61 protein-coding genes (2 of these 61 cut by a window edge) are annotated in these 55,235 nt (G+C 63.5%); 26 read left to right on the top strand and 35 right to left on the bottom strand.

Translation table 11 applies throughout. The features are described 5' to 3' along the window. On the top strand, positions 1–627 hold the 3' portion of the coding sequence (gene purM, locus MMAR10_RS06485) for a phosphoribosylformylglycinamidine cyclo-ligase (protein WP_011643186.1). 414 nt of this gene lie to the left of the window's left edge; only the last 627 of its 1,041 coding nucleotides appear in the window; its start codon lies beyond the left edge, outside the window; it ends in the stop codon at positions 625–627. Between the two features lie 16 nt (positions 628–643). Further along, positions 644–1,294, top strand: coding sequence for a phosphoribosylglycinamide formyltransferase (purN, locus tag MMAR10_RS06480; RefSeq protein WP_011643185.1), 651 nt, complete (start codon positions 644–646; stop codon positions 1,292–1,294). A gap of 18 nt (positions 1,295–1,312) precedes the next feature. Here purN and MMAR10_RS06475 read toward each other — a convergent pair whose 3' ends face one another. Next, positions 1,313–1,903, bottom strand: a complete 591-nt coding sequence (locus tag MMAR10_RS06475) for a TetR/AcrR family transcriptional regulator (RefSeq protein WP_011643184.1) — start codon at positions 1,901–1,903, stop codon at positions 1,313–1,315. 132 nt (positions 1,904–2,035) lie between these two features. Here MMAR10_RS06475 and MMAR10_RS06470 point away from each other — a divergent pair, with 132 nt between their 5' ends. From MMAR10_RS06470 to arfB, 3 genes are all read left to right on the top strand, one after another. Then, on the top strand, positions 2,036–2,893 hold the full coding sequence (locus tag MMAR10_RS06470; RefSeq protein ID WP_011643183.1) for an NAD(P)H-binding protein: 858 nt from the start codon (positions 2,036–2,038) through the stop codon (positions 2,891–2,893). Then, positions 2,890–3,366 carry a DUF1772 domain-containing protein gene (locus MMAR10_RS06465; protein WP_011643182.1) on the top strand — a complete coding sequence of 159 codons (477 nt, stop codon included), beginning with the start codon at positions 2,890–2,892 and terminating at the stop codon, positions 3,364–3,366. Before MMAR10_RS06470 ends, MMAR10_RS06465 begins: the two co-directional genes overlap by 4 nt. A gap of 68 nt (positions 3,367–3,434) precedes the next feature. Next, positions 3,435–3,854: an alternative ribosome rescue aminoacyl-tRNA hydrolase ArfB gene (gene arfB, locus MMAR10_RS06460; protein ID WP_011643181.1), complete on the top strand. Its 420-nt coding sequence runs from the start codon at positions 3,435–3,437 to the stop codon at positions 3,852–3,854. A gap of 1 nt (position 3,855) precedes the next feature. Here arfB and MMAR10_RS06455 read toward each other — a convergent pair whose 3' ends face one another. Next, on the bottom strand, positions 3,856–5,094 hold the full coding sequence (locus tag MMAR10_RS06455) for a winged helix-turn-helix domain-containing protein (protein ID WP_011643180.1): 1,239 nt from the start codon (positions 5,092–5,094) through the stop codon (positions 3,856–3,858). Positions 5,095–5,232: 138 nt separating this feature from the next. On the opposite strand from MMAR10_RS06455, the gene MMAR10_RS06450 reads away from it, so the two are divergent. Next, the gene (locus tag MMAR10_RS06450; RefSeq protein ID WP_011643179.1) at positions 5,233–6,708 is read left to right on the top strand and encodes a S41 family peptidase; all 1,476 of its coding nucleotides are present in this window, start codon (positions 5,233–5,235) and stop codon (positions 6,706–6,708) included. Between the two features lie 188 nt (positions 6,709–6,896). Here MMAR10_RS06450 and MMAR10_RS16120 read toward each other — a convergent pair whose 3' ends face one another. From MMAR10_RS16120 to ndk, 6 genes are all read right to left on the bottom strand, one after another. After that, positions 6,897–8,378, bottom strand: coding sequence for a pentapeptide repeat-containing protein (locus tag MMAR10_RS16120; RefSeq protein WP_011643178.1), 1,482 nt, complete (start codon positions 8,376–8,378; stop codon positions 6,897–6,899). 112 nt (positions 8,379–8,490) lie between these two features. Beyond that, entirely contained in the window at positions 8,491–8,934 is a 444-nt protein-coding gene (locus MMAR10_RS17145) for a hypothetical protein (RefSeq protein ID WP_233353884.1), read from the bottom strand. Next, a complete protein-coding gene (locus tag MMAR10_RS16885; RefSeq protein WP_011643177.1) occupies positions 8,879–9,736 on the bottom strand; it encodes a hypothetical protein in 858 nt (285 codons plus the stop codon). Before MMAR10_RS16885 ends, MMAR10_RS17145 begins: the two co-directional genes overlap by 56 nt. Before the next feature lie 124 nt (positions 9,737–9,860). After that, complete coding sequence (locus tag MMAR10_RS06430; protein WP_011643176.1) at positions 9,861–10,877, bottom strand: adenosine deaminase; 1,017 nt, start codon at positions 10,875–10,877, stop codon at positions 9,861–9,863. A 73-nt stretch (positions 10,878–10,950) separates the two neighbouring features. Continuing rightward, the gene (locus tag MMAR10_RS06425; RefSeq protein ID WP_011643175.1) at positions 10,951–11,577 is read right to left on the bottom strand and encodes a LysE family translocator; all 627 of its coding nucleotides are present in this window, start codon (positions 11,575–11,577) and stop codon (positions 10,951–10,953) included. A 128-nt stretch (positions 11,578–11,705) separates the two neighbouring features. Further along, complete coding sequence (ndk, locus tag MMAR10_RS06420; RefSeq protein WP_011643174.1) at positions 11,706–12,128, bottom strand: nucleoside-diphosphate kinase; 423 nt, start codon at positions 12,126–12,128, stop codon at positions 11,706–11,708. A 214-nt stretch (positions 12,129–12,342) separates the two neighbouring features. On the opposite strand from ndk, the gene MMAR10_RS16670 reads away from it, so the two are divergent. The 3 genes from MMAR10_RS16670 to MMAR10_RS06405 all read left to right on the top strand — a co-directional run bounded on the left by MMAR10_RS16670 (position 12,343) and on the right by MMAR10_RS06405 (position 16,608). Further along, the gene (locus MMAR10_RS16670) at positions 12,343–13,923 is read left to right on the top strand and encodes a sterol desaturase family protein (RefSeq protein ID WP_011643173.1); all 1,581 of its coding nucleotides are present in this window, start codon (positions 12,343–12,345) and stop codon (positions 13,921–13,923) included. Between the two features lie 230 nt (positions 13,924–14,153). Then, positions 14,154–16,034 (top strand): ABC-F family ATP-binding cassette domain-containing protein, encoded by a 1,881-nt coding sequence (locus MMAR10_RS06410; RefSeq protein WP_011643172.1) that lies wholly within the window; start codon positions 14,154–14,156, stop codon positions 16,032–16,034. A gap of 259 nt (positions 16,035–16,293) precedes the next feature. Continuing rightward, positions 16,294–16,608 (top strand): hypothetical protein, encoded by a 315-nt coding sequence (locus MMAR10_RS06405; protein ID WP_011643171.1) that lies wholly within the window; start codon positions 16,294–16,296, stop codon positions 16,606–16,608. A 27-nt stretch (positions 16,609–16,635) separates the two neighbouring features. On the opposite strand, the gene MMAR10_RS16115 is transcribed toward MMAR10_RS06405, so the two are convergent. From MMAR10_RS16115 to MMAR10_RS06385, 4 genes are all read right to left on the bottom strand, one after another. After that, entirely contained in the window at positions 16,636–16,992 is a 357-nt protein-coding gene (locus MMAR10_RS16115) for an I78 family peptidase inhibitor (RefSeq protein WP_011643170.1), read from the bottom strand. Between the two features lie 13 nt (positions 16,993–17,005). Then, positions 17,006–17,341, bottom strand: a complete 336-nt coding sequence (locus tag MMAR10_RS06395; protein WP_011643169.1) for an I78 family peptidase inhibitor — start codon at positions 17,339–17,341, stop codon at positions 17,006–17,008. After that, on the bottom strand, positions 17,338–17,790 hold the full coding sequence (locus MMAR10_RS06390) for a DNA polymerase III subunit chi (protein ID WP_011643168.1): 453 nt from the start codon (positions 17,788–17,790) through the stop codon (positions 17,338–17,340). Before MMAR10_RS06390 ends, MMAR10_RS06395 begins: the two co-directional genes overlap by 4 nt. A 62-nt stretch (positions 17,791–17,852) precedes the next feature. Then, positions 17,853–19,337 (bottom strand): leucyl aminopeptidase, encoded by a 1,485-nt coding sequence (locus MMAR10_RS06385; RefSeq protein WP_011643167.1) that lies wholly within the window; start codon positions 19,335–19,337, stop codon positions 17,853–17,855. Positions 19,338–19,479: 142 nt separating this feature from the next. On the opposite strand from MMAR10_RS06385, the gene MMAR10_RS06380 reads away from it, so the two are divergent. From MMAR10_RS06380 to rsmA, 6 genes are all read left to right on the top strand, one after another. Further along, positions 19,480–20,601 carry an LptF/LptG family permease gene (locus MMAR10_RS06380; protein ID WP_011643166.1) on the top strand — a complete coding sequence of 374 codons (1,122 nt, stop codon included), beginning with the start codon at positions 19,480–19,482 and terminating at the stop codon, positions 20,599–20,601. Next, positions 20,598–21,695 carry an LptF/LptG family permease gene (locus MMAR10_RS06375; RefSeq protein ID WP_011643165.1) on the top strand — a complete coding sequence of 366 codons (1,098 nt, stop codon included), beginning with the start codon at positions 20,598–20,600 and terminating at the stop codon, positions 21,693–21,695. The genes MMAR10_RS06380 and MMAR10_RS06375 overlap by 4 nt, the downstream gene beginning before the upstream one ends. Positions 21,696–21,778: 83 nt before the next feature. Next, positions 21,779–23,953, top strand: coding sequence for an LPS-assembly protein LptD (locus tag MMAR10_RS06370; RefSeq protein ID WP_011643164.1), 2,175 nt, complete (start codon positions 21,779–21,781; stop codon positions 23,951–23,953). Between the two features lie 75 nt (positions 23,954–24,028). Continuing rightward, positions 24,029–25,309, top strand: a complete 1,281-nt coding sequence (locus tag MMAR10_RS06365) for a peptidylprolyl isomerase (RefSeq protein WP_233353876.1) — start codon at positions 24,029–24,031, stop codon at positions 25,307–25,309. After that, entirely contained in the window at positions 25,309–26,331 is a 1,023-nt protein-coding gene (gene pdxA, locus MMAR10_RS06360) for a 4-hydroxythreonine-4-phosphate dehydrogenase PdxA (protein ID WP_011643162.1), read from the top strand. The genes MMAR10_RS06365 and pdxA overlap by 1 nt, the downstream gene beginning before the upstream one ends. Further along, a complete protein-coding gene (gene rsmA / locus MMAR10_RS06355; RefSeq protein ID WP_011643161.1) occupies positions 26,328–27,197 on the top strand; it encodes a 16S rRNA (adenine(1518)-N(6)/adenine(1519)-N(6))-dimethyltransferase RsmA in 870 nt (289 codons plus the stop codon). The genes pdxA and rsmA overlap by 4 nt, the downstream gene beginning before the upstream one ends. Positions 27,198–27,200: 3 nt before the next feature. Here rsmA and gmk read toward each other — a convergent pair whose 3' ends face one another. The 8 genes from gmk to fabD form a co-directional block, all read right to left on the bottom strand. Continuing rightward, entirely contained in the window at positions 27,201–27,857 is a 657-nt protein-coding gene (gene gmk, locus MMAR10_RS06350; protein WP_011643160.1) for a guanylate kinase, read from the bottom strand. Further along, positions 27,847–28,728 (bottom strand): YicC/YloC family endoribonuclease, encoded by an 882-nt coding sequence (locus MMAR10_RS06345; RefSeq protein WP_011643159.1) that lies wholly within the window; start codon positions 28,726–28,728, stop codon positions 27,847–27,849. Before MMAR10_RS06345 ends, gmk begins: the two co-directional genes overlap by 11 nt. A gap of 1 nt (position 28,729) precedes the next feature. Beyond that, positions 28,730–29,776, bottom strand: coding sequence for an endolytic transglycosylase MltG (gene mltG, locus MMAR10_RS06340; RefSeq protein WP_011643158.1), 1,047 nt, complete (start codon positions 29,774–29,776; stop codon positions 28,730–28,732). A gap of 21 nt (positions 29,777–29,797) precedes the next feature. Beyond that, a complete protein-coding gene (gene fabF, locus MMAR10_RS06335) occupies positions 29,798–31,081 on the bottom strand; it encodes a beta-ketoacyl-ACP synthase II (protein WP_011643157.1) in 1,284 nt (427 codons plus the stop codon). A 9-nt stretch (positions 31,082–31,090) separates the two neighbouring features. Next, positions 31,091–31,327, bottom strand: coding sequence for an acyl carrier protein (locus MMAR10_RS06330; protein WP_011643156.1), 237 nt, complete (start codon positions 31,325–31,327; stop codon positions 31,091–31,093). Between the two features lie 157 nt (positions 31,328–31,484). Further along, positions 31,485–32,222, bottom strand: coding sequence for a 3-oxoacyl-[acyl-carrier-protein] reductase (gene fabG, locus MMAR10_RS06325; protein WP_011643155.1), 738 nt, complete (start codon positions 32,220–32,222; stop codon positions 31,485–31,487). A gap of 14 nt (positions 32,223–32,236) precedes the next feature. Continuing rightward, complete coding sequence (locus tag MMAR10_RS06320; RefSeq protein ID WP_011643154.1) at positions 32,237–32,563, bottom strand: hypothetical protein; 327 nt, start codon at positions 32,561–32,563, stop codon at positions 32,237–32,239. Positions 32,564–32,572: 9 nt separating this feature from the next. Continuing rightward, on the bottom strand, positions 32,573–33,520 hold the full coding sequence (fabD, locus tag MMAR10_RS06315) for an ACP S-malonyltransferase (RefSeq protein WP_011643153.1): 948 nt from the start codon (positions 33,518–33,520) through the stop codon (positions 32,573–32,575). Positions 33,521–33,760: 240 nt separating this feature from the next. Here fabD and rpsF point away from each other — a divergent pair, with 240 nt between their 5' ends. From rpsF to MMAR10_RS06270, 9 genes are all read left to right on the top strand, one after another. Next, a complete protein-coding gene (rpsF, locus tag MMAR10_RS06310) occupies positions 33,761–34,114 on the top strand; it encodes a 30S ribosomal protein S6 (protein ID WP_011643152.1) in 354 nt (117 codons plus the stop codon). An 11-nt stretch (positions 34,115–34,125) separates the two neighbouring features. Continuing rightward, complete coding sequence (rpsR, locus tag MMAR10_RS06305) at positions 34,126–34,380, top strand: 30S ribosomal protein S18 (protein ID WP_011643151.1); 255 nt, start codon at positions 34,126–34,128, stop codon at positions 34,378–34,380. Positions 34,381–34,392: 12 nt separating this feature from the next. Next, positions 34,393–35,022: a 50S ribosomal protein L9 gene (gene rplI / locus MMAR10_RS06300; RefSeq protein ID WP_011643150.1), complete on the top strand. Its 630-nt coding sequence runs from the start codon at positions 34,393–34,395 to the stop codon at positions 35,020–35,022. A 183-nt stretch (positions 35,023–35,205) separates the two neighbouring features. Continuing rightward, entirely contained in the window at positions 35,206–36,690 is a 1,485-nt protein-coding gene (locus MMAR10_RS06295; protein WP_011643149.1) for a replicative DNA helicase, read from the top strand. Continuing rightward, positions 36,683–37,783: an alanine racemase gene (gene alr / locus MMAR10_RS06290; protein ID WP_011643148.1), complete on the top strand. Its 1,101-nt coding sequence runs from the start codon at positions 36,683–36,685 to the stop codon at positions 37,781–37,783. The genes MMAR10_RS06295 and alr overlap by 8 nt, the downstream gene beginning before the upstream one ends. A gap of 87 nt (positions 37,784–37,870) precedes the next feature. Then, positions 37,871–39,247, top strand: a complete 1,377-nt coding sequence (radA, locus tag MMAR10_RS06285; RefSeq protein ID WP_011643147.1) for a DNA repair protein RadA — start codon at positions 37,871–37,873, stop codon at positions 39,245–39,247. Between the two features lie 17 nt (positions 39,248–39,264). Beyond that, positions 39,265–39,909, top strand: coding sequence for a CvpA family protein (locus tag MMAR10_RS06280; RefSeq protein WP_011643146.1), 645 nt, complete (start codon positions 39,265–39,267; stop codon positions 39,907–39,909). Beyond that, entirely contained in the window at positions 39,906–41,387 is a 1,482-nt protein-coding gene (purF, locus tag MMAR10_RS06275; RefSeq protein WP_011643145.1) for an amidophosphoribosyltransferase, read from the top strand. The genes MMAR10_RS06280 and purF overlap by 4 nt, the downstream gene beginning before the upstream one ends. After that, positions 41,384–42,100 carry an SDR family NAD(P)-dependent oxidoreductase gene (locus MMAR10_RS06270; protein ID WP_011643144.1) on the top strand — a complete coding sequence of 239 codons (717 nt, stop codon included), beginning with the start codon at positions 41,384–41,386 and terminating at the stop codon, positions 42,098–42,100. Before purF ends, MMAR10_RS06270 begins: the two co-directional genes overlap by 4 nt. Positions 42,101–42,106: 6 nt before the next feature. Here the strand turns inward: MMAR10_RS06270 and der are convergent, their stop codons facing one another. The 12 genes from der to MMAR10_RS06210 all read right to left on the bottom strand — a co-directional run bounded on the left by der (position 42,107) and on the right by MMAR10_RS06210 (position 51,658). Then, the gene (gene der, locus MMAR10_RS06265; RefSeq protein WP_011643143.1) at positions 42,107–43,579 is read right to left on the bottom strand and encodes a ribosome biogenesis GTPase Der; all 1,473 of its coding nucleotides are present in this window, start codon (positions 43,577–43,579) and stop codon (positions 42,107–42,109) included. A 10-nt stretch (positions 43,580–43,589) separates the two neighbouring features. After that, positions 43,590–44,966, bottom strand: coding sequence for a PQQ-binding-like beta-propeller repeat protein (locus tag MMAR10_RS06260; RefSeq protein ID WP_011643142.1), 1,377 nt, complete (start codon positions 44,964–44,966; stop codon positions 43,590–43,592). Further along, a complete protein-coding gene (locus tag MMAR10_RS06255) occupies positions 44,959–45,744 on the bottom strand; it encodes a tetratricopeptide repeat protein (RefSeq protein WP_011643141.1) in 786 nt (261 codons plus the stop codon). Before MMAR10_RS06255 ends, MMAR10_RS06260 begins: the two co-directional genes overlap by 8 nt. Before the next feature lie 73 nt (positions 45,745–45,817). Beyond that, a complete protein-coding gene (gene panB, locus MMAR10_RS06250) occupies positions 45,818–46,657 on the bottom strand; it encodes a 3-methyl-2-oxobutanoate hydroxymethyltransferase (protein WP_011643140.1) in 840 nt (279 codons plus the stop codon). A 64-nt stretch (positions 46,658–46,721) separates the two neighbouring features. After that, the gene (locus MMAR10_RS06245) at positions 46,722–47,063 is read right to left on the bottom strand and encodes a hypothetical protein (RefSeq protein WP_011643139.1); all 342 of its coding nucleotides are present in this window, start codon (positions 47,061–47,063) and stop codon (positions 46,722–46,724) included. Continuing rightward, the gene (locus tag MMAR10_RS06240; protein ID WP_011643138.1) at positions 47,060–47,602 is read right to left on the bottom strand and encodes an RNA polymerase sigma factor; all 543 of its coding nucleotides are present in this window, start codon (positions 47,600–47,602) and stop codon (positions 47,060–47,062) included. Before MMAR10_RS06240 ends, MMAR10_RS06245 begins: the two co-directional genes overlap by 4 nt. 13 nt (positions 47,603–47,615) lie before the next feature. Beyond that, positions 47,616–48,041, bottom strand: a complete 426-nt coding sequence (locus MMAR10_RS06235; protein WP_233353875.1) for a DUF6249 domain-containing protein — start codon at positions 48,039–48,041, stop codon at positions 47,616–47,618. Between the two features lie 34 nt (positions 48,042–48,075). After that, positions 48,076–48,633 carry an NnrU family protein gene (locus tag MMAR10_RS06230; protein WP_011643136.1) on the bottom strand — a complete coding sequence of 186 codons (558 nt, stop codon included), beginning with the start codon at positions 48,631–48,633 and terminating at the stop codon, positions 48,076–48,078. 86 nt (positions 48,634–48,719) lie between these two features. Beyond that, a complete protein-coding gene (locus MMAR10_RS06225) occupies positions 48,720–49,037 on the bottom strand; it encodes a hypothetical protein (protein ID WP_011643135.1) in 318 nt (105 codons plus the stop codon). Next, on the bottom strand, positions 49,024–49,563 hold the full coding sequence (locus tag MMAR10_RS06220; RefSeq protein ID WP_011643134.1) for an RNA polymerase sigma factor: 540 nt from the start codon (positions 49,561–49,563) through the stop codon (positions 49,024–49,026). The genes MMAR10_RS06225 and MMAR10_RS06220 overlap by 14 nt, the downstream gene beginning before the upstream one ends. 8 nt (positions 49,564–49,571) lie before the next feature. Next, a complete protein-coding gene (locus tag MMAR10_RS06215) occupies positions 49,572–49,991 on the bottom strand; it encodes a hypothetical protein (protein WP_011643133.1) in 420 nt (139 codons plus the stop codon). A 194-nt stretch (positions 49,992–50,185) separates the two neighbouring features. Beyond that, the gene (locus MMAR10_RS06210) at positions 50,186–51,658 is read right to left on the bottom strand and encodes an alpha/beta hydrolase (protein WP_011643132.1); all 1,473 of its coding nucleotides are present in this window, start codon (positions 51,656–51,658) and stop codon (positions 50,186–50,188) included. A 114-nt stretch (positions 51,659–51,772) separates the two neighbouring features. Between MMAR10_RS06210 and MMAR10_RS16110 the strand changes: the two genes are divergently transcribed. Then, on the top strand, positions 51,773–53,359 hold the full coding sequence (locus MMAR10_RS16110) for a LytTR family DNA-binding domain-containing protein (protein ID WP_049755675.1): 1,587 nt from the start codon (positions 51,773–51,775) through the stop codon (positions 53,357–53,359). Here the strand turns inward: MMAR10_RS16110 and MMAR10_RS17040 are convergent. The 3 genes from MMAR10_RS17040 to MMAR10_RS06190 form a co-directional block, all read right to left on the bottom strand. Further along, positions 53,353–53,562: a SlyX family protein gene (locus MMAR10_RS17040; RefSeq protein WP_011643130.1), complete on the bottom strand. Its 210-nt coding sequence runs from the start codon at positions 53,560–53,562 to the stop codon at positions 53,353–53,355. The two genes, MMAR10_RS16110 and MMAR10_RS17040, sit on opposite strands and share 7 nt — an antisense overlap. Positions 53,563–53,650: 88 nt before the next feature. Continuing rightward, the gene (locus tag MMAR10_RS06195) at positions 53,651–54,292 is read right to left on the bottom strand and encodes a pyridoxamine 5'-phosphate oxidase family protein (protein ID WP_011643129.1); all 642 of its coding nucleotides are present in this window, start codon (positions 54,290–54,292) and stop codon (positions 53,651–53,653) included. Positions 54,293–54,360: 68 nt separating this feature from the next. Continuing rightward, positions 54,361–54,906, bottom strand: a complete 546-nt coding sequence (locus MMAR10_RS06190; protein WP_011643128.1) for a carboxymuconolactone decarboxylase family protein — start codon at positions 54,904–54,906, stop codon at positions 54,361–54,363. Between the two features lie 126 nt (positions 54,907–55,032). Between MMAR10_RS06190 and MMAR10_RS06185 the strand changes: the two genes are divergently transcribed. Next, a protein-coding gene (locus MMAR10_RS06185; protein WP_011643127.1) for a LysR family transcriptional regulator crosses the window boundary here: on the top strand, positions 55,033–55,235 show its 5' portion. 703 nt of this gene lie beyond the right edge of the window; the window shows 203 of its 906 coding nt (coding positions 1–203); the start codon lies at positions 55,033–55,035; its stop codon lies beyond the right edge, outside the window.

Genomic DNA, 55,235 nt, shown 5'->3' with positions numbered 1-55,235 from the left:
GACAGCGGTTGTGCCCTGATCGGCGGCGAGACGGCGGAGATGCCGGGCATGTATGAGGGCGATGATTTCGATCTGGCCGGTTTTGTCGTCGGCGCCGCCGAGCGCGGTCGCCTGCTGCCGGACCATGACCGGATGGCCGCCGGCGACGTGCTGGTCGGTCTGGCATCCTCGGGCGTCCATTCGAACGGTTTCTCGCTGGTCCGCAAGGTGGTCGAGCTGTCCGGTCTGGCCTGGTCGGACGAGGCGCCTTTCTCACCCGGTCAGACGCTGGGCGAAGCCTTCCTGGCGCCGACGCGGCTCTATGTGAAATCCTGCCTGCCGCTGATCAAGTCCGGCCTGATCACCGGCCTGGCCCATATTACCGGCGGTGGCCTGGTCGAGAACCCGCCGCGCATGCTGCCGGACCATCTCATCGCCCATATCGATTACAATGCCTGGACCCTGCCGCCGGTCTTCCAGTGGCTGGCCGAGGCCGGCGGAATATCCGCCCATGAAATGCACCGCACCTTCAATTGCGGCATCGGGATGTTGCTGGCTGTTTCGCCGGACAAGGTTGATGCGACAATGGAAGCGCTTGCGCTGACTGGCGAGACCGCCATGATCATTGGCGAACTCAAACCGGCCTGACGTGAGGGGCATACCGATGGCGAAAACCAAGATCGCCGTGCTCATCTCCGGGCGCGGATCCAACATGCAGGCCCTTGTCGAGGCGGCGAAGGACGAGGATTTTCCGGCCGAGATCGTGCTGGTCGCGTCCAACAATCCGGACGCCGCCGGGCTCGAAATCGCCCGCGCTGCCGGCATCGAGACCGAAGTCGTCGATCATCGCGAATATGATGATCGCGAGGCCTTCGAAGAGGCCCTCGACTCAACCATCAAGCTCTATGGCGCCCGCATTGTCTGCCTGGCCGGCTTCATGCGTATCCTGACACCCTGGTTCACGGAGCGATGGCGCGACCTGCTGATCAATATCCACCCCTCCCTGCTGCCGGCCTTCAAGGGTCTGCACACGCATGAGCGGGCGCTGGAAGCGGGCGTTCGCATTCATGGCTGCACGGTCCACTATGTCCGCCCGGAGATGGATGACGGGCCGATCATCGGCCAGGCCGCTGTGCCTGTCCTGCATGGTGATACCGCCGAGACCCTGGGTGAGCGCGTGTTGCATGCCGAGCATGCGCTCTACGCCCAGTGCGTCGCCCTCGCCTGCTCCGGCAAGGCGCGTGTGGCCGGCGAACGGGTGCGGCTGCAGGTGCGTGAGTTCGGCGCCGAACTGCTGATGAACCCGCACGACTGACGGGCGGTCGCAAACGGCTCAACCGGTCCGCATCAAGGCCTGTCGGGCGAGCCGCTTCATCGCTTCGACATAGCGCGCCTGCGTCCAGTGGCAGTCCTCCACCAGGCTTTCCCAATTGCGGACCGATAACAGGGTCCACAAGAGATCAGTCGCCGCGGCCTCATCCAGGCCGTCGCGCAGAATTCCGTCTGTTTTCAAGGCAGTGACCGCGGCCATGCAGCCTTCGCGAAGGGCTGACATCCGGTCATCCCAGGCCAGTTTCGCAGCCTCATCGGCGGGCGCCATGTCCAGCAAGGCACGACAGACCGGATGCACGACCGGGATGTAATTGCCCCAGGCGTCAATGAAGGCGTCCAGCCTTTCCGGGCCTGACATCGCGGCCCGACTGGCAGCCAGGCGGGCATCGATATCACTCTCGGCATCAACGAATCGGGTCACCGCGATCAACAGCTCGGCGCGGGTACTGAAATGCAGATACACGGCCTGGCGGCTGACGCCGGAAGCCCTGGCGATATCGCTCATGCGGGTCTTCGCGCCCTGTCCCTTCTCGAGCAGGGTCCAGCAAGCCCGCAAGATCCGCTCGCGCGTCGACATTCCATCATCCGGCATGGCCCCGGCCTTTCCACTTGCCGCCGCAACGACGCGGTCCGGCGCAGGATTGATTGCACTTGACACGACGTCAAGTCAGTGGCGCTTGACGCCATGTAAAGTTTACACCGCGTCAAGTCAAAGGAAACCGCCATGACCGCCATCGACCAACCTGCCGACATCCTCGTCCTCGGCGCCACCGGCAAGACCGGCCGCCTCATCGTCAATGCGCTGCAATCGCGCAATATCCCTGTCCGTCCCGGTTCCCGCGATGCCGAACGCCCGTTCAGCTGGCAGGACCGTGATGGCTGGGACCATGCCCTGCAGGGTGTGCGCTCGGTCTATATCGCCTATGCGCCGGATCTCGCCGTGCCCGGCGCCCCGGACGACATCGCCGCCTTCACCGACCGCGCCCGCAAAGCCGGCGTGGAGCAACTCGTCCTGCTGTCCGGGCGCGGTGAACCCGAGGCGCAAGCCAGCGAGACCATCATCCGCCAGAGCGGGCTGCGCTGGACGGTGATCCGCTCGAGCTGGTTCTTCCAGAATTTCGACCAGGGTGCCTTCCAGCCCATGGTCGCGGCCGGAGAACTCGCCCTGCCGGTCGGACAGACCGCCGAACCCTTCATCGATATCCGCGACATTGCCGATATCGCGGTCGCGGCGCTGACCGGCACCGAGCATGACGGCCAGCTCTATGAAGTGACCGGTCGGAAATTGCTGAGCTTTGCCGATATAGCGGCCCTGATCACCGAGCGGACCGGCCGTCCGGTCCGCCATGTCGACATTCCGCACCAGGCCTTTATCGACGGCGCCCGCGCCGCCGGCCTGCCACAGGATCATATCTGGTTGCTCGACTATCTGTTCTCGACCGTGCTGGACGGTCGCAATGCCCGGGTCATGGACGGTGTCGAACGGGCCCTGGGCCGGCCTCCGCGCAGCTTTGCCGACTACGCCGCCTCGGTTCCGGCCGATGCCTGGGCCGCCACACCCGCTGCCGGGCTGGCGTCATGATCGCCCTGACCCTACTCGCCCAATTACTGGGTCTCGGTGCCGGCCTCATCGCCGGCATCTTCCTCGCCTTCTCCGACTTCGTCATGCCCGGTCTCGATAAGGCCGGGCCGGGCGGCGGCGCCGATGCCATGCGCGGCCTCAACCGGACGGTCTACAAGTCAATTTTCCTGGTGCTGTTGAAAGCCCTGGTGCCGCTCGCCCTGGCCCTGGCCGTGGCCGCCTTCCTGTTCGGGCGGCCGGGCATGGCGATCTGGCTGGGACTGGGCATGGCCAGCCATGTCGGGCCGGTCCTGCTGGTCACCGGGCTGCGCAATATACCGATGAACAACCGCCTGCAGTCACTGGCCAGTGACCCGGACGGCACATCCGCCTACTGGCCGCAATATGTCGAGCGGTGGAGCGGCTGGAACCATGTTCGCACAGCCGGGGCCGTCCTCACCTGTGCCTGCTTCCTGCTCGCCGCCCTCGCATGACCGGGCAAGCTCACTTGCGATCAGACCCGCAAGCACGGCAATAAGGAGGCGTGCTTGCGGAGTCTGTCATGCTGATTGCCCAGACCATCCTGATCGACGAGGCCGAGATCGAGGAGCGTTTCATCCGCGCCTCCGGTCCCGGTGGCCAGCATGTCAACAAGACCGAGAGCGCCGTCCAGCTGCGCTTCGACCTCGCCGCGAACACCACCCTGCCCGACGCCGCCAAGCGCCGTCTGGTGCGGCTGGCCGGCTCACGCATGACCAAGGATGGCAGCCTGGTCCTGAAAGCCGATAGCCACCGCGAACGCGAGCGCAATCGTAGCGATGCCCGTGACCGCCTGCGCAAGCTGATCGAACAGGCGCTGATCGCCCCGAAACCACGCAAGAAAGCCCGACCATCCCTGGCGTCGATCAAACGGGTGAAAGCGGCCAAGGCCCAGAAGTCACAGGTAAAATCGAGACGGCGCAAGCCGGGCTCGGAGGACTAGCTCAAGGTCCGTCACACAGGGTTGCATCCCCGATCCGGGCAATTCCTTCAGCGCACAATGCCTCAGCAGAAGGCGCATCGCCATTCGCCCGCAGCAGCTCGGCCAGCTCAGAAAGCGCCTCGCGATTGTAGGGATCCCAGTACAGCACTCGCCGGTACCAGAATTCGGCCGTCACCGGATCTGATCGCGCGGCATGGTCGCGGGCAATCATCAAACCCATGGGACTGTACCACGGGCGCACCAGCACAGTCTGGTCGTCATAAACCCGACCCATCGCGTCATAGGCGCGTTCCAGATAGGTCAGTGCAAGATCATCCTCACCGCGAATGGAGTGGATGTCGGACAGGTTGATCCACGCCTCCCAGGCGTCCGGATCTATCGTCAGGGCCTGATTATAAGCCTCGACCGCGGCGTCCAGTGCCCCTTGTGCCGACAGCGACAGGCCAAGGGCCCGGTAGCCAAGCGGATAGTCCGCATCCGCGGCAATGGCCCGTCGAGCCAGAGATTCCGCCCGATCGAGCCGACGCGCCGCGTCTTCCTGATCGCCGATCCGGTTTGCGACGGCATTGCCTATGCGCGACGTACCGAGCTCGGCCGGCCATTCATCCACCGTACCGCGTATGACGCGCTGGGTTATTGTATTGGCCAACCCGGCCAAGGCCCGGGCATTGTCGGACTCCAACTCGAGGGCGGCCTCGTAGAGCCGCATCGCCGCCTCGTTCGCGTCATATTCGAACTGGTAGTAAAAACCCTCGGCGCGATCGACGAGTTGCAGGGCGCGATCCTCAGGGGCGGAATTGGCAGCGACCTGGTCACGGGCCAGCCAATAGGCCGGAAACGCGGCCAGCAACAGCAAGGCACCGCAGACACCCCAGATCCAGTTCGGTACCAGGCGCGCAATCATCGCCGGGCTGACCGGTATCGCGCTCACCGGCTCGAGCAGTCGGTAGCCCCGCTTCGGAACAGTTCCGACATAACGCGGCGAGCGCGACGGGTCTCCAAGGGCACGGCGCAACTTCCAGACACAACGCCCCATGGCATCTTCATTCACCGTGACACCGGGCCATATCCGGGCGGAGATGGTTGCGCGCGAAACGACCTCTCCTTTGGCTTCAGCCAGCAGGCACAACAAATCCATCACCTTGGGTTCCAGCTCCCGGACCCCTTCCGGACCGGTCACCTCACAGGAAGACGGCTCGACGCGCCATGCGCCAAGGAGAAATGGCTTGCTGTAATCCATTGAATTACGGATTCCTTTTTCCGGTCAGAAAAAAGTCAGATAGACGGGAAACTCTCGTCATGGTGATCGACCGGCGAAGACTTCACCGTTTTCAACGACGGGCCTTGCCCCGCCCCAAGGAAGCCATGAGAGACCCAGATGTTCAAGCAATTCACCCTCTGCCTCGCCGTTTTGATCGCCGGGCAAGGCGACGCACAATCGCCGACCGACGCCGAGGCGGAGGCGCCTCGGCTGTTCTCGCCACAAGCCATTCGCACGGATTTTGACCAGCTTTATGCCGGATTGCGCGAAGCCCACGCCGATCTGTACGCGGCGACCCCGCAGTCGGTCATGGATCAGCGCCATGCCGAGATGCGAGCGGGATTCGATACACCGATGTCAGTTCCGGAGATCGCGCGGGAATTCCAGGTATTCACAGCGCTCGCTCGCCACGCTCATGCCCGCATACAAACCGGCGGTGAGGCCTACCAGGCCTTTCGCGCGGCGGGCGGGCGGGTCCTGCCTCTAACCCTTTCAATTCGCTCCGGGCGGGTCTTTGTGGAAACGAATGCATCCACCGCCGACGCCTTGCAGCCGGGCGACGAAATCCTGAGCCTGAATGACCTGCCCAATACCGTATGGATGCCCCGCCTGCTGCGACATGTTTCCGCTGAAACCCCTCGCTTCGGTCAGACCATCCTGGAGTTCCAGCTACGCCCCCTCATCTGGCAGGAGTGGCCGGATCTCACCGAGGTGGTGCTCGATGTCCGGCATGTCGACGGTCAGCGGTCGCGAATCGAGGTGGAGTTTCGCAACAGCGAGGATATGGCAGCAGCCCTGGAGGGGCGGCAGGAACCCTTCCGTCTCGATTCCCGGGACGCGAGGATGCTGGGCGGGCAAACCGCTTATCTGCGCCCCTTCGCATTCTTCAACATCGAGCCCGGTGGCGATGTGTGGGATCCGACCGATTTCATCCGGTTTGTCGATGACAGCTTCCTGGCTTTCCGTGCAGCCGGAGCACGACACCTGATCATCGACTTGCGCGACAATCCCGGTGGCGACAATTCATTCTCCGACCCGATGCTGGCCTGGGTGGCCGATCAACCATTCCGGTTTTCCTCACGCTTCACGGTCCGGGTCAGCCCGCAAAGCACGGCTGCCAATCAGGCGCGGTTCGACGCCATGGACGTGCCCAGCGGCATGACAGCGACCTATGCCGAGCTTTACGATGCAACGCCGGCTGGCGACCTGATCGAGATCGACCTGCCATACGCCCAACCGCGACCGGCTGACGACCGGTTCGAGGGCGATGTCTATGTGCTGGTCAATCGCTACAGCTTCTCCAATGCGGTTTCCGTCGCGGCCCTCGTGCAGGATTATGGTTTCGGCGAGATCGTTGGCGAAGTGACGGCCGACATGGCGACCACCTATGGCGCGATGGAAACCTTCACGCTCGCCGAGACCGGCATCGCGGTTGGCTATCCCAAAGCCCATATCGTGCGGCCGAACGGAAACCTTGTTTCACACCCGGTCACACCCGACATTCGCCTCGACTTTCCGGTCGTGCGCGGGCGCGATGATGTCGTCCTCGACCAGCTGATCGCCCTCATCCAGGAGCGGTCAGGCACAGAGTGACCGGGCTCGGGATGGCCAGCACATCAACAAGACCGAGAGTACCGTCCAGCTGCGATTCGACCTCGCCGCGAAGCCTCGCAAGAAAGCGCGGCCATCCCTGGCGTCGATCAAACGCGTGAAAGCCGCGAAAGCGCAGAAGTCACAAACCAGGTCGATACGCCGGAAGTCGGGATCTGAGGACCAGACGGCTATTTCGGCGACGAAACCGCAGCCCCACAGCTGGAGCTGCGGTCACTCCCGTCTGCCATCCTGGTGCGGCAGAAGGTCATGGTGCCGGAGACCGGGATGCTGGCCGCGTTCTGCGCGCCAAAAAGATTGGCATCCGTCAGGTCCGCCGAGTCGAGCCGGGCGCCGCTTAGCTGGGCGCCGACCAGTTGAGCCGAGTTCAACCGGGCATTGGCCAGGATCGCACGCGTCAGATCGGTCCCGAACAGGATGGCCCCTGTCAGGTTGGCGCGAGTCAGGTTGGCGCCTGTCAGATCAGCGCCGATCAAGTTGGCTCCACTCAAGTCGGCACCGGTCAGATCGGCGCCAGCAAGGTCAATCCCGGAAAGGTCGGCGTAGGACAGATTGGCACCGGCAAGGATGGCCCGTTGCATGTTGCTCTCAACAATCCGGGCATTCGACAACTCGACAGAGGTGAAATTGGCGCCGGTCAGGACCATCCCGTAAATCTGCACACCGGTCAGGTTGATGGTGCGAAAGTCATTTCCCGGAAAAATCGCCTGGCTCAAGGAGGCATGGCTCAGGTCCAGTCCGGTCAGGCGGGCATCCCGGAGCAATGTCGTGCGATCGATTTCGGCCGCCTCGACATTGGCTCGGGACAGGTCGGCGCCCTGAAAGTCGAGCCCCGTGAGGTCTTGGCCAGAAAGATTGGCGCCACGAAGAATGGTGCCGGTGAATATCACATTGCGCGGCAATGGACGGCCGGAGAAACTCACATTCGACAGATTGGCACGCGCAAAATTGGTGCGGGTAAGCTCGGCGTCGACGAGGTTGGCCCCAGACAGGTTCGCGCCCGACAGATTGGCATCGGTCAGCAGGGCGCGGGAGATATCGGCGCCAATCAGCGACGCGTTGGCGGCCTGGGCAAAGCGAAGATCACAGCCGACACAGGCCCGGTTTTGCAGGAGACGCTGCTGGGCGTTGCGATCAACGAGATGGCGCGTCTCGGCACGCACTCCAAGCTCCACACAATCGCGATTGAGGACCACTGTTGCGCTCAGGCGAGTATTGCAAAGGCGGGCCTGATTGATCTCATAGCCCAGTTCCCGGGCCCCTGTCAGATCCGCGCCGGTGAGATTGGCACCGGTCAGGGAGGTGTTGCGCAGCAAAGCACCTCGAAAGTTTGCGCCGACAAATCTTCCCGTGGAGAGGTCAGCCTCGGTCAGATCGGTATTCGAGAGATCCGCGCGGTCCAGATTGGCATCCGGAAACCGGGATCGGCTGAGATTTGCGCCGGACATGTTCGCGCCGGACATGGTAACCCGCTCGAAGCTTACATCTGCCAGCGCGGCGCCGCTCAAATCGACCCCCACCAGATCTCGCGGCATGACCCGGACAAGAATATGTTCGGGGATCACCCGCTCCTGATTGGCCTGCGCCTCGACCGCAGCGGTCGAGGTCAGCAACGAAAGTCCCATGATCGAAATCGAAATCAATGCCCGCATGTTCCGCCCCTAAAACTGGTTTGCGGCCACTATACAGGATACGGGCAGCTCGTATGCCTTTAATTCCAAATGGGTATTGCGAACACCGGCAGGCAGCTGCCCATCTTGTCCGCTAGCTGACGCCCTCCACCACCGCCTCAATCTCCGCCAGATGACGCTCGATCTCTTCTTCCGGCAGGAAAGCGCCGCGGAAGGAGTTCTTCGCCAATTCGATAATCTCGTCGGCGGTCAGGTCGATGGCGGCGGCGGTGCGGATGTAGTTGTCATTCACACAACCGCCGAAATAAGCCGGGTCGTCGGAATTGACCGTGGCCCGCAGGCCCAGCTCGCCGGCAGCGGTGACCGCCTGCGCCAGTTGATCGAACAGGCGCTGATCGCGCCCAAGCCCCGCAAAAAAGCGCGGCCTTCCCTCGCGTCGATCAAGCGGGCGAAAGCAGACAAGGTCCCGAAAGCGCAGGCAAAATCGAGACGGCGCAAGCCGGGCTCGGAGGACGATTGAGTCAATCAGTTGGCGCCAAGAGCGGTCGGGAGACGTCGCTCTCACCGAGGAAAACATAGCGGTGGTAGGCATCAGCCTCGATCCCGAGCACCCCGGCCTCGATCGCTTCATCCAACGACATGACACGGTGTTCGCCCAAATCGACATAGCCGGCTGAGGCATGAGGGCCGCATTCGGTCACGCCATCGGCGCGACGACAGGACCAGGCTTCACCACCGAGAACACCCAGCCGAAGACTGTAAACTTCATCCGGGTTGGCAAGTGAGCCAATCGTTTCCAAATGCAAGTCCCCATACACAAATGGCGTCCTGCGAGCATGGACATTGCCGACGAGGATCAAGATGTTGTCCGCATCGCCGATAAAACGCCGCGCCCGGCGCAGCATGGCCTGATCCCGAATGTGCGGAGTATCGTCCAGGTCCGCATCGGCGACCGGGTCGAAATCTACTGCGACGAGGTCAATTGAGGCGCCCGCCGCGCGATGGCGGCGCACCGCGTCTATCAGAGACAGCATTGCAATGCTGGAACGGCCATCCCGACTGCTCTCCCAGAACCACGACCCGGCGGTCAGTGCGGCAATGGCGGTTTCGCTGCCGTCGGACGACAGATAGGCCTCCAGCCGGTCTTGTTCGGTCGCGCTCATCTCCAGGCCGAGGATGGTATGATCGCCACGCGCGACACCCTGGCATATCAGGCTTGCCGTAAACGCCGGGGCCTGCTGCGTGCCATGAAGCTCGCCCAACAGGACGAGCCGGCCGTCAGCCTCGTCCAGCAAGGTATCAGCCCCCGATATCAGCCCGCACTCGGCGACTGACGGCTCCTGCAGAGCCACCAGCATCGCAATCATAGTCGCCAGCATAATCATACACCCCCAGATTGATATGGGTAAAAATGCGCGAAAGAATTGGGCCAGACTATGACGGACTGATCCCGCCACATTTGGACAAGCTCAGATCGAAACCTTCAGGGGCAGATCAAAACAATCAGGCCACGCCCTCCACCACCGCATCAATCTCCGCCAGATGGCGCTCGATCTCCGCCTCCGGCAGGAAAGCGCCGCGGAAAGAATTCTTCGCCAGTTCGATGATCTCGTCGGCGCTCAGGTCGATGGCGGCGGCGGTGCGGATGTAGTTGTCATTCACATAGCCGCCGAAATAAGCCGGGTCGTCGGAATTGACCGTGGCCCGCAGGCCCAGCGCCAGCATGCGTTTCAGGGGGTGGTCTTCCAGCCGCTTGATGCCGCACAGGCGCAGATTGGAGAGCGGACAGACCGTCAGCGTCATCTGTTCGCGGCCAAGGCGGGCGACCAGAGTGCCGTCTTCCAGGGCGCGATTGCCGTGATCGAGACGGTCGACCTTCAGCAGGTCCAGCGCTTCATGAATGTATTCCGGCGGCCCCTCCTCACCGGCATGGGCGACCCGCAGCAGGCCCAGCTCGCCGGCAGCGGCGAAGACGCGCTGGAATTTCGACGGCGGGTGACCGAGCTCGGAACTGTCCAGACCGACACCGTCGATGCGCTCCAGGTGCGGCTTGGCCATTTCCAGCGTCTCAAAAGCCGCCTCCTCGGACAGGTGACGCAGGAAACACAGGATAAGCTTCGAGGTGATGCCGAGCTCCGACTTGGCCCTGTCCAGCGCCCGGGTGATCCCGTCCACCACCGTCGCGAAGGCGATGCCGCGATCGGTATGGCCCTGCGGGTCGAAGAAGATCTCGACATGGCGGACATTCTCGGCGTCGACACGCTGGAGATAGGCCCAGGTCAGATCGAAGAAATCCGCCTCGGTGATCAGCACATTCATGCCGACATAATAGACGTCGAGAAAATCCTGCAGGTTGGAAAAATCGTAGGCGGCGCGGATTTCCTCGACCGAGTTGAAGGGGATTTCGATCCCGTTGCGCCGGGCCAGCTCGAACATCAATTCCGGCTCGAGCGAGCCTTCGATGTGAAGGTGAAGTTCAGCCTTGGGCAGGGCTTGCACGAGACGGGCGATATCGGACATGGCAGCTCTCCGGCGCTTGGGGGAGCGCCATGGTCTGCTGCGTTACCGCTCCACGCAAGGGGCGGCCTGCGGCTCAGGCCGACAGGATCAACCAGATCGTGAACATCAGGATGCCGGCAATGGCATAGTTCAGCCAGCGCGCCGAGGCGCCTTCGGCCAGCAGGCGCTTGAGACCGCCACCGACGAAGATCCAGAGCAAACCGCAGGGCGCGCCGAACAGGATGAAGGCGGTCACGAAAATACCGACCCGTTCGATCGGCGTGTCGGCCAGCGCGACATAGGCGCCTGCCGTCGAGACCGCCATCAGGATGGCCTTGGGATTGATCGCCTGGAACAGCGCAGCCTCCCAGGACCGGAAGGGGCGCGAGCGGTCTTCCCTGGCGGTCGCCGCGCGGCTGCCGGCCTTGCCGATAGCCCAACCGGCATGGGCGAATTTCCACGCCATCCAGACCAGCCAAAGCGAACCGCCAATCCGGACCACATCCAGCATGACCGGGAAACGCCCGATCAACTCACCCAGTCCGAACACCGAAGCGATCAAGAGCAGGTTGAAGCCGAAATTCACGCCCAGCCAATGCGGCAGCGTTGCCCGCACCCCGAACAGGGCGCTCGACGACATCATCATGATATTATTGGGGCCGGGCGTGACGGACATGATCACGACGAAGGTCACCAGGCTGGCAATCAGGGGCATGTCCATCGCGCAACTCCTCACACCACTCTGCGAGCGCAGTTAGGCAGCGCCGCACGCCCGCGCAACGCGTTATGCACAAAAAAGAAAGGCCCGGCAGGATACCGGGCCTTTTTTGTCTGAATTTGCAGCTGGGATCAGCCGACGATTTCGTCATCCGAGAAGAAGAAGGGAATTTCTTCCGCTGCAGTTTCCGGGGCGTCGGAACCATGCACCGAGTTGGCTTCGATCGACTCGGCGAAGTCCTTGCGGATCGTGCCGGCATCAGCCTGCTCAGGGTTCGTCGCGCCCATCACGGTGCGATACTTGGCGATGGCGTCTTCGCCCTCCAGGACCTGGACCACGACCGGGCCGGAGATCATGAAGGTGACGAGGTCGTTGAAGAAGGGACGCTCCTTGTGGACGCCGTAAAAACCTTCAGCCTGCTCGCGCGACAGACGGATGCGCTTTTGCGCGATGATGCGCAGGCCGGCAGCCTCGATCTTGGCGTTGATGGCGCCGGTCAGATTACGGGCAGTGGCGTCGGGCTTGATGATGGAGAAGGTGCGTTGGATCGCCATGGGAGAAGTCCTCGAGACTGAAACTGTGATTGTCCGGGATCACCCCGGCCTGTGGATTCGCGCGGCTTATAGCGGGCGCAGGCCATCAGGGGAAGTCATTGCGTCTTTCGGGCCTGCCTCCGGGCCGTAAGCCGCTTGTTTTTGGCCAATTCGGAAGAAATGCCCCTTACCACCACACGGAATACGTGTACCGTCGGCGGAACCGGGGGATTCAATGCCAACACCAATTCAAGTACTGCTGGATCCGGTATCGCTCGCGATATTGGGCCTGTTCGCCACCATGATCGTGATCGAAGCGATCTTCCCGGCGCGCAAGCTGCCGGCCGTCAAGGGGTGGCGATTTCGGGCGCTGGTCATGTTCACCGCCTATTTCTTCCTCTCCGCCTACCTGCCCATGATCTGGGACCCGCTGCTGGCCCCCTATCAGCTGTTCGACCTCAGCGGGCTGGGCCTTCTGGGCGGCAGCGCGGTCGGCATTCTTGTCTTTGAATTCGGGGTCTATGTCTGGCACCGCGCCATGCACGGCAATCGTTTCCTGTGGCTGGGCTTTCACCAGCTTCACCACAGTGCCGAGCGGGTCGACACATTCGGCGCCTTCTATTTCAGTCCGCTCGATTCCATCGGCTTTGCCTTTGTCGGCAGTCTGGGCCTCACCCTTCTGGTCGGGATCGAGCAACAGGCCATCACGGTCACCCTGCTGGCGACGACCTTCCTCGCCCTGTTCCAGCACACCAATATCCGCACGCCACGCTGGCTCGGCTTTTTCCTGCAACGCCCCGAAAGCCACAGCCACCATCATGAGCGCGGCGTCCACGACAAGAACTTCTCGGACCTGCCCCTGTTCGACATCATCTTCGGGACCTTCAAGAACCCGAAGGAATTCGCGGCCGAGAACGGGTATTGGGACGGTGCGTCGTCACGGATCGGTTCGATGCTCCTGTTCCGCGATGTCAGCGAACCACCCGCCAGCGGCGCGGGTCAGGCCAGATCCGGTGAGACAGCGGTGACCGCGCGCTTCGAGGGCGATATCCCGGCCGCCTATGACCGCTATCTCGGCCCGGTCCTGTTCGATCACCACGCGGGCGACCTCGCAGGTCGGGTCCCGGTCTCGGCCGGCAGTCATTTGCTGGAACTGGCAGCTGGAACCGGCATCCTCACCGAGAAGCTCCTCGCCCGCCTGCCCGACGGTGCAAGGCTGGAAGCGACGGACCTGAATGGCGACATGCTGACCATCGCCCGCCAGCGTACCGGCGATCCGGATGCTGTGACCTTCAACACCGCCGATGCCAGCGCGCTTGATTACCCCGACGCGGAATTTGACGCGATCACCTGCCAGTTCGGCGTGATGTTCTTCCCGGACAAGGTCGCCGCCTATCGCGAGGCCCGTCGGGTTCTCAAACCGGGCGGTCGTTATGTGTTCAATGTCTGGGGCAGTTGGGCGACCAACCCGTTTGCCGAAATCGCGGATGGCGTCGTTGCGCCATTGATCGGCAAGGACGAGCCCAGCTTCTATGCCGTCCCCTACAGCTATCACGATGCCGGGACGATTGAGGCCGATCTGCGGGCCGCCGGATTTACAGATATCCGGATCGACATCCTGTCCCGGGTCCACAGCAAGGCCGATCTCGAGGCGTTCGCGCACGGCCTCATTCTGGGCAATCCCGTCGCCGGGCAGATCCGCCGCAATGACGGAGATGTCGAGGCGGCGATCGCGGCGCTGACCCGACGCTTCGAAGAGGAATTCGGCCCGGACGGCGATATCCCGATGGAAATCCTGGTCATCGAGGCCGGCTGACAGGGGGCGGGCACAGAACTTGTCTGGCTTGACGCCGGAGCGGTCTCGATTGGAAGAACATAAGGGCTGACATCGCGACCCGTCGCGGAGTGATCCATAAATCGCTTGTCAGCCAGCAGGCCGTGTCCGCTTCTTCAGCTCAAGGGTGAAACCGCAAAGCGGCCGCCCTCCATCGGGCTCAGCGCGAATCTGTTGCGCCAGCCGAAATCCCGCGCTAACCGCCATGCACCATGTTGCACATCAACGATCTCACCTATCGCATTGAAGGGCGGATGCTCTTTGATCAGGCGACGCTCTTCCTGCCGGCCAAGACCAAGATGGGTCTGGTCGGTCGCAACGGGACGGGCAAATCGACCCTGTTCCGCCTGATCCGCGGCGAGATCGCCTCCGAAGGCGGCGATACCAGTGTTCAAAAAGGCGCTCGCGTCGGCTCGGTCGCCCAGGAAGCGCCGGGCGGGGATGACAGCCTGATCGATGTGGTGATGGCCGCCGACACCGAGCGCGCCGCCCTGCTGGCCGAGGCGGAAACGGCAACCGAGCCCAATCGCATCGCCGAGATCCAGACCCGGCTGGCCGATATCGACAGCCACACCGCCGAGGCACGCGCCGGGTCGATCCTGGCCGGTCTCGGCTTTACCGGCGAGGAACAGCGTCGGCCCTGCCGCGAGTTCTCGGGCGGCTGGCGGATGCGCGTGGCCCTGGCGGCGACGCTGTTCGCGCGCCCCGACCTTCTCCTGCTGGACGAGCCGACCAACTATCTCGATCTGGAAGGGGTGATGTGGCTGCAGACCTATCTCAAATCCTTCCCCGGCGCCGCCCTGGTGATCTCGCACGACCGTGACCTGCTGAACGGAGCGATGCAGAAGATCGCCCATCTCAAACAGGGCAAGCTGACCGTCTGGGATGGTGGTTATGATGATTTCGAAAAGGCGCTGGCAGAGCGGCAACGCCTGCAGATGAAGATGGTCGAGAAGCAGGAGGTCGAACGCCGCCACCTGCAATCCTTCGTCGACCGCTTCAAGGCCAAGGCGTCGAAGGCCAAACAGGCCCAGTCGCGGGTCAAGCGGCTGGAGAAGATGCAGATCGTGGCGACCCAGGTCGAGGACCCGGTGGCGCCCTTCAACTTCCCCAGCCCGCAGCGCCGAATGGCGCCGCCGATCGTCCGCATGGTCAATCTCCAGGCCGGCTATGCGCCGGGCAAGCCAGTGCTGCGCGACGTCAATCTCAATATCGATACCGAGGACCGGATCGGCATTCTCGGCCGCAATGGTGCCGGCAAATCGACCATGGCGAAACTCCTGTGCGACCGGCTGGCGCCGCTCGACGGGCATCTGCGCAAGCACAAGAAGATGCAGATCGCCTATTTCGCCCAGCACCAGATCGACAGCCTGTCACCGGACATGTCGGCCTATCAGCACATTATCGAGCTGATGCCCGACGCCACCGAGGCCCAGCGCCGGGCCCGTCTGGCGACTTTCGGCCTGCCCGGTGACCGCCAGGAAACCCCGGCCGATACGCTGTCGGGCGGCGAGAAGGCCCGCCTCCTGTTCAACCTGATCACCTTTGAGGGCCCACACCTCCTCATCCTCGACGAACCGACCAACCATCTCGACATGGACAGCCGCGCCGCCCTGATCCAGGCGATCAATGAGTATGAGGGCGCCGTCGTCCTGATCTCGCACGACCGGCATCTGATCGAGAGCTGCGTCGACCGGCTCTGGGTGGTCGGCGATGGCACGGTCAAACCCTATGACGAGGATATCGAGACCTATCGCCAGTCCCTGCTCGGCCGCGCGCCCAAGGACGGCCCGAAGAAGAAGGCCGCCGCCACCGACGAAAAGTCCGTCGCCCGCCGCTCCGCCGCCGATCAGCGCAAGGCGCTCAAACCCCTGCGCGACGAGATCGCCCGCTGGGACAAGGAAGCCGACCGCCTGCGCGGCATTATCGACGTCATCGACAAAGCCCTCGCCGCCCCCGGCCTCTATCAAAAAGACCCCAAGACCGCGACCGACCTCCAGATCAAGCGCGCCAAAGCCGTGGAGCTATTGGACACGGCCGAGATGAGCTGGCTGGAAGCAGAAGAAAAGCTGGAAGCGGCGGAGGCGGGGTAGCAGGGCTTAATACCTTGGATTTAAAAGTCTTCCGCCGCCACTTGTCCCATTAAGAAACCATTCGTATTTGCGCTCATACAATATGAGCACACTGGAATGAGGTGGATGGATCAATGGGATCCGATGGCGCGCTGCCGGGCGTCGCTCACCAAAGGTTTGATGGCCCGGTGGTACATGACCTGGTCGATATGACCCCTGCCGGGCCCGTCGGGTCCGGTAGTCGTGTTGTTTCGCGCGGGCTGAATGGCGGGAACGGGTCATGAAGGTCGAAGGATCGCTGCCGCCCCGCCCCGCCGGTTTTCGCAAACAGGCCAGCCCGATGAAGCCGGGCCCTGCCGCCTCGCGGCCGGACCACAGCTTTCACAGCCCCGACGAAATCCGGGTGGATGTCGTCATGCCCACCGACGCGGATTCGCATGATGATGCGTCTCTGGACGCAGAAGACGACGCCAACCTGTTGAGCCGCGAAGATGCGCTGTCGACGGCCCAGGTGGTGGGTAGCTGGCTGGCCCGTGATGCGCTGTCCCTGACCAACCATCATGTCGCCCGGCTGCAGCACCTGTTCGCCGGTTGATGGCTGACCATCGTCGGCGCGAGGCGCTCAGCCGCAGGCCATGCTTTCCACGACATCGCTTTCATTGACGCGGATGGTCAGCCGGTCGGGCCGGAAATCCATGGTCACGACCGAATTGGGACCGACGACGCGATAGGTGTCGGGCATGGCGCCATGGGGAACATTGAGCCGCGGCTGGCCGACATAGTGTTGCAGGTCTTCCATGCCGCATGTGCCGGTGATCGGTGCGCGGACCTCACTGTCCTGAACGTCTTCGGCGGCGCCCAGCGGCGGCAGTTCGGCGACGGTCTGCGGCGGCGCGACCTGACCGCGCCCGGTCAGACCGCAGCCGGTCAGGCCTGCGCCAACCAGCGAACAGCTCAGCGCAATCAAAACAGCTCTCATCGGCACCACTCGCTCAACCACACCAGGGCCGCAGGATGACACCCGCCTCGTCGAGGTCAAGATTGAGCCGTTCGCGGCGATAATCGCGGGTGACCGGCATGCCCGGATGGATGACCCGGATATTGCCGTGCAGGGTTTCCAGATCGACCTCGTCGATGCGCTGGCCGACCAGATAGCCCATCGCACTGGCGCCGCACCAAGCATTGGGATCGACGCTGTTATCGCCCATCGAGTCGTCCGCGAAGTCCGGCACCGGCATGACCGTATCGCCGCCATCTATGGCGCTGCCACCGGTGGTGCAGGCGGCAACGGACAGCCCGGCCAGCGCAATCAGCAAATAACGTGTCATGCCTTCTTCTCCCATCGGCCTTCCGGCGACTGGCGCCAGTAGGATACCGTACAGCCCTCAGCCGAGGCTTTCTTCCACAGCGCGCGCGCGTCGGTCACCGCCATTTCGTCCTGCCCGTCAAACATGACAATCATGCGGTCAAAGGATGACGGTTTTTCGGGCTCGGCGCCATCGAGCAGGAAAAGACAATGAGCCCCGTTCGGATTGGCTTCGTCCTCGGCAATGAGGACCGGCTGGCGCTCAGGCGAACCGGCCTCGACCTGGCCATGCGGCAGGAATGAGTCCTCGCGCCAGGTCCACAAGAGCTGGTCGATCGCCTCGCGGCGCTTGGCATCGGGCGAACGCACCAGCGCCCGCCAGCCGCGCGCCAGTGTCTTTTCCAGCAGCTCGGGCAGGACCTCGTCCAGCGAGGAGCGCTCGAGATGATAGAACCAGAGATCGCCGCTCATCGTCCTCTCCGACAGCCGATATGAAAAGGGCGGCCGCGCGGGCCGCCCTGATCAGCGAAGGGCTAGCCCTCGTAATTGTCGCGCACGAAACGGTCGAGGATGCGCACACCCCAGCCCGTGCCCCAGCTCGGCTGGCGCGGGTCGTCCTTGCCGCCCATGCCACCCATCGCCGTGCCGGCAATGTCGATATGGCACCAGGGCTTGTCATTGACGAAGCACTTCAGGAACTCCGCCGCCGAGATCGAACCGGCGAGACGGCCCTCACCGACATTCTTGATGTCGGCATTCTTGGTCTCGATGTGTTTCTCATAGTCCGGGCCGAGCGGCATGCGCCAGACCGGCTCGTCGGAGGCATCGCCGGCCGAGGACAGCTGGGCGGCGATTTCGTCGGAATTGGAGAAAATGCCGGCGCGGGTATTGCCCAGACCGATCAGGATGGCACCGGTCAACGTCGCCAGATCGATGATCAGCTTGGGATCGAAGCGATCCTGCGCGTACCACAGCACATCGGCCAGCACGAGGCGGCCTTCCGCGTCGGTGTTGAGGATCTCGATCGTGGTGCCGGACATCGCCGTGACGATATCGCCCGGACGCTGGGCATTGCCGTCGGGCATGTTCTCGACCAGGCCGACAATGCCGATGGCGTTGACATTGGCCTTGCGACCGGCGAGCGCGCGCATCAGGCCGACAACAGCGGCCGAGCCGCCCATGTCGCCGCGCATCTCGTCCATGCCGGCACCCGGCTTCAGCGAGATGCCGCCACTGTCAAAGGTCAGGCCCTTGCCGACGAAGAGGAGCGGCTTTTCGCCCTCCTTGCCGCCGGACCATTTCATGATCGCGATCTTGCTCTCGAATTCCGATGCCTGGCCGACACCCAGAAGCGCGCCCATGCCCAGCTCGGTCATCTGAACTTCATCGAGGATCTCGATCTCAAGCCCGCACTCGGCCATGCCTTCGATCTTCTTGGCATAGGTTTCCGGGTTGAGGATGTTCGGCGGCAGGTTGGTGACTTCACGGGCCAGGTCGACACCATCGGCCACAGCGCCCCAGCCAGTCCAGGCTGCCTTGGCACCGTCAACATCCTTCACGGCGATGACGAGTTCGGTCAGGGACGGTTTCTGGTCGTCCTTCAGCTTGGTGCGGAACTGGTCATAGCGATAGGCGGCCAGACGGGCGCCGAGACCGGCACGGGCGGCGCCATCGCCATCGGTTTCGCCATCAAACTGGATCGACAGGCGGGTCTCGCCGCTGATCAGCAGCTTGGCGACCACGGCCGCGGCGGCTTTCTCGAGGGTTGACCCGGTCCGCTTGTCCTTGTCTCCCAGACCGAACAGCACGACGCGGCTGGCCGAGCTGCCCGACGGCGCCATGATTTCCAGCGTCTGGGCCGGTTTGCCGGCAAAGCGTGACGCGGCGATGGCGCGCTTGATGGCGCCGCCGGAGGACGCGTCGATGGCCTGGGCAGCCGGTGACAGGACCGCGTCGGTATAGACCGGCACGGCGATCGCGCCGGCAGCGCTCGGAGCGGCAGCGAATTCGATTTTCATGGTATTCCCTCTCATCCAGTCGCGTTTGGTGATTGTTCGATGCGCCACGGGTCTGCACCCGGCGCCGAAAACTTGTGTCGCGGAAGTGGTATCCGATCACGACGTGAGATAGAAGGCTGAACGCGCAGCACAAGCCGGCTTCATGATTCTCGTTCAGCGGTATTTCTTCAACCAGTTGCTCTGGCCGTTCATGACGGCGATCGCAGCCTTTGCCGGCCTGGCCCTGCTGACGCAGAGCCTGTCGAATGTCGACCTCGTATCCGGCTATTCGGAGACCGCGCTGACCTTCATCAAGGTCACGGCGCTGGCCCTGCCGCATCTGACTGCCCTGCTTGTCCCCATCGCCCTTTTTGTTGCCGTCCTGTCGAGCCTGAACCGGCTGACCGGCGATAGCGAACTGGTGATCGCCTCGGCGGCCGGCGTCAGCCGTTTCGGCCTGCTGTCTCCCATCATGCGCCTGGGCGTCTATGTCCTGATCGCCAATCTGGCCGTGAACCTGCTTTTGCAGCCGGTTGCCTATCGCGAAATGCGGCGCTCGCTGCACACGCTGCGCTCGGATGTGGCCGCCAGCCTGGTGACGCCGGGTGCCTTTTCCCAATTGGGACAGGGTGTGACCATTTACGCCCGAGAGCGGGGCCGTGACGGGCGCATGCAGGACATATTGATCCATGACAGCCGCGGCACTGACGGGGCCTCGACCTATTCGGCCCGCGAGGGTGTGGTGGTGCGCTCGGGTGATCGCTCGGCCATGGTGTTGATCGACGGCAATCTGCAGCAGATCGATTCGGCCGGTGAGCTCTACTACGCCAATTTTGACCGCTATGAATTCGATCTCGGCGAATTCGTCGGCCCGGCCGATGCCATGTTCTTCAAGGAATCAGACCGCTACCTGCACGAACTCCTCTGGCCCTCCGCCGCCGAAGTCGCCCGTACCGGCGGGCCGGAACGGGCCTGGGCGGAAGCCCATTACCGCCTGTCCGCCCCCCTCTACAACCTGGCCTTCGCGCTGATCGCCGCGGCCTGTTTCCTGGCCGGTGACCACTCCCGCATGGGCTATGGCCGACGGGTCATGATCGCCGTCGGGGCCGGGCTGACGCTGCGCCTTGTCGGCTTTGCGATGCAATCAGCCAGCGCCGATGATGCCGCCATGAATGTGGCGCAGTATCTGGTACCGGTGTTTGGCATGGTCGGCGCCGTGGCCGTCATCTATTGGCCGGCCCGCAACCGGCCAAGGCACAATGCCGTCGCGGAGGCGAGCGCATGATCGCCGGTCGCCTGAACCGCTACATGGCCAGCCAGACCGCCGGTGGCCTGCTACTCGCCTTCCTGACCATTGCCACGGTCATCATTCTGGTCGATTTCGTCGAGCAATCACGAGCGGTTGGCACACGGGTTGATGTGTCGACCCTCGACTTGCTGGGCCTGACATTGCTGCGAGCGCCCGCCCTTCTGGAAAGCACCCTGCCCTTCGTCTTCCTGTTCGGGACCCTGACCTCGCTGTTCCGCCTGAACCGGTCCAGCGAACTCATCGTCATGCGGGCATCGGGTATCTCGGCCTGGCGTATCCTCACAGCCCCGATGGTGTTGGCCGTCGGCATCGGTATCATCGGCGCGACCGGACTCAACCCGCTCGCGGCAACCCTGAATGCCGAATTCGAAGCGCGCCGCGACAGCCTGATGAATGTCCGCCGGGTTGAAGGCGCGGAGCAACCGGTCTGGCTGCGCGAGACCAATATTGATGGCTTCACGGTCATCGCCGCCACCCAGCTGGAGGAAGCCCGCCAGGTCTTGCGCAACCCGGTCTTCCTGCAATTTGCCGAAGATGCCTCGGGCACGCCGCGGCTGGAGCGGCGCATCGATGCCGAATCGGCGGAATTGCGGGCCGGGTTCTGGGAGGTTACCGGTGCCATCGAGAGGACGCCGACGCCGTCGCGTCTCGATCTTGGCGCCATCGCCATGCCGACCTCGATCAATCGGCAGGCCTTGTTCGAACGGGCCCGCTCGGCGGAAGGCGTGGCGTTCTGGGATCTGCCGCGTCTGATAACCTCAGCGCGGGAGGCCGGGCTGGCGACCCAACGCTATGAATTGCGACTGCATGCGCTGTTGGCCTTGCCGCTGACCCTGCTGGCGTCAACGCTGATTGCAGCCGCCGCGACCTTGCGCCTGCACCGCCTCGGCGGCGCGGCTGCGTTTGCAATGGCCGGAGGCATAGCCGGTTTCGTGATGTTCTTTTTCCAGGAAATGTTGAGCTCGTTTGGCGTTTCCGGTGCACTGCCGCCAGCGACGGCTGCCTGGTCGGCGCCGGCACTGACCGCCTTGCTGGCGCTGATCTATATTGCCTCGACCGAAGACGGTTGATGGCGTGGACGATGCCCCCGGCATCGGCTAGTCATGATAGTGACCCGCCTGCGGGGGCCGGGAGACCAGAGGGAGTGACGCGCATGGCGTCGCAGTTTTGCCGCTTTGCGGCTTTGTTGCTGAGCACTTCAGCACTCGCCTTGACGGCACCGGCACTCGCCCAGGAAACCCCTGTCGATGAGGCACCGATCTATCTGGAAGCCGATCATGTCGAGGATATCGCCGGTGGCTCGGGCTATATCGCGCGCGGAAATGTGCGTGTCCGCCAGGACCCCCGCACCCTGCTCGCTGACGAGATCGAATACCATCCCGACCAGAACCGTGTCGTCGCGCGGGGCAATGTCATCATTCTGGGTCAGGGCGCCTTCCCGCAATACGCCGACGAGGTGGAACTGGACAGCCAGCTGGCGGCCGGGGTGGCGATCGGCTTCGCAACCATGCTGGAAAACGATGGACGCATGGCCGCCGCCGCGGCCATCCGCAGCGATAACGGCTCGCTGCAGCTCAATGATGCCTACTACACCGCCTGCCCCCTCTGCGAGGATGGCGAGGGCGAACCGACCTGGCGCCTGCGTGCCCGCGAAGTGGTGCAGGATGCCGATGACGAGATGATCTACTACCGTGATGCCCGCCTGGAAATCGGCGGTGTTCCGGTTCTCTACGCACCCGTATTCGCCCATGCGGACCCGTCCGCCGAGCGTCATTCCGGCTTTCTCTTCCCCAAGGTCGGAGTGTCATCCCGTTTGGGAGCCATCTATCAACAACCCTATTACTGGACGATTTCTCCATCTCAAGATGCGGTTATAGCGCCACGCATCATGGGCAATGTTAACCCGTTGATTTATGGCGAATATCGCAAGCGCTTCTGGTCAGGCTTCATGGAGCTGGAAGGCAGTTATACGCATGAGTTCGACATTGACAGCGATGGCGAGCATTTCGGCGAAGAGACGGATCGGTGGCACATATTCGGTGGCGGCGAATGGGCGATCAATCCGGATTGGCGCTGGGGTTTCGGCATCCAGAGAGCCTCCGACAACCTCCATCTTCGGCGTTATGACTTCAGTGAGGAAGACAAGGACCGGGGGGCACCCATTGCGCCGCAGCGTCGGCAACTAGTCAGCCAATTTTATGTCGATGGACGAACCCGAAATTCATCCGGCCTGTTTGCGGTTGCTGATTTCCAAACCCTTGCGACCAATTCGGACGACGACATCGTACCGTCCCTCGCTCCGATCGCTCACTACTCGCATGTCTTCACGGCACCGGAAAATTGGGGCCGGATTGAAACCAGTTTCGATGCAGCAAGTCTGAGGCGGGATGTCGGCTTTGACTACGACCGGGCGTCAGTCAGTATCGACTGGCGCACCCGTTGGACGATGCCAGCCGGCATTCTGGTCTCGCCCTTTGCTCAGGCGCGGAGCGACGCTTACCGTTTCGAAGACGAGCAGGCCGGCACATCCGATTCGGTCTATCGGACGCTCGGCCTTGCGGGCGCTGACATAAGCTGGCCGTTCTTCCGCCCCGGCGAGAATGTCGACATGATCGTTGAGCCCGTTATCTCATACGTGTCAGCCTCCGACGATGAAGACGCCGCGCGGATCATCAATGAAGACAGCCTGTCGATTGATCTCGATGAAAGCATGCTTTTCCAGCCCGTCCGCGCGCCCGGATTTGATATCTGGGAAGACGGGCAACGCCTGAGTTACGGTGTGCGAGCCACGGCTTTCTGGGGACGGACCTCGCAAGCCCGTCTGTTCCTCGGGCAGAGCGAACGTCTAGACGGCTCGGCCGTCTACAATGCGTCAAGCGGACTGCTGGCGGAGCAATCCGACTATGTCGTCGCCGGCTCCATCGACATCGCGGGCTTTGATGCTGAAGTTTCGGCCCGTATCGATCCCGAAAGTCGAGATACCAACCGTCTAGACGTCTCCCTGGGGTATTCGCGCCCGGGCTTTTCCACCGATGTTCGCTATCTCGACATCAGTGATGCGAATGTCACCCAAGGTGCCCAGCGTGAAATCTCAGCCGATTTCGAGCTGGCTATCACAGGAAATTGGAGCGCGATCGGCCTTGTCCAGCGCGATCTGGACCTCGAGATAACGCGCCGTCAGGAAATAGGCATCCGCTTCGAGGACGATTGCTCGCAATTCGATATTGTCTATCAACGCGAAGACCTTGGTATCCTTGACCTGGGTCCCTCCGAGTCCATCCAATTCCGTGTTACCCTCTTCACACTGGGAAGTGTGGAACCCGATTGAGCCGCCCCTCACTCATAACAGTGTCCCGTGATTGCGCCGGGGCCGAGTTTGAGTAATGTTCCGCCCCGAACCAACATGCGATTGCTGATGACCTGCGCCAAACGAATTGTCCTTTCCTTGCTTGCTTTCGTCGCCCCGATGTGCGCGACCAACGCGCATGCTCAAACGACCGAGGGCGTCGCCGCCCTGGTCAATGACGAGCCGATCACCACGGTGGATGTGCGCAATCGCATGCGCCTGATCATCGCGTCGACCGGCATGTCTCAGATTGACGAGGGCACGCTGTCGCGGATCCAGGACCAGGCCATGCGCGGCCTGGTCGACGAGCACCTCCAGCTTCAGGCTGCCTCGGAATACGATATCGAAGTGTCGGACGCGGAGATCACCAACTCGCTTCTCGACCTGGCCGACCGCAACAACACCACCATCGACGTCATCATCCAGGACCTGCAATCTTCCGGTGTGGATGTCTCGACGCTGCGCCACCAGCTCGAGGCTGAAATCGCCTGGCAGATCATCGTCAATGGCCGCTATGGCTCGCGCATCCGTATTTCCGAGCAGCAGATCGAACTGGCCCTGGAACGCCTTGCCGCCAGCGCATCCCAGCCGCAATTCCGCATTTTCGAGATGTTGTTCGAAGTGCCGGGGCCGGGACAGGAAGAACAGACCATCCAGCGGGTCATCACGGTGATGAACCAGCTCCAGCAAGGCGCGACCTTCCCCGAACTGGCACGCCAGTTCTCGGACGCGCCGTCTGCGGCCAATGGCGGCGATATCGGCTGGATCACGGCTTCGCAACTGCAGCCGGAAGTCGCCGCGATCATGCCGCAAATGCGCGGACAATATGACCAGAGCGGCGGCCGCGGCGCGCTCTCCAATCCGATCGAAGTGCCCGGTGGCTTCATGGTCATTGCCCTGGTTGGCGCCCGTGATGGCACCACCACACTGCAATATGACCTTGTCCAGATCACCGTGCCGACCAGCGCGCTGACCGACACAACTGCCGGCACCTTCGCCCGCGAGCTCGATGCCAGCCCGACCTGCGCCCAGGCCGAAGCCGTGGCCAGCCGCATTCCGGGCGCCATTTACACACCGCTCGGCAGCATCTCTGCGGAAGCCGTCCTGCCGGCCATCCGCGACGCCCTGCAGCCACTGGACGAGGGTGAGAATACCGGCGTCCTGCAATCGGGTGTGGGCCTGCAGGCCCTGATCGTCTGCGACCGTGCGATTGCCGGCCCGGGTGTTCCCACCCGCGATGATCTGGAAAGCCAGCTGCGCGGCCAGCAATTGTCACTGCTGTCGCGCCGTTGGCTGCGGGATCTGCGTCGCGACTCAACGGTCGAGATCCGAAACTGATGACCCAGCTGTCACCCGTCGCTGTGTCGATGGGTGATCCGGCCGGGATCGGCCCCGAGATCATCCTGAAGGCCTGGCAGAGCTGGCGCCGTCGCAATGGTGTGCCGCCCCTGATCGCGCTCGGCGATATCGACGCCTTCACCGCGACAGCACAGGCACTTGGCCTTCCTGCCCCCTGTCCGCTGCCCACGCCGACCCGCGAAGCCGCCGAAACACTCGACGGCCTGCCGGTGTTCGACGTCGGCGTCAAAATCGCCGCTCCGGTCCGTCCCGGCCAGCCCGACACGGCCAATGCCGCCTGCACCAAGGCCGCCATCGAAACCGGCGTCCGCCTGGCCCTCGACGGGCAGGTCAGCGCGCTGGTTACGGCACCGATCGCGAAATCGGTAATGTATGAGGCCGGCTTTGCCTTTCCCGGACATACCGAATTCCTGGCCGAGCTGTGTGCGGACCATCCTGTCGATGGCCCCAAGGGACCGGCGATGATGCTGGCCGGTGGCGGCCTGCGTGTGGTCCTGGTCACGATCCACGAGCCGCTGGTGCGGGCACTCTCGCTGATCACGCCTCAACGAGTCGAAGCTACTGCCCGCATCACCGATGCCGCATTGCGCCGCGATTTCGGCATCGCCCGGCCCCGCCTCGCCCTGGCCGGCCTCAATCCGCATGCTGGCGAGGGCGGCGCTCTGGGTGATGAAGAGATCGATATTCTCGATCCGCTCGCCGCGCGTCTGAGGGCTGACGGCATCGATATCACCGATGCCCAGCCGCCTGACACGCTATTCCATGCCGAGGCGCGAGCCGGCTATGATGCGGCCATCTGCCTCTATCACGACCAGGGCCTGATCCCGGTGAAAACCCTCGACTTCCATGGCGGCGTCAACATCACGCTGGGCCTGCCCATCGTCCGCACCTCGCCCGATCACGGCACCGCCTTCAACATCGCGGGACAGGGCGTGGCCAGGCCCGACAGCCTGCTGGCGGCGCTGGAGCAGGCCGTGAAAATCGCGGAGTGCCGGGCATGAGCCTCGACCAGCTGCCGCCGCTCCGGGATGTCATCGCCAGCCATGATCTGGGCGCAAAGAAGTCGTTCGGACAACACTTCCTGCTCGACCTCAACCTGACCGCCAAGATCGCCCGCCTCGCCGGGGATATGAGCCGCGACCAGGCCATCGAGGTCGGCCCCGGCCCGGGCGGGCTGACCCGCGCCATCCTCGCCGAGGGCGCGGCCTCTCTCCTGGCCGTCGAGATGGATTCCCGCTTCCTCGGCGCGCTGGACGAAATCAATGTCGCCTCGGGTGGGCGCCTGACGGTCGAACAGGGCGACGCCCTCGAGGTCGATGAAACCGCGCTCCTGACCGGTCCCGGCGACAAGGTCATCCTGTCCAACCTGCCCTATAATGTCGGCACGCAATTGCTGATCAAATGGCTGCAGGCAGAGCCGATCTGGTGGCGCCGCGCCGTGCTGATGTTCCAGCGCGAGGTCGCCGACCGGGTCGTCGCCCAGCCGGGCGACAAGGCCTATGGTCGCCTGGCCGTGATCTCGCAATCACGCTGCCAGGCCCATCTGGCCCTGAAAATCCCGGCGCGGGCCTTTACCCCGCCGCCCAAGGTCGAATCGGCCGTGGTGGTGCTCGATCCGCTGCCCGAGGCGCAGCAGTTCAAGGATGTTGTCGCGTTGGAACGGATCACGGCCTCGGCTTTCGGCCAGCGCCGCAAGACGCTGCGCCGCAGCCTTGCCCAGGCCGCCGGTCAGGGCGGTACCAGCGCCGACGCGCTGCTGGAGGAAGCAGGGCTGAATGCCGGAGATCGGGCCGAAGTGATTGATATCACCGGCTTCCAGTCACTGGCCCGGGCCTGGCGCGCCGCCTATGATGCCGGACGCGCCTGACGCCTATTGTTCCATGATGGCGTCGACGAATTCTTCCAGCCAGGGATGACGCAGACGCTTGAGACGTTCGGCGTGGAGGATCTCGTTGAGCTTTTCGAGCGCCCGGGCGAAATCGTCATTGACGATGACATAGTCATACTCGTGCCAGTGCGAAATCTCGTCCTTGGCGCGGGCCATGCGGTCCTTGATGATTTCGGTCGTGTCCTGGCCACGTTTGCGTAGGCGGTCTTCCAGCAGCGCCAGTGACGGCGGCAGAATGAAGACACGTACGGCATCATCCGGCGCGGCAGCAGCCAGCGCCTGGGCGCCCTGCCAGTCGATATCGAAGACCACATCGCGACCGTCCTCGACAGCCTCCATGACGGGCGTCTTCGGTGTGCCGTAATAGCGACCGAAGACCTCGGCCCACTCGAAGAACTCGTCGTCCTCGATCTTCTTCTTGAACTCGTCGACCGAGATGAAGTGATAATCCTGGCCATCGACCTCGCCCGGGCGCGGCTTGCGCGTGGTCGCCGAGACCGACAGGACCACATCAGGGTTCTGGCTCAGCAGGCGCTTGGACAGGGTCGTCTTGCCGGCCCCGGACGGGCTGGACAGGGCCAGCAGCACGCCACGTCGGCGACCACGGAAGATCGGGGCGGGGTAGCCATCACTCGACATTCTGGATCTGCTCCCTGAACTGATCGACCGTATTCTTGAGCGAAAGCCCGATCGCGGTCAGCGAAGAATCGGAGGACTTCGAGCATAGAGTGTTCGCCTCGCGATTAAACTCCTGTGACAGGAAGTCCAGCTTGCGGCCCACCGGAGAGCCGGCGGAGAGCAGATCGCGCGCTGCAGCGATGTGGGCGACGAGACGATCCAGCTCCTCGCGCACATCCATCTTCATCGCCAGCATGGCCGCCTCGGTCGCCAGCCGGTCTTCCGGCAGGCCCTCGGGCAGGAGTTCCGCGAATTTGGCAGCCAGCCGGTCGCGGATGGCATCGGTCCTTGTCGCGGCGTGGCCGGCGGCCTCGCCGGTCAGGCGGCTGATTTCATCGACATGACCTGACAGCACAACCGCAAGGGCTGCGCCCTCTTCGCGACGCGCCGCCCTCAGCCCGTCCAGGGCCTCGGCCAGACTGGCCAGCAGGGCCTTGTCGAGCGTCGCCGTATCGCTATCGGCCCCGGCCTGCTCGGCATCGATCATGCCGGGCAGGGCCAACATGCCGTCCAGCGTCGGTCGGCGGACTTGATCGCCTTCGAGTAGCGGGGCGGCCTGATCGAGCAGGCTGCGCAGGCGCGCCAGGTCGATCCGGACCGAGCCGGCTTCGCTTTCCCGGCGCAGATTGAGCGTGGCATTGACATTGCCGCGGGCAAATCGCGCCTTGGCCAGTTCGCGGGCCTTCAACTCCAGTCGTTCAAAACCATTGGGCAGGCGAAAACGTGCCTCCAGCCCCTTGCCATTGACGCTGCGCGCCTCCCAGGTCCAGCTCCAGCCCGGAGCCTGGCCGTCGACACGGGCAAAGCCGGTCATGCCTGAGAGCACGCCCATCTCAATTGCCCCCATTGCGACGCTGGCGCTCGACCCGGCGCCAGACCGCGACATTGCGCTGGTGCTGGGCATAGGTATCGGCGAAGGCGTGACCGCCGGACCCGTCGGCGACGAAGAAGAGCGCCGTGCTCTCGGCCGGATTGAGGACGGCGGCAATCGATTCGGCACCGGGATTGGCGATCGGCGTCGGTGGCAGGCGCGGGATCTGGTAGGTGTTCCAGGCGTTCTCGGTATTGTCGATTTCCGAGCGACGCAGCCCGCGCCCCAGGGGGCGGCCCTGGCTGATGCCATAAATGATGGTCGGATCACTTTCCAGACGCATGCCGCGTCGCAGGCGGTTGACGAAAACCGCGGCGACCTCGGGGCGTTCCGACGCGACACCGGTCTCCTTCTCGACCACCGAAGCCAGGATAATGGCCTCCTCGCGGCTGGTCACAGGCAGGTTTTCGGCGCGGGTCTCCCACAAGCGGTCCAGCAGTTCGGTCTGGGCCGCAGCCATGCGGTCAAGGACTTCCTGGCGCGCGGTGCCACGGGTGACCAGATAGGTCTCGGGCAGCAGCGTTCCCTCGGCGGGAATATCGCTGATCTCACCGGTCAGCACGTCCGCCGCATTCAGCGTTTCGACGATCATGGCGCTGGTCAGGCCTTCGGCAAAGGTGACCGGATATTGCACCGTCTGGCCGACGCGGAGTTGTTCGTAGATCTGCGCCATCGAGGCCTGAGCGGGTATGCGGTACTCGCCCGCCCGCAACACGCCCTCACCGCCATCCAGCGTCACCGCGACGCGGAAGATGCGGCGATCGCTGATCAGGCCGGCGTTTTCCAGCTGGCTGGCGATGGCGATCAGTCCGGCCCCGCGTGGCAGGAGAATAATGGTTTCCTCTTCCGCCGGTCCCGGCGCGGCGAATTCGGCCTGCATCCACTTGTAGCCGCCATAGACGGTGCCGGCCGCCACCAGGGCGAGGACAAACAGGATTACGATCAATCCGATGAAGATACGGACCAGGCCGGATTTGGCCTTGGCCTTGGGCGCGGGCGCGTCGCTCATAATGGTGTCCCCGAAAACGCTTTACTCGGCCGCGACAAATACCACGGACGCATTGGTGCCGCCGAATCCGAATGAATTCGACAGGGCGGCGCGGACCGGACGCCTGACGGCCGTGTGCGGCGCCAGGTTGATCGCGGTCTCGACCGATGGATTGTCGAGATTGAGGGTTGGCGGGCAGACACCGTCGCGTATCGCCAATATCGAGAAAATCGCCTCTACCGCCCCGGCCGCTCCCAGAAGATGGCCGACCGCTGATTTGGTCGAGGACATCACGACATCGCCAGCGGTCTCGCCAAACAGGCGCTCGACGGCGCGCAGCTCGATCTCGTCACCCTTGGGTGTCGAGGTGCCGTGGGCATTCACATAATCAATATCCGCCGGTGTCAGGCCGGCATCCTTGAGCGCCGCCGACATCGAGCGGAAACCGCCATCGCCATCTTCGGCGGGCGCCGTGATGTGGTAGGCATCGCCGGACAGGCCATAGCCCTTCACTTCGGCATAGATGGTCGCGCCGCGGGCTTTCGCGCGCTCGTAATCTTCCAGGACGACCACACCGGCACCCTCGCCCATGACGAAACCATCGCGGTCGGTGTCATAGGGGCGCGAGGCCTTTTCAGGCGTCTCGTTAAAACCGGTAGACAAGGCCTTGCAGGCAATGAATGAGGCGATGCCCAGACGGCAGACCGTCGCTTCGGCGCCGCCGGCGACCATCAGGTCGGCATCGCCGCGGGCGACCATGCGGGCCGCGTCGCCAATGGCGTGGGCCCCGGTCGAACAGGCCGTCACCACAGCGTGGTTGGGGCCCTTCAGGCCGTGCTTGATCGACACCTGGCCGGAAGCGAGGTTGATCAGCATGCCCGGAATGACAAAGGGAGAGAGGCGGCGCGGCCCCTTCTCGTGCAAGAGGACCGAGGCCTCATAGGTGGTTTCAAGACCACCAATGCCGGATCCGATCATCACGCCGGCACGATGCCGCTCCTCTTCGGAGGCGGGCTCCCATCCTGAGTCCGCAATCGCCTCGTCGGCGGCTGCGATCCCGTACAGGATGAAATCATCGATCCGGCGTTGATCGCGGACGCTCATGACGCTGTCGGGGTCGAACACCCCGGCCTCGCCTGCCCGTCCACCGCCGCGTCCGTCCTTGCGCGGAACCAGCCCGGCCACACGGCAGGACAGGTCCGAGGTCTCGAAATGCTCGATGGAGCCCAGACCGGACTGACCGGCGAGAAGACGTTCCCAAACGACTTCCCGCCCGCAGCCCAGCGGCGTTACGAGCCCGATACCGGTGACGACAACGCGGCGCATGAGGGGGTGTTAGCCCACCTTCTCGGAGATGAACTTCACGGCGTCACCGACCGTCTGGATGTGCTCGGCGGCGTCATCCGGAATTTCGATGTCGAATTCTTCTTCGAACGCCATAACGAGTTCGACATTATCCAGGGAGTCGGCGCCCAGATCGTCAATGAAGCTGGCTTTGTCGGTGACCTTTTCGGCCTCGACATCAAGATGCTCAATGACAATTTTGGAAACGCGCTCGAGAACGTCAGACATTTCAGACCCTCATAGTGATTCACCGCGCCAATATAGCGGTGCAGGACAGGACGGGAAGCGGCGAAACAGTCGCCATCCCAAGATGCGCGGGCAGTTAGCATGTTTCCTCCGGCAAGACCAGAAGTCGAGGCGCTACCCGCAGGTTGAACTTCTACAGTTAAATCATCGCCATGCCGCCATTGACGTGCAGCGTCTGCCCGGTGACATACCCGGCTTCTGCACTGGCGAGATAGACAACAGCATTGGCGATATCATCACCACTGCCCAAGTCTCCGGCCGGAATCTTGGCCAGAATCGTGGAGCGTTGGTCCTCATTGAGGACGTCTGTCATCGGCGAGGCGATGAAGCCCGGCGCGACGCAGTTGACCGTGACACCGCGGGCGGCAACTTCCTGCGCCAGCGATTTGGAAAAACCGATCATGCCGGCCTTGGAGGCGCAGTAATTGGTCTGGCCCGGATTGCCGGTCACGCCGACCACCGAGGTAATTCCGACAATGCGGCCCCACCGCGCCTTCATCATGCCGCGCAGGGCGGCACGGGTGAGGCGGAAATAGCTTTCCAGATTGACCTTGATGACCGTGTCCCAGTCCTCATCCTTCATCCGCATCAACAGCTGGTCCTTGGTGATGCCAGCATTGGCGACCAGGATATCCAGCGAGCCCATGGCCTCGGCAGCCTGTTTGGGCAGGGCATCAACGGCAGCAGCGTCAGACAGGTTGCACGGCAGGACATGGGCGCGCTCGCCCAGATCATCAGCCAGTTCCTGCAGCACGTTTTCGCGCGTGCCGGACAGGGCGACCGTGGCACCCTGGGCGTGAAGCTTGCGTGCAATCGCATTGCCAAGCCCGCCGGTCGCACCGGTCACGAGGGCATTCTTGCCAGTCAGATCGAACATGGTGTGTCCTGTTGCTAGAAAAGAAATTCAGTCACGAGCAGCCAAGCCAGCGACAAAGCAGAAAGTGCGAGCCAAGCCCAACCCAGCTGGGTTGGGCGAGATCTGATAAAACGGGATATGGCAAAAAGCGCCGGAGCGCCAATCACGGCACTGGCAATCCCCAACATGGCCTCGTCCCGCGTCATTGCGCTGAACGCCGACCCGATTCCGGCCAGCGCGATAGCCAAGACTATCCCGTCCAGGACGAGTGCCGGAACAAAAGCATTTCGCTCCTTTTTTACCCGTCTGGCCGACAACCGTTCGAGGACGGCGTCACGGGAATAGTCTTCCGTGTCGGACATGCTGAACGCCTACTCCTTCAAAGAGGCTGCAAAGGCTTCCAGCCCCGCTGCCGCATTGAGCGGGACACCTGTGGCATCCTTGGTCGTCCGCTTGAGCATGGTCGAGAGCACCTTGCCGGAACCGGCTTCGGCAAGCGTGGTGATGCCGGCCTCCTCGACCATCCACAACACGCTTTCGCGCCAGCGGACACGGCCGGTGACCTGTTCGACCAGCTGTTTGCGGATCGTTTCGACGTCGCTCGTCGGACGGGCGGTGACATTGGCGACGACCGGCACCGACGGCGCCTTGATGGTTGCGGCAGCGAGCGCCTCGGCCATGGCATCGGCGGCGGCCTGCATCATCGGGCAATGGAAGGGCGCGGAGACCGGCAGCTTCATCGCCTTTTTCAGGCCCAGCTCAGCCGCCTTGGCAATGGCCGCGTCGATGGCAGCCGTGGACCCGGAGATCACGATCTGGCCGGGCGCATTGTCATTGGCAATCGCGCACACGCCAGCCGTTGCGCCGGCAGCAACAGCGGCGGCAGCCAGGTCTTCATCAGCGCCCAGAAGCGCCGCCATGGTGCCTTCACCGACCGGCACAGCTTTTTGCATGGCCAGACCGCGCAGCTTAAGCAGTTTGGCGGCGTCAGTGATCGACAGCGCGCCGGCGGCGGCGAGAGCCGAATACTCACCAAGACTGTGACCGGCGACGAATTCGGCGGCGTTGACGTCTACGTCAAACTCAGCCTTGAGGACCGCCATCACGGCCAGGCTGGACGCCATCAGGGCCGGCTGGGCATTCTCTGTCAGGGTTAGCGTTTCGATCGGGCCGTCGGCCATCAGGCCGCTGAGATTCTGATCCAGCGCCGTGTCGATCTCGTCAAGCACAGCCCGGGCACTGGCGAACTCGCCGGCCAGTTCCTGCGCCATGCCGACCGACTGGCTGCCCTGTCCCGGGAAGACAAAAGCGAATTTCATGGTGATCCCTCCCCCATGAAGATTTGAGTTGAGGCTGACTAGCCCCTGTCATGGTCCGCGCGCAAGAGGGGATGCGGCTTGCACATGCAGGCTGTTTCCGGTAATGCCCGCGCTTCGCTTGGTTGCGGTCCTTGTTTCAGACCGTCGGAACGTGGTGTTCCGACAGGGGCAAGGAGCCGCCGCAGACCTGCCCGACCCTTCGGCAGGCATGCGCCGCAACCGTTATCGAAGGGAGCCTTCATGGCACTTTACGAGCACATCTTCATCGTGCGCCCGGACGTTTCGCCGGCGCAGATGGAATCTCTTCTCGAAGAGACCAAAGCCCTGATCGAAGAAAAGGGCGGCAAGACCGGCAAGATCGAGTACTGGGGTCTTCGCAACCTGTCCTACCGCATCAACAAGTCGCGCAAGGGTCATTACGGCCTGATCGACATTGACGCGGAAGCTGACGTCATCAACGAACTCGAGCGCCTGCAGCGCCTGTCCGAAGATGTCATCCGTCACATGACGCTGCGCGTTGAAGCCCACACCGAAGAGCCGTCGGCCATCCTCACCAAAAAGGATGATCGCCGCGGTCGTCGCGAGCGGAATTAGGAGAACGAACGATGTCATCAGGCAATATTTCAAACCTGCCCGCGCGCCGTCCGTTCATGCGTCGCCGCAAGGTCTGCCCGTTCTCCGGTGAAAATGCACCGGCGATCGATTTCAAGGACCCCAAGCTCCTGCTTCGCTACATGTCCGAGCGTGGCAAGATCGTCCCGTCCCGCATCACCGCGGTCTCGGCCAAGAAGCAGCGTGAACTGGCCCGTGCCATCAAGCGTGCGCGTCAGCTGGCCCTGCTCCCCTATGTGGTCGATTAAGGAGAACTGACGATGAAACTGGTTCTCTTGGAACGTGTTGAAAATCTCGGCGTCATCGGTGACGTCGTGTCCGTGCGCCCCGGCTTCGCTCGCAACTTCCTTCTGCCGCAAGGCAAGGCACTGCGCGCAACCGAAGCCAACATGGCGCGCTTTGAAGTCGAGCGTGAGCTCCTCGAAAAGCGCAATGCCGAACGGGCTGCGGAAGCTGCTGAATCCGGCAAGACGATCGATGGCGAAAGCTTCGTCATGATCCGTCAGGCCGGCGAAAGCGGTCAGCTCTACGGTTCTGTCACCTCGCGTGACATCGCCGAGATCGTGTCGGAAAGCGGCACCAAGGTCGTCCGCTCGCAGATCGCGCTCAACGCGCCGATCAAGACGCTCGGCCTGCATGAGCTGAAGATCAAGCTGCACGCCGACGTGTCGGTGACCGTGACGATCAACATCGCCCGGTCGCAGGATGAAGCCGAACGCCAGGCCGCTGGTGAAGACGTGATCGCAGCCCAGGCTGACGAAGATCGCGCCATCGCCGACGCCCAGGCCGCCGAGCTCTTCGAAGCCAGCGAGGAAGGCCAGGAACTGGCTGCCCAGCGCGAAGCAACCGAAGACGCCGGTGCAGACGAAAGCGAAGAGACAGAAGCGTAAGCGACTGTCACTTCTCACGTTTGACGGAAACGGGCCGGTCACCAGACCGGCCCGTTTTCTTTTGCAGGGTCGCAGGCGGTTATCCACACTTGTCCACAGGCCAACCACTCAGCTGTGGGCAATCACCGCCGGGACCGTATCAGGGGGGTGTATCGCCGCGCCGCCTTCTGTATCCCAATAGGCATGACCACTGCACTCCTGCCCTATGAAGCCGAGACCGACGTCGCCGAGCTGGACTCAGCGCCGCACAATCTGGATGCCGAACAGGCCTTCCTGGGCGCCCTGCTCTACGACAACGAGATGTTCCACCGCGTCGCCGACTGGCTGAAGGCGGAGCATTTCTATGATCCGGTCCATGGTCGCATCTTTGAGACGGCGACCGACCTGATCGGCCGTGGCTCGCTGGCCGATGCGGTTGTGCTGAAGACCCATTTCGATCGCGATGACGGTCTCAAGGATATTGGCGGCACCACCTATCTCGCTGTGCTGATGGAAGGCGCCGCGACCGGCAATGCGGCGGTCGAATACGCTCGCATCATCTATGAGCTGGCCCTGCGCCGCGAGCTGATCCGCATCGGCCATGACCTCGCCAATGCCGCCAGCGCCGACGCCGAAGTGCATGCCCGCGACCTGATCCAGGGCATCGAGCAGAAACTGTTCAACCTGGCCGAGGCCGGCTCGACCTCGCGCGGCTTTGTCAGCTTCAAGCAGGCCCTCACCGAGTCGGTCGCGTCCGCCGCTGCCGCCTTCGAGCGTGATGGCGGGCTGGCCGGCATCTCGTCCGGGCTGATGGAGCTGGACCGCAAGCTGGGCGGCATGCACCCGTCCGACCTGATCATCCTCGCTGGTCGTCCGTCGATGGGGAAAACCTCGCTGGCCACCAATATCGCCTTCAATGTCGCCAAGGCCTATGAACACGAGCTGCAGCCGGATGGTTCAAAGAAGACGACCAAGGGCGGCGTGGTCGGCTTTTTCTCGCTGGAAATGTCGGCCGAGCAGCTGGCGACACGTCTCATCGCCGATCATACCAGCATTCCCGGCTACATGATCCGCCAGGGCATGATCGACGCCACCCAGTACGAGGAAATCCGCGACGGGGTGCTGGAAATCCAGAGCCTGCCGCTCTTCATCGACGATACCGGTGGCCTGCCGATCTCGGCGCTGGCCGCACGCGCCCGTCGCTTGAAACGGACCCATGGTCTCGATCTGATCGTGGTTGACTACCTGCAGCTGATCACCTCGACCAAGGCCGGTTCCGGCAGTTCAAGGGTCGAGGAAGTCTCCGAAGTGACGCAGAACCTGAAAGCCCTGGCCAAGGAACTCGCGGTCCCGGTGATCGCCCTGTCCCAGCTCTCCCGCCAGGTCGAGAACCGCGAAGACAAGAAGCCCCAGCTCTCCGACCTGCGCGAATCCGGCTCGATCGAGCAGGACGCCGACGTGGTCCTCTTCGTCTATCGCGAAGCCTATTACAAGGAACGCGAAAAGCCGCGCGAGGACACACCGGAATATCACGCCTGGGAAGATGAATTCCGCCGCATCGAGCGGGTCGCTGAAGTGGTGATCGGCAAGCAGCGCCACGGTCCGATCGGCACGGCGAAACTGGCCTTTGACGGCATGCTGACCAAATTCACCGATCTGGAAACGCGCTTTGACGACCCGCATGAGTGATACCGGGACGTCGTCCCGCCGAGCCCATCCGGCCCCACGGCTGATCATTGATCTCGCCGCCATCAAGCGTAATTACGCGGCCCTGCAGACGCTCGCCCCCACCGCCAGTGTCGGCGCCGTGGTGAAGGCCAATGGCTATGGCCTCGGCGCGGCGCAAGTCGTTCCCGCGCTTGCTGATGCGGGGTGCCGCTGTTTCTATGTCGCCCATACCTCCGAAGCGCGCGAAGCACGCGAAGCCCTGGCCGGACGACCGGCCGACATTTTCGTCTTCAACGGCTTCTGGCCGTCGGAACTGGCCGAGTTGCGCCAGCTTTCGCTTTTCCCGGTCATCAACGACCTGCAACAGCTGGAAGACCTGCGCGCGCTGGCACCGGACCTGCCCTGCGCCATCCATTTCGATACCGGGATGAGCCGTCTGGGACTCGACGCGGCGGAGACCGAGGCCTTGCTCGCCGACCCGGCCCGTATCGACGCGCTGGACGTCCGGCAGATCATGAGCCACCTGGCCTGCTCGGATGATCCGGACCACCCCCTCAATGAGCAGCAGCGGCAACGATTCGAGCGGATCCGCCACGCCCTCCCGGGCATTCCCGCAAGCCTGTCCAACTCGACGGGAACGCTGTTGGGCCAAGCCTATCATTTCGACATGTTGCGCCCCGGCCTGGCCCTGTTCAGCGGCATGCCGGCGCCGGGCCAGGCGTCGCCCTTCGAACCGGTTGTGGCGATTGACGCTCCCATCCTGCAGATCCGCACCCTGCAGCCCGGCGACACGGTCGGCTATGGCGCCTGCTGGACCGCCGACCGGCCCCGCCGGGTGGCCACGGTCGCTGCCGGCTATGCAGACGGGCTTTTGCGCGCCTTCGGCAATGGCGGCTATGGCCGCATCGGCGAAACGCAGGTGCCGATCCTCGGCCGGGTCTCGATGGACCTGATCTGTGTCGATATCGACGCCGTCGAAGAGCCCGTCCGGCCCGGCGATCCGGTCCGGTTTCTCGGCCCCGACATCGAGAACATGGCCGACAGCGCTGCGACAATCTCCTATGAATTCCTCGTCCGCCTCGGCATACGCTTCGATCGAAGCTATTTGCGCTGATGCAGACCGGTCGGACTGGCGACACCCACATGACATGTTCTGTCATCCCGATGGGCTGGAATGCCCCCAACAAGGGAGATTGATCGAATGGCGCGCGCTGAAACCAATTATGTCTGCCAGTCCTGTGGCGGGGCCCAGCCCAAATGGGCCGGGCGCTGTGATGCCTGTGGTGAGTGGAACACCCTGATCGAGGAAGCGCCCTCGGCACCGCTGGGCACCCAGGCCACTGCGGGGAAACGACGGGGCCGCGCCGCGCGTCTGAACCTGGTTGATCTGGGCTCGGAAAGCCCGGAACCCGCGCGCCTGCAATCCGGCATCAGTGAGCTCGACAGGGTCTGCGGTGGCGGCCTGGTGCCCGGCTCGGCCATTCTGGTCGGCGGCGATCCAGGCATCGGCAAATCGACGCTCCTGCTCCAGATGATGGCCCAGATCGCCCGCAGCGAAGCCCGCGCCATCTATGTCTCCGGCGAGGAGGCCATTGACCAGGTCCGCCGCCGGGCCCGACGGCTCGGCCTGGCAGACGCTCCGGTCTCACTGGCCTCGGAGACTTCCCTGAACGACATTCTCGACGGGCTGAAGGCGGAAAAGCCCGACATTGTCGTGATCGATTCGATCCAGACCGTCTGGTCCGACCAACTGGCCGCGGCGCCGGGTACGGTCGCCCAGGTCCGTGCCTGCGCCCAGGAGCTGGTCCGCTTCGCCAAGAAATCCAACTGCACGGTCATTCTGGTCGGCCATGTCACCAAGGACGGCCAGATCGCCGGCCCGCGCGTGGTCGAGCACATGGTCGATGCCGTGCTCTATTTCGAGGGTGAACGCTCGCACCAGTTCCGCATCCTGCGCGCGGTCAAGAACCGCTTCGGCCCAACCGACGAGATCGGCGTGTTCGAAATGGGCGACAAGGGACTGGCCGAGGTCACCAACCCCTCCTCACTCTTTCTTGACGGACGCGGCGGTGACACGCCGGGCGCTGCCGTCTTTGCCGGCATGGAGGGAACCCGCCCGGTCCTGTCCGAAATCCAGGCGCTGGTCGCACCGGCCGCCTTCGGCACCGCGCGCCGGGCCGTGGTCGGCTGGGACAGTGGCCGCCTGGCCATGGTGCTGGCGGTCCTGGAAGCCCGCTGCGGTGTCGATATTGCCGGACGCGACATTTTTCTCAACGTGGCGGGCGGTCTGAAAATCACCGAACCGGCCGCCGATCTGGCCGTTGCGGCGGCCATCGTGTCCTCCGCGCTCGACGTGGCCCTGCCCGCCGACGGGGTCGTTTACGGAGAAATCAGTCTTTCCGGCGATGTTCGTCCGGTCGGACGCAGTGATTCGCGCCTCAAGGAAGCTGCCAAGCTCGGCTTCACGCGGGCCATCGCCCCCCAGGCTGCGGCCGACGAGACCGCCCCGATCCGGGTTGATGGCGTGGCCACGGCGCTCGAATTGGTGCAAACTCTGCGGGCTATGGCGGGCGAGTAGTTAGGAGTGTCGCGGCGATGGATTCAACGCTTACTGCCTTTGACGGCATTGGTCTGACCATACTTCTGGCCTCGGGTCTTTTGGCCCTGGTGCGCGGTTTCGTCCGCGAGGCCCTGTCGGTCACGGCTTTCGTTGCGGCCTCGCTGGCAACCTTGTGGGCCCTGCCCGCCTTCATCGGCCCGGCCCGCGACCTGATCGATCCGGACTGGCTGGCCCCGCTGGCCATCGGCGCCATCGTCTTCATCGTCATCTATCTGGCCGTGACCTTCGTGACGAGCTCGCTCTCGCGGGGGCTCGCCAAGGGCGAAGACGTCAATGTCGTCGATCGGACGCTGGGCTTTGCTTTCGGCCTTTTGCGCGGGCTGGTCCTGCTGGGTCTGGGCGTGATCTTCATGGCCGCCACTTTCGGCGTTGACGGCCGGCCGCCGGCGAGCATTACCCAGGCGCGCATATACCCGCTGGTCAACGCGACAGCGCGGGCCCTGCAAACCCTGGCCCCGGAGAGCTCGCGCATTGGATCGACCGCGCCACTGCCTGGCGGTCGCGACGACCCGATTGCAGAAACAATAAGAAATAATGACACGTCCTATGGCAGACGCGACCGAAACCGACTAGATGACCTCATCGGTTCGACCACGGATGACCAGGAAGACGATGGATGAGCGACCACAGCGCCATTCCCGCCACACTGACCTACGATCCGGAGAGTGATCGCCCTCAGGAAGAATGCGGCGTGTTCGCCGTATATGGCGCAGACGACGCCTCCATCCTGACCGCGCTCGGCCTCCATGCGCTGCAGCATCGAGGCCAGGAAGCTTGCGGTATCGCGACCCATGACGGGTCGCGTTTTCATATTGAACGCTATCTCGGCCTCGTCGGTGAGAACTTCACCTCACCCGACATGCCGCAACGCCTGCCCGGCCGCGTCGCCATCGGCCATGCGCGCTATTCCACCCAGGGCGCCTCGGTGCTGCGCAATGTGCAGCCTCTGTTCGCCGACGTCCGAGGCGGCGGCATCGCCCTCGCCCACAACGGCAATCTGACCAATGCCCGCGTCCTGCGCGAAGAACTGGTCAATCACGGCCAGATTTTCCAGTCGACCTCCGACAGTGAGGTGGTGCTGCATCTCGCCGCCCTGTCGAAGAAGAGCAAGCTGACCAATCGGGTGCTGTCGGCGCTCAAACAGGTCCAGGGCGCCTTCGCCTTCGTCGCTGTCGTCAATGACCGGCTGATCGTCGCCCGCGACCCGTTCGGCATTCGACCGCTGGTCATGGGCCGCTTGGGTGACGCCTATGTGTTCGCGTCGGAAACCTGTGCGCTCGACATGGTCGGTGCCAAGTTCGAACGCGAAATCGAGCCCGGCGAAGCGGTTGTGGTCAATGAGGACGGATTGCGCTCGGAGCGTTTCTCGCCGGCGCGCCCGGCCCAGATCTGCGCCTTCGAATACATTTACTTTGCCCGCCCGGATTCAGTGATCGAGGGCCGCAGTGTCTACGAAGCCCGCAAGGAGATGGGGCGCCAGCTGGCGCTGGAGACACCGGCCGATGTCGACGTCATCATCCCCGTCCCCGATAGCGGTGTGCCCGCAGCGATCGGTTTTTCCGAAGCCTCCGGTATCCCGTTCGAGCTCGGTATCATCCGCTCGCACTTTGTCGGACGCACCTTCATCCAGCCGACCCAGGACCGGCGCGACCTGTCTGTGCGTCGCAAGCACGCGGCCAATGCGGCTGTGGTCAAGGGCAAGCGCGTGCTTTTGATCGACGATTCGATCGTGCGCGGAACGACCTCCCTGAAGATTGTCCGCATGATGCGCGAAGCCGGTGCCGTGGAAGTCCATTTCCGCTCGGCCTGCCCACCCATCAAACACCCCGATTTTTACGGTATCGACATGGCCGGCCGTGACGAGCTGATCGCTGCCAACATGTCCGTCGAGGACATGGCCACCAAGCTGGAGGCCGACAGCCTTGGCTTCCTGACGGTGAATGGCCTTTACCAGGCTGTCATCGGCGCGCCGCGCAATGACAAGCTGCCCCAGCTCGCAGACCATTATTTCACGGGTGAATACCCGACCCTGCTGGCCGATCACGACCGTGATCTTTCGGCCAAGGAATTCCAGCTTTCCTTCCTGGTGGACGCATGACCCAGACAGATCTTGACGGCCGCCTCGCTCTCGTCAGCGGGGCGTCGCGCGGTATTGGCCGCGCCATGGCGCTCGAATTGGCCAAGGCCGGTGCCCATGTCATCGCCACGGCTCGCACAACGGGCGGTCTCGAAGAGCTGGACGATGATATCGTGAAAGCCGGCGGCAGCTGCACCATCGTGCCGCTCGACCTGATGAGCCCGGACGGGATCGAAAAGCTGGGCGGCGTGATCACCGAGCGCTGGGAAAAACTGGACATCCTGCTTGCCAATGCCGGCTCTCTCGGCGTCCTGACCCCAGCCTCACAGGTCAAATCCAAGACCTGGCATGATGTGATTGGCGTCAACCTGATGGCTCCGGCCCGCATGATCCGGGCCTTCGAGCCGCTTCTGCTGGCCTCTGACGCCGGTCGGGCCGTTTTCATATCCTCGGGTGCCGCCAGTTCGCGCCGCGCCTTCTGGGCGCCCTATGCGGCGTCCAAGGCCGCCCTCGACGCGCTGGTCGAGAGCTGGGCCAATGAACACGTCAACAATCCGAACATCCGCATCAACACGGTCTACCCCGGCGCGCTGCGCACACAGATGCGGTCCAAGGCCTTCCCCGGCGAAAATCCGGACACGCTGCCGGAGCCGTCCGCCCTGTGGCCGACGATTGCCGAGCTGGTGAGCCCGGATTGCACGCGCAATGGTGAAACCGTCAAATTTGACGGCTAGCAAACCCTAGGGTTTGCGCGCCGCGGCCCGACCAATCGATGGGCGCTGACCTTTGGGGCGCCCCGGAGTCCGGTTCGGATGCGACGGCTTGCCCGCCTTCTCGCCCGTGCCGCTGCCACCGCGATCGCCATCGACATAGGGGTTCTTGCCAGCCTTGACGATCAGACGGATCGGCACGCCGGGCAGGTCAAAGGCTTCGCGCAGTCCATTGACCAGATAGCGCTTGTAGCTTTCCGGCAGATCCGAGGCGCGCGAGCACATCAGCACGAAGGTCGGCGGACGGCCCTTGGTCTGGGTCATGTAGCGCGGCTTGATGCGGCGGCCATTGACGGCGGGCGGTGGATGACGCTCGGTCATCTCGTGCAGCCAGTCATTGAGATCGCGGGTCTTGACCTTGGCGTCCCAGTTTTCGTGCAGCTTGGCCAGGGTCGGCATGATCGCGTCGAGACCCTTTTTCTTCAGGGCCGACATCGGCAATACGGGCGCACCGGTCATCTGTGGCAGCAGACGCTCGAACTCGAGCCGGATTTCCTTGAGATAGGCTTCGCGATTGGGCACGAGGTCCATCTTGGACACGGCGATCGCGACCGCTCGACCTTCCTTGTAGGCCATGTCGGCCAGGTGCAGGTCCTGTTTCTCAAGCGGATGCTCGGCATCCATCAGCAGCAGCACCACTTCGGCGAACTTGACGGCGCGCAGCGTGTCGGCGGCGCTCATGCGCTCGAGCCGGTCCGCCACCTTGCCGCGCTTGCGCAGGCCGGCGGTATCATGCAACCGCACCCGTCGCCCATCCCAGACCCAGTCGACCGAAATCGCGTCCCGGGTGATCCCGGCTTCGGGCCCGGTAATCAGGCGTTCCTCGCCGATCAGCGTGTTGATCAGGGTCGATTTGCCGGCATTCGGACGACCGATGACGGCGATGCGCAATGGCGGGTCGCCATCATCCTTGCTGCCGCGACGGGCCGCCTTGGCCATCGGACCAAGCGTGTGGACCACCGCGTCATAAAGATCGCCAATGCCGGCGCCATGGGCGGCGGAGAAAGCGATCGGTTCGCCCATGCCCAGTTCGAACGCGTCGATCAGGCCGCTTTCGCCCGCCTTGCCTTCGCACTTGTTGGCCAGCAGCAGGACCGGTTTTCCCGAGCGGCGGATCACATCGGCAAAGACGACATCAAGGGGTGTGACCCCGGCCCGCGCATCGATCAGCAGCAGACAGAGATCGGCATCATGGATGGCCATTTCAGTCTGGGTGCGCATCTCCGCATCCAGGCCGTCTTTCTCGGAATCATCATAACCGGCGGTGTCGATCAGCAATAAGGGCAGATCACCCAAACGCCCACGCGCCTCGCGGCGGTCGCGGGTTACACCCGGCCGGTCATCGACAATGGCCAGTGGTTTTCCGGCCAATCGATTGAAAAGTGTCGATTTTCCCACATTGGGCCGTCCAACGACGGCGATGCGGGGTAAGTGAGCAGTCATGCATTTGCGCCTAGCGGAGCGCGATCATCCGCGCGTCATCGGTGACGACATATACGGTTTCATTGGCAATGACAGGGGGGACAAACACATCACCCGGCAGATCACGTTCCGAAACCACGCTGCCATCGAAGGCATTCAGCACCGTCATGTCACCCCGGCTGGAGGCCACAACGAGGCGTCCACCGGCCATGACCGGACCGGTCCAGGCCAGGCGATTCTTGCGTTCGCGCGCATTTTCGAACAGCGGCAATTGGGTGATCCAGTAGACCTCACCGTCAAGCCGGTTGATGCAGACGATCTCGGCTTCACTGGTCGTGATGAAGAGGAAGTCTCCCGCAACCCACGGCGCATGCAGCCCACCGGCCGGCTGGCTCCACAGGCGTTCGCCGGTACGCAGCGAAATCGCGGCGAGCAGACCGGAATGGCTCATGGCGTAGACGGTATTGTCGACCACGACCGGGCTGCCGGCGACATCATTGATCTCGGACATGGCGGTCAGGCCACCGGCGCGCGTCAGGCTGTCCTGCCAGATCGGGTTGCCGTTCTGGACGCGCAGGGCGATCAGCTCGCCCGAGGCGAAAGGCGCCACGACGATATCGCCCAGCACGGCCGGGCTTGGTGCGGTCAGAAGACGGGCCGATTCAACAATGCCCTGATAGGTCCACAGCACCTGGCCACTATCGGTATCGAGCGCCAGCAATTCATTGTCATCGCTGGACACAAAGACCCGGCCATCGGCGACCGTCGGCGAACCATGGAAGGGCACGAGTGTCGAGGAGCGCCAGATCTCCGAGCCCGAGCCGGCATCAAGGGCGACGAAGAAATTCAGGCCTGTGTGCACATAAAGACGTCCGCCATCGAAGGCGATGCCGCCACCGAATGACATCCGGTCATAGCGTTCGGACGCTTCGATCCGGTGTCGCCAGACAACCGATCCGGTGTTGGCGTTCATCGCGACCACTTCGCCGCGCGCGTCGATGGCATAAACATTATCACCGGCCACGACCGGGCGGGCATTCAGGCGGCGGTCATTGTCGGAGCCATTGCCGAAACCTTCACGCCAGGCGATGGCAAGCGATCCGCTGGCCTGGGTGTGCTGGACGGCATTGGTCGGATAGCCACCCGGCTGGGGCCAGACCGTGTTGACATAGGCCGGCGGCAGGTCGACGACCCGCGCCTCGCCATCATTGTCGAGGTTCAGACCCTGTTCGAAATTGAGGATGGAGACGCGGCCATCGGTCGGCGCATCACCATTCAGCCGCTCGGAATCACTGTCATTGCCACGGCCAGGGATCATGTCGAGCGGGTTGGGAACAGACGAGCAAGCCGCCAGCGGGGCAATCAGGGCCACACCAAGAAGGGTGCGGATACGCTTTACATCAATCATCGCCTGAATCCCCGGCATCGGTGGTTTCTTCTTCGGCGGCGGTTTCCGCCGCGCCGTCGACCGGCGCTGACGGATCAGCTCCCGTCACTGCGTCGTCAGTGGTCGCCTCGTCGGCGGCAGGCTCTGCCAGAGCCATGCGCTGGGCGATCAGCGCCATCGCTTCCTGGGCGCGGCGCTGCACTCCGGCCGGCGCGTCGCTGGAGAAGGACAGGAATTGGTACTGGGTCCGTGCCCGCTCGATATTGTCTGCACGCAGGGCCGCGGCCGCGATCGTTTCGCGAGCGATATGGCGATAGGGCGAGTCCGCATTGACCAGGCGGCTCAGACGCAGATCGATATCGGAAAACGACAGGCTGTCCCAGGATGACCAAACGGCCCGGATTTCAGCCATGTCACGCAGAAGCGGATCGCTTGCTTGCGCTGCGGCCTGTTCGAAGAACCCGGTCGCGGCCGCATTGTCACCCTGCTCGATCGCGACATTGCCGCGCTGGATCAGCGCCAGCGACACGTAACCGGGCGTGCCATTCTCGGCGAGCGTTTCCAGTCCGGCCGCGGCCAGCGCCAGCTCGCCTGACTCGGAATGCGTCATCGCCGCGATAAAGGCATCGGAGGCCGTTTGGCGGCCGCCGGTCTGCCAGGCATCGAAGCTCTGCCAGGCCACGGATCCGGCGATCACCGCCAAGGCCGCGCCCAGAGCCCAAGGGCCCCATTGACGCAACAAATCCTGATACTTGTCCCGGCGAAGTTCTTCGTCGACTTCTTCAAAAATATCGACCACGTCGAAGCGGCTCCGTAATTCCAATCAATGTGCCGCGGACCCTAGCGTCACTGCCCCCCTGCGGCAACAGAGGTCAGCCGTCCGAACGCTTCATGGTGTAGACCTCGCGCTGCGAGGGAAAGCTGCGATCGCGGACATCGCTGGCAAATTGCGCCACGGCGGCATCGGTACGCTCGGCCATATTGTCATAGCGCTTGACGAATTTCGGCGTCCAGTCGAACACGCCCAGCATGTCCTGGGTGACCAGGATCTGCCCGTCACAGGCGGCTGAAGCGCCGATTCCGATGGTGGGGACATCCACTGTCTCGGTGATTTCACGCGCCAGGTCCTCGGCCACGCCCTCAATGACGATCGCGAAGGCACCGGCCTCGGCCGTCGCCAGGGCCTCATCGATCACGCGCTGGCGCTCGGCCTGGGTCCGCCCCTTGGCCCTGAACCCGCCATCGGCGAGGGCCGCCTGGGGACGCAATCCGATATGGCCGATCACCGGGATCGAGCGGGCCGCCATGAAACGGATCGTGTCGGCGGCATAGGTGCCGCTCTCGATCTTGATCGCCTGACAGCCGGTCTCGGCCATCACGCGTGCGGCATTGGCAAAGGCCTGCTCGGGTGACTGCTCATAGCTGCCAAACGGCATGTCGACCGCGACCAGTGCCTGACGGGCGCCGCGCATCACGGCCTGTCCGTGCAGGATCATCATGTCCAGCGTCACACCGACCGTACTGTCCAGCCCGTGCACCACCATGCCGACACTGTCGCCGACCAGCAAAAGATCGCAATGGGGATCGAGGATGCGCGCCATCGGCGCGTCATAGGCGGTCAGGCAGACAAGTGGCTCTCCGCCCTTGCGGGCACGGATATCCGGGGCGGTGATACGGCGGGCCTTGGTCGGGGACTTTGACTGGGCAGACATGGCGGATGGCCTTTTTCACGACAGGTGGCCGGACCCTAGCGCAGCATGCTGCGCTGCAAAAGCCTCAGGCCAGCCGCCGCGGCAGTACCATCGCGACCATGCCGACAGCGAGCGCCATCGCTCCAGCCGCCAACACTTCCGGCCCCATCAGGAAGCCGACATTGGACAGCAAGCCTTCAGCCGGGATTTGCACCTGGCCGAGCAGACCTTCCAGCTGGGTGCCGGCAATCGCCGACCCGGTCGAACCGGCCCCGCCCAGAAGCAGGATCCGCTTGCGATCGGGATTGGCCAATTGCTTGATCACACGCTGCGAGAAGCGGTCGGCCTCGGTTTCTGTTTCCAGCGGCTCGGCTGCCTGGGCGAAGGCGGCCTTGAGCCGTGCATCGAATGCATCATCCATGGTCATGACACCATAACCTCCGCGTCCGCAAAGAACGCCTGCAATTTGGCCCGGCCGCGATTGACGTGCGACTTGACCGTTCCCAGCGGCATGCCGGTCGCCTCAGCAGCTTCCGAATGCGACATACCGCATGAATAACACAACACCACCGCGATCCGTTCGTCTTCCTTCAATGTGGCGAGCCCGCGATCGAGATCAACCACATTGCCCATGTCGCGCGGGGCTTCACTTTCCTCGACATCGGCCTTGTACTTCTCCAGCACCCGCTCAGTCGCCTTGCGCTTGCGCGCCGACATCAGGAACTGGGTGTAGGCAATCGAGCACAGCCAGGACTTGAACGAGCCTGTGCCCTTGAAGCTGCCGATCTTCTCAAAGGCCCGGATGAAAGCGTCCTGGGCGAGATCGTCGGCGAGGGCGTGATTGCGGCACATGCGGTTCAGCATGCCCCGAACCAGGCCCTGATGGCGCCGGACCAGCTCCCCGAAGGCCGCCGGGTTTTTCGTGGCGACCACCAGGGCTGTGAGTTCTTCGTCCGACGCCTTCATCAGCCCGCTCCGATTACTCGGAGCCCTCTTTCTTGCGTCCCAGCAGGCCGAAGCCGACGAGAACCAGACCGATAAAGCCGGGGAAGGCCGCGATGGAAACCATGATGCGGAACACATCCTCCTCGCCAGCAACCGAGCCGATCGACATGCCGAACACGGCGAATGCCGCGGCCACAGCGATCAGGATCAGGCCCCCTTTCAGGTCACCATTGCTATTCTTGCGCGGCATGCCCAATGCCCGAATGGTCTCCGGGGTCATGGTTTGACCAGAGCGAATGCCTTCCTCGACCACTTTGAGAATGGACTTTCGCTTTTGCGTCGATGCATTCACCGAAATCCACACAATCCCGACAACCATCAGGAACAAACCGAGGGGAACAAGTACATCTTCCGCCATATCAACCTCCGTAGTGAGCCGCACCGCGCGGCCTTTGACCATGAGATGCGGCGAAGTCCGTATTTAGATGCAGAAACTATCCGATGACCGCAACGCCAAACAGATACATGTGAAAATTCAATATGATAAGCGCTGCAATCAAACCCAGCACAATTGCTGTCAGATCGCCGCCCCAGCCCTTCACCACGGGTGGCGGGGTCTCGCGAAGGCAAGCGGCGATGAAGGTGACAAGCGACCACACGAAGAAACTGCCGAACAGCAACACCGCCGACGCCTCGGCATTGGCCAGCAGATGCGCCCCGGACCAGACCACGACACCGGCCAGCATAGGATGGCGCACCCAGCGGCGGATATGGCCCGGCGCATAGGCGGAGGTGAGAAGGATGATCCCGACGGGGACGGCGAAAAGCGCGGCCTGGTGCCCCCAGCCCGGTGTTGTCCAGATCGATGGGGTCGGATGGGCGATAACCTTGCCGTAAATGATCAGGCCAAAGCCGATCAGTGAGATCACGGTATAGGTCAGCTTGTAGGGCGTTGCGCCAAGACGGGCCTGCAACGTGTCGCGCAGCCCCGGTACCAGGCGCAGGCAATGCACACCCAGAAACAGGACCAGTCCCGCAGTCAAAACCAGCATCAACGCCTCCCCGAACTTTGGCCGACTATAAGCGATTCATCGCGAAGTCGTGGATGAAAACCGGATGCCGCACGCGGCCGCTATCATCAGAACAGGCGCATGCGCGGGAGCCGGATTGTCCGCGTCACCCAGCCATGCCCGAGAAAGGCGACCCCGCCCCCGATCGCGATGATCTGGAGCGCTGCGGACATCTCCTGCCCCAGCGTGTCGGCAACGATCTGCAAGGCCGGGGAGATCAGGGCCAGGCCGAGCACCAGCAGGCAGCCCGCAAGCAGGCGCAGGACCAGCTCGATGCGCAGGCGCCGTCGGGCGACCCGCTCCATGACGCCGGTCCGGAAGTCCCGGTCATTGCCCGGCGCCGCATCGGCGGCGAAGAAGTCAGCAAGCGGATCAGTCTTGTCCATCACCCACTCCCAGGATTTCGGCGAGGCGCGCACGCCCTCGCAATACATGTGATTTTACAGTCCCCAGCGGCATTTCCAAGACGTTTGCGGCATCGCCATGCGACCAGCCCTCGCCCAGGCAGAGCGAGATGGCGGCGCGTTGGTCTGGCGGCAGCTGGGCCAGCGCCTGCCGCAGGGCGATGGCGCGCTCGGTCTGGGGTGTCTCGCTGTCCGGGCGCAAGTCCTGCCAGTCATGGTCGCGCTGGCGCGAGCGGGCCATCGTCCGGGCCTGGCCCTTGGCCTTGCGCCAGGCGATCGAGAACAGCCAGGTCTTCAACCGCTCGGGCTGGCGCAGCCGGCGCAATTCGGTCCAGCCCGCGAGGAAGACCTCCTGCGCCAGATCATCGGCATCCGCATCATAGGGGCTCAACCGGCGCAGGAAGGCGCGGATCGCCCCCTGATACCGGTCGACGATCCGCGCATAGGCCGCATCATTGCCCGAGCGGGCCGCCGCGACGAGCGCCGCGTCCGTCGGTTGCGAACTCATCGATCAGCCTATTTCTTGCCCTTGAAGAAGGCCGACACCAGGAAGGCGAAGGACAGGACCGCGAAGATCATCGCCACGAAATAGGCGACCTCACCCATTCCGATCAGACCGCTATAGCCCTCATAGGCAAACACAGCGGAAAAACCGGCAAACAGGATCACCAGGAAGGCGTTGCTGCCTGTGCCGTAGTTTGAGTCTTCACCGCGGGAACCGCGGTCCAGATCGGACCAGTCCGGGCGGCCATCATCCGCGGCATCAAGGCTGGCGATCAGGTCGGCCGGCGGTTCCTTGCCGGACGCGGCATAGGTCTTCAGCAAGTCGATCTTCGCCTGGGTACGCTTGTACCGCATGAAGCTGCCCCAACCGGCCGCGACAAAAAATGCCAGCGGGAAAAGCAACCACCAGTAACTCTCGAAAAGCTCGACCATCGGCTCGATCTCCTGTTCCACGCCCCTGGATGCACCGGCATTCAGCGGGTCTTTGCTCCTGTGTCGCCGCCACGACGCGGTTTGGATGCGGCGGTCAGGGAAAAACGCAGGATCGATGTGGAACCGATTGCCCCGGCCTGTCCAGACCGGGGCATTTACGACGGTTCAGGGTCGCACCATGCGGCGCCGGTGCCCTATCTTTCAAACGGGTTGGCGAGGAAGTCCGGCAGTTCGATCACGATCTCCCCGCTCGCGACCGGCTCCCCGCGCATGAAGGCATGCATCGCTTCGCCCACCTCTGGGGTCGTCATGAAGAGATTATGCCCGGCATTGACGACCGTGACCTGGGTGACATCGCTCAGCCCGGCAACCGCCTCGCGCTGGCTTTGCGGATAAGTCCGCCCGTCGAGCGTTCCCGTCAGCAGGAGCACGGGCGTGTCGCCGGTCGGCCCGCGACGGAAGTCCGGACCCAGATCGAGGCCGGGGACAGCCCTGTTCAATTGCGGCATGGGAAAATTCAGATAGGCACCCAGAAGCGAGGTCTCAGCCTGCTGTTCGACGAGAACCAGGCGGTCGGCACTGATGCCCGACGCCAGGTCCATGCCGGTCGGCATCGCACTCATCGTGATCGCCTCGCCGGGCGTCCAGAAATATTGCAGGAGCGCGATCGGCAGCTGGGTCTCGCCCCTCTCCACACCGGCATAGAGCGCCGGCAGGAGGCCGGCATTGGTCGGATCGGCGATCAGCCCGGACGAAAATTGCTGGAGATGATGGCGTTGCAGCAGGAAGGGCAGGCTCGTCCCGTCCGCCTGTGGCACCTGCATCAGGATCGGCTCGGCTTCCAGCTGCGCATGAACGCGGCGCATCAGGCCGGCAATATCGGGATAGAGTGCGGCAGCAGCGGGCTGGGTGTTCACCGCCTCTTGCAGCCGCGCGATATAGTCATCGGTCCTGGCCGGCAGCTTGACCGTCTGGTCGAGCCCTTCGGCGCTGGCGATGATGACGCGGTCAATCTCGTCAGGAATTTCGTTCAAGGCTGCGAGTGCCAGGTGGCTGCCATAAGAGATACCCCAGAGCGACATCCGCTCGGCACCGAGATGAACCCGAAGATCGGACAGGTCGGCGACGCTTTCACGGGTCGTATAGCCGAGCACATCCACGCCTTCGCTATCCCAGAAGGCCAGGCACTCGCTCAGGGCCGCCCGCTGGCTGGCAATGATGCCGGCATCGCTGACCCGCGCGCTGTCGTCGGCGGACTGGCTGCTCACACAACGCGGCGGCCGTTGGGACTGCCCGGTGCCGCGCTGGTCAAAGGCGATCACATCGCCATGCTGGCGCATCGCCATGAAGAGCGGAAAACGCTGACGCTCGGCCGTGCCGGATCCGGAGCCACCAGGGCCGCCCGCGAGATAGATGATGGGAGGTCCGGCGCTCTCGCCGGTCGCCGGAAACCGCACATAGCTGATGGTGATCATCCGGCTGTCCGGGTCGGCCCGGTTTTCCGGCACCTGGAATTCACCGCGAAAGGCATCAGCCGTGTCGCCGCTCTGGGCGGCAAAGACGATGGCGGTCTCGCCGCCGGGCTGCGCCGCCAGGCCGGCAGCCGTCACTGAGGCAAAAATCGCCCCTGCCAGCAAACCCGCCCGGGCCATTGTCAGTCGTTTCATCGCACAAGCTCCACTGTTTCATGCCCCCGGCACAGGCACAGCTAAACGCCCCGATCCCTGGCAATCACCCGCCAATCGACCGACGGCAGCCCGGGACCGACAAGCGGCGGGACGATGCGCGAGACAACCGCTAATCTGCCCGGCATGACCGCTCACCGCCCGACCATACTCTCCGCCCTCATCCTGATCGCAGCCCTGGTTTCGACACTCGCCTTCGGAGGCGACGCCTTGGCCCAGCCGCAGGTTCATGTCGCCCTTGAGGACGTGCGCGTCTGCCCGGCGCGCAATGACGACACCGCACCACCCGACTACACCTCGCCAACATGCCGCAGCGTGCCGATCCGTGAACTCGACCCGCAGGGCGCTCACCTGTGGGTCCGGATGCGCCTGCCGCTGGCGGCGGAGCATCTGCGCGGCGACGGCCCCTTCGGGCTGATGGTGCTGGGCAAGATGTCCAGCGAGGTCTTCATCAATGGAAGCCTAGTCGGCACCAATGGCCAGCCGGGCGATGACCGACGCTCGGAAACGCCCGGGCGGATCGATGCCAGCCTGTTCGTGCCCCACACCCTGGTGCATCAGGGCAACAATATCGTCGACATCCGCATGTCATCGCATCACGGCTGGCTGGAGCTGGTGTCTCCGGTCCACGCAATCCTGTTTGGCCGCTTTCAGGATCCCACCCGGATCATCATAACCGCCTACTGGCCCAGCCTGATCACTTTCGGCGTCTTTCTGGTCAGCCTGGTTTTCTTCGGGGTCACGGCGTGGCGCAATGAGGACCGGTCCCAATCGGCCCTGCTGGCGGCGGCGGCCCTGTTTGGCGGTACCGAGCTGCTGGTCGAAACAGCCCGCGGACTGGTCGCCTACCCCTACCCTTTCCAGGATGTCCGCCTGATCCTGATCACGCTGTGCGCCGCCGGGTTCGGCCTCTGCATCCTTGCCTACCTGCTCGAGCGGATGACGTCGCTGGGATGGCGCTCGAAACTGGCCCGGATACTGGTTGTCCTGACCGCCCTCGTCCCGGTGGTAATTCTGATGCCCGGCTTCGACGGCAAAACGGTTGGAGTCCTGACCAGCTGCGCCCTGGCCGGCCTCGCCTGGTCGGCGCTGTGGACATTCCAGCGTCGCAAGGGCGCTGCGGTCCTGCTCATAGCCTTCGCGGCCTTCCTTCTGGTGCTGTTCCAGGTCGGCTCATACTTTCTGGATGTCGGCTATTTCTACGCTGCCGCCGGAGTGCTGGCCTTCGCCATGTACCAGCAGGCCCAATCCCTGGTCGCCGAGCGCCGCCAGAGACGGCTCGAAGCCCGCCGCGCACTGAAACTGCAAACGGCCCTCGACCAGGCCCGGCAGAAGTCCGCGCCAGCCCAGATCCAGCTCGTCAGTGCCGGTCGCGTCGACTATGTCTCGACCGACCGGATCGTCCAGCTCAAGGCCGCCGGTGATTATGTCGAGCTGCATTTCGAGGATGGCCGCACATCGCTCTATTCCGGCACGCTGGGCGGGCTGGAGAATGAATTGCCGCCGGCCTTCCTGCGGGTCCACCGCTCCCATGTCGTCAACACGCTCTTCGTCTCGGCCCTGGAGCGTGATGCCGGCGGCACCGGCGAGCTGATCCTGTCCAACGGCGCACGAGTGCCCGTCAGCCGCCGAATCCTTCCGGCAGTCCGGTCGGCGCTTGCCGACAAGCGCCCGCCTCAATAGTGCGGCGGTTTGGTCACCTCCGGCCCCGGCGCAGCCGCTTCCAACGCCTCGAGGCGGGTCAGCATGACATTGACCCGACGGGTCAGCCGGTCGAGTTCCTCGCGCTGGTCGAGAATGACGGCGTTGAGATCATCCACGGCCTTGTCCTGATGGGCGGCATGGGCCTCGACCTCATCGAGACGGGCCTGCAGGGTATCGATCATTCTGGACTCCACGTGACTTTGCGGTCGCAATCTATCCGATCCCGATTGGGTTCCCAGCACCAAAGGCGGTTGGCCTGGCGTGGCCCCTTCACGGGTTCGCCACCCCGCTCCGAGCCAGCGCGAGCTCCCCGCGCAGACGGGCATTCTCGTCCTCCAGTCCAACCAGACGCTCATTGACATCACGCATGGTCTCGATGATCTCGTCCTCAGTGAAGCGTTGCGTGATGTGCTGGGGACAGTTCCAGTCGAACGCCACCACATGCAGGAGCACAATCCGCTCAGTGCGGGCGCGATAATCCTGCGGGAGGACACGCCCGGCCAGATCGCTCTCGGCATCGACCGGCAAAAGCTCGACAGTGGCGAATATCTTCAAGCGTGTGCGGTTGGCATAGTCCATCAGGATCAGGGCCACACGGGCATTGGCCCGCATATTGCCGACGGAGATGTATTGGCGATTTCCGCGATAGTCCGCGAATGCCAGTGTGGCGGCATCCAACACGGTCAGGAAACCTCTCGGTCCGCCACGATGCTGGACATAGGGCCAGCCCGACTGCGAAACCGAAGCCATATAGAAATGATCGCGCGCCGCTATGAAATCTGTTTCGTGCTGCGTCAGGCTATCGGGCGCGCGGTCTCCCTCGAAGCGTTCCCAGACTTGGGCACTGCCCATGTCTTCGCGGACCGCCCGCACGCTGGCTGTGGTGGCGATGTCGGGAAATCGGTAGCTCATGATGCCGCTCCAGTCCTTTTGACCAATGGGAGGCGGGCAGACCGACAGGACGGCCTGCCCGCTCGTGATCAGCCTGCCTGCGACGCGGTGACGACGGGGAAGTCGATATCGGTCTCGGCAACGTTGTTGATCAGGTTGGTGAAGACATTTTCGGCGGCCAGGGCGACGATCTCGACAATCTGGCCGTCGGCATAGCCCGCCTCGCGCAACCCGGTGATGTCGCTCTCGCTGACGCGGCCGCGCTCGCGCACCACCTTTGCTGCGAAACCGACAGCGGCATCAGCCTTGGCTTCGCCGGACCGCCCGGTGCGGTTGCGGGCAACCTCTTCCGGCGTGAGATTGGCAAGGTTCAGACCCAGATAGGTGTGGGCCGACAGGCAATAGTCACAACCATTGACCTGGGCCACGGCAAGGGCGATGCGCTCGCGGGTCTTGACATCCAGCGCCCTGCAGAGCGCGCCATTATTGCCGGTATAGCCTTCCAGCGCGGCTGGGCTGGTGGCAATCAGACGGAACATGTTCGGCACGACACCGAGCTGTTTGTGAACGGCCTCCAGGATCGGCCTGGAGGCTGCGGGAGCGGAATCGAAATCTGGAATGGGCAGGCGGGACATTGGTTTCTCCTTCAGGGATTGGGGCGATCCGTCCGGGACCGCGTTCTGCCGGGGAGAAATGGGCGTTCCGCAAAGAATGATAATCGGCTATAATCGGGAAATTCTTTTCCAATAAATGGAATAAAAATGGACCGTCTCAAAGCCATGTCCATTGTCGTGCAGGTGGTCGACAGCGGGAGTTTTTCCGGTGCCAGCCGGGCCCTCGGCATCCCCCTGGCCACGATCAGCCGTCAGGTTACAGAGCTGGAAGCCCATCTCGGTACAAAACTGCTGACGCGAACCACCCGCAAGCTCGCCCTGACTGATGCCGGTACGGCCTATCTCGCCGC

Source organism: Maricaulis maris MCS10, assembly GCF_000014745.1.
Lineage (GTDB): Bacteria > Pseudomonadota > Alphaproteobacteria > Caulobacterales > Maricaulaceae > Maricaulis > Maricaulis maris_A.
The sequence above is the reverse complement of the archived record's forward strand: the minus strand, read 5'-3'. Positions and strand labels throughout refer to the sequence as shown.

Coding starts and splice junctions, on each gene's coding strand:
- MMAR10_RS06320 (WP_011643154.1), bottom strand. CDS start 32,563: ATGTCCGACACGGAAGACTATTCCCGTGACGCCGTCCTCGAACGGTTG.
- MMAR10_RS06245 (WP_011643139.1), bottom strand. CDS start 47,063: ATGACCATGGATGATGCATTCGATGCACGGCTCAAGGCCGCCTTCGCC.
- MMAR10_RS06225 (WP_011643135.1), bottom strand. CDS start 49,037: ATGGACAAGACTGATCCGCTTGCTGACTTCTTCGCCGCCGATGCGGCG.
- MMAR10_RS06450 (WP_011643179.1), top strand. CDS start 5,233: ATGTTCAAGCAATTCACCCTCTGCCTCGCCGTTTTGATCGCCGGGCAA.
- MMAR10_RS06345 (WP_011643159.1), bottom strand. CDS start 28,728: ATGGGCGTGCTCTCAGGCATGACCGGCTTTGCCCGTGTCGACGGCCAG.
- MMAR10_RS06370 (WP_011643164.1), top strand. CDS start 21,779: ATGGCGTCGCAGTTTTGCCGCTTTGCGGCTTTGTTGCTGAGCACTTCA.
- MMAR10_RS06430 (WP_011643176.1), bottom strand. CDS start 10,877: ATGTCCGATATCGCCCGTCTCGTGCAAGCCCTGCCCAAGGCTGAACTT.
- MMAR10_RS06240 (WP_011643138.1), bottom strand. CDS start 47,602: ATGAAGGCGTCGGACGAAGAACTCACAGCCCTGGTGGTCGCCACGAAA.
- rplI (WP_011643150.1), top strand. CDS start 34,393: ATGAAACTGGTTCTCTTGGAACGTGTTGAAAATCTCGGCGTCATCGGT.
- MMAR10_RS16110 (WP_049755675.1), top strand. CDS start 51,773: ATGCGCGAGACAACCGCTAATCTGCCCGGCATGACCGCTCACCGCCCG.
- fabD (WP_011643153.1), bottom strand. CDS start 33,520: ATGAAATTCGCTTTTGTCTTCCCGGGACAGGGCAGCCAGTCGGTCGGC.
- MMAR10_RS17040 (WP_011643130.1), bottom strand. CDS start 53,562: ATGATCGATACCCTGCAGGCCCGTCTCGATGAGGTCGAGGCCCATGCC.
- MMAR10_RS16115 (WP_011643170.1), bottom strand. CDS start 16,992: ATGAGAGCTGTTTTGATTGCGCTGAGCTGTTCGCTGGTTGGCGCAGGC.
- MMAR10_RS06465 (WP_011643182.1), top strand. CDS start 2,890: ATGATCGCCCTGACCCTACTCGCCCAATTACTGGGTCTCGGTGCCGGC.
- MMAR10_RS06190 (WP_011643128.1), bottom strand. CDS start 54,906: ATGTCCCGCCTGCCCATTCCAGATTTCGATTCCGCTCCCGCAGCCTCC.
- MMAR10_RS06280 (WP_011643146.1), top strand. CDS start 39,265: ATGGATTCAACGCTTACTGCCTTTGACGGCATTGGTCTGACCATACTT.
- MMAR10_RS06215 (WP_011643133.1), bottom strand. CDS start 49,991: ATGGTCGAGCTTTTCGAGAGTTACTGGTGGTTGCTTTTCCCGCTGGCA.
- mltG (WP_011643158.1), bottom strand. CDS start 29,776: ATGAGCGACGCGCCCGCGCCCAAGGCCAAGGCCAAATCCGGCCTGGTC.
- MMAR10_RS06395 (WP_011643169.1), bottom strand. CDS start 17,341: ATGACACGTTATTTGCTGATTGCGCTGGCCGGGCTGTCCGTTGCCGCC.
- MMAR10_RS17145 (WP_233353884.1), bottom strand. CDS start 8,934: ATGTTTTCCTCGGTGAGAGCGACGTCTCCCGACCGCTCTTGGCGCCAA.
- rpsF (WP_011643152.1), top strand. CDS start 33,761: ATGGCACTTTACGAGCACATCTTCATCGTGCGCCCGGACGTTTCGCCG.
- ndk (WP_011643174.1), bottom strand. CDS start 12,128: ATGGCGATCCAACGCACCTTCTCCATCATCAAGCCCGACGCCACTGCC.
- MMAR10_RS06475 (WP_011643184.1), bottom strand. CDS start 1,903: ATGCCGGATGATGGAATGTCGACGCGCGAGCGGATCTTGCGGGCTTGC.
- MMAR10_RS06380 (WP_011643166.1), top strand. CDS start 19,480: ATGATTCTCGTTCAGCGGTATTTCTTCAACCAGTTGCTCTGGCCGTTC.
- fabG (WP_011643155.1), bottom strand. CDS start 32,222: ATGTTCGATCTGACTGGCAAGAATGCCCTCGTGACCGGTGCGACCGGC.
- MMAR10_RS06470 (WP_011643183.1), top strand. CDS start 2,036: ATGACCGCCATCGACCAACCTGCCGACATCCTCGTCCTCGGCGCCACC.
- radA (WP_011643147.1), top strand. CDS start 37,871: ATGGCGCGCGCTGAAACCAATTATGTCTGCCAGTCCTGTGGCGGGGCC.
- MMAR10_RS16885 (WP_011643177.1), bottom strand. CDS start 9,736: ATGCTGGCGACTATGATTGCGATGCTGGTGGCTCTGCAGGAGCCGTCA.
- gmk (WP_011643160.1), bottom strand. CDS start 27,857: ATGTCGAGTGATGGCTACCCCGCCCCGATCTTCCGTGGTCGCCGACGT.
- MMAR10_RS06270 (WP_011643144.1), top strand. CDS start 41,384: ATGACCCAGACAGATCTTGACGGCCGCCTCGCTCTCGTCAGCGGGGCG.
- MMAR10_RS16120 (WP_011643178.1), bottom strand. CDS start 8,378: ATGCGGGCATTGATTTCGATTTCGATCATGGGACTTTCGTTGCTGACC.
- MMAR10_RS06330 (WP_011643156.1), bottom strand. CDS start 31,327: ATGTCTGACGTTCTCGAGCGCGTTTCCAAAATTGTCATTGAGCATCTT.
- purN (WP_011643185.1), top strand. CDS start 644: ATGGCGAAAACCAAGATCGCCGTGCTCATCTCCGGGCGCGGATCCAAC.
- MMAR10_RS06385 (WP_011643167.1), bottom strand. CDS start 19,337: ATGAAAATCGAATTCGCTGCCGCTCCGAGCGCTGCCGGCGCGATCGCC.
- MMAR10_RS06405 (WP_011643171.1), top strand. CDS start 16,294: ATGAAGGTCGAAGGATCGCTGCCGCCCCGCCCCGCCGGTTTTCGCAAA.
- arfB (WP_011643181.1), top strand. CDS start 3,435: ATGCTGATTGCCCAGACCATCCTGATCGACGAGGCCGAGATCGAGGAG.
- MMAR10_RS06295 (WP_011643149.1), top strand. CDS start 35,206: ATGACCACTGCACTCCTGCCCTATGAAGCCGAGACCGACGTCGCCGAG.
- MMAR10_RS06390 (WP_011643168.1), bottom strand. CDS start 17,790: ATGAGCGGCGATCTCTGGTTCTATCATCTCGAGCGCTCCTCGCTGGAC.
- MMAR10_RS06365 (WP_233353876.1), top strand. CDS start 24,029: ATGCGATTGCTGATGACCTGCGCCAAACGAATTGTCCTTTCCTTGCTT.
- MMAR10_RS06230 (WP_011643136.1), bottom strand. CDS start 48,633: ATGCTGGTTTTGACTGCGGGACTGGTCCTGTTTCTGGGTGTGCATTGC.
- rpsR (WP_011643151.1), top strand. CDS start 34,126: ATGTCATCAGGCAATATTTCAAACCTGCCCGCGCGCCGTCCGTTCATG.
- MMAR10_RS06410 (WP_011643172.1), top strand. CDS start 14,154: ATGTTGCACATCAACGATCTCACCTATCGCATTGAAGGGCGGATGCTC.
- MMAR10_RS06375 (WP_011643165.1), top strand. CDS start 20,598: ATGATCGCCGGTCGCCTGAACCGCTACATGGCCAGCCAGACCGCCGGT.
- panB (WP_011643140.1), bottom strand. CDS start 46,657: ATGTCTGCCCAGTCAAAGTCCCCGACCAAGGCCCGCCGTATCACCGCC.
- alr (WP_011643148.1), top strand. CDS start 36,683: ATGAGTGATACCGGGACGTCGTCCCGCCGAGCCCATCCGGCCCCACGG.
- purF (WP_011643145.1), top strand. CDS start 39,906: ATGAGCGACCACAGCGCCATTCCCGCCACACTGACCTACGATCCGGAG.
- rsmA (WP_011643161.1), top strand. CDS start 26,328: ATGAGCCTCGACCAGCTGCCGCCGCTCCGGGATGTCATCGCCAGCCAT.
- pdxA (WP_011643162.1), top strand. CDS start 25,309: ATGACCCAGCTGTCACCCGTCGCTGTGTCGATGGGTGATCCGGCCGGG.
- MMAR10_RS06455 (WP_011643180.1), bottom strand. CDS start 5,094: ATGGATTACAGCAAGCCATTTCTCCTTGGCGCATGGCGCGTCGAGCCG.
- MMAR10_RS06220 (WP_011643134.1), bottom strand. CDS start 49,563: ATGAGTTCGCAACCGACGGACGCGGCGCTCGTCGCGGCGGCCCGCTCG.
- MMAR10_RS06235 (WP_233353875.1), bottom strand. CDS start 48,041: ATGGTCAAAGGCCGCGCGGTGCGGCTCACTACGGAGGTTGATATGGCG.
- MMAR10_RS06260 (WP_011643142.1), bottom strand. CDS start 44,966: ATGATTGATGTAAAGCGTATCCGCACCCTTCTTGGTGTGGCCCTGATT.
- MMAR10_RS06195 (WP_011643129.1), bottom strand. CDS start 54,292: ATGAGCTACCGATTTCCCGACATCGCCACCACAGCCAGCGTGCGGGCG.
- fabF (WP_011643157.1), bottom strand. CDS start 31,081: ATGCGCCGCGTTGTCGTCACCGGTATCGGGCTCGTAACGCCGCTGGGC.
- der (WP_011643143.1), bottom strand. CDS start 43,579: ATGACTGCTCACTTACCCCGCATCGCCGTCGTTGGACGGCCCAATGTG.
- MMAR10_RS16670 (WP_011643173.1), top strand. CDS start 12,343: ATGCCAACACCAATTCAAGTACTGCTGGATCCGGTATCGCTCGCGATA.
- MMAR10_RS06425 (WP_011643175.1), bottom strand. CDS start 11,577: ATGGACATGCCCCTGATTGCCAGCCTGGTGACCTTCGTCGTGATCATG.
- MMAR10_RS06210 (WP_011643132.1), bottom strand. CDS start 51,658: ATGAAACGACTGACAATGGCCCGGGCGGGTTTGCTGGCAGGGGCGATT.